At 69.7% G+C, this 52849-nt stretch carries 57 protein-coding genes, 1 pseudogene and 2 riboswitches; of the genes and pseudogenes, 17 read left to right on the forward strand and 41 right to left on the reverse strand.

Annotated features, from left to right (window positions below; translation table 11 throughout):
• The 5 genes and pseudogenes from L632_RS24495 to L632_RS0119395 all read right to left on the reverse strand — a co-directional run.
• Positions 1-128 (reverse strand): annotated as a pseudogene (locus L632_RS24495) (electron transfer flavoprotein subunit alpha/FixB family protein); the annotation flags it as partial.
• The gene (locus tag L632_RS0119380) at positions 128-886 is read right to left on the reverse strand and encodes an electron transfer flavoprotein subunit beta/FixA family protein (RefSeq protein WP_028717400.1); all 759 of its coding nucleotides are present in this window, start codon (positions 884-886) and stop codon (positions 128-130) included. The pseudogene L632_RS24495 and the gene L632_RS0119380, both read right to left, overlap by 1 nt.
• Before the next feature lie 120 nt (positions 887-1006).
• Positions 1007-1579, reverse strand: a complete 573-nt coding sequence (locus L632_RS0119385) for a cob(I)yrinic acid a,c-diamide adenosyltransferase (RefSeq protein ID WP_028714670.1) — start codon at positions 1577-1579, stop codon at positions 1007-1009.
• 3 nt (positions 1580-1582) lie between these two features.
• Entirely contained in the window at positions 1583-1780 is a 198-nt protein-coding gene (locus L632_RS0119390) for a twin transmembrane helix small protein (RefSeq protein ID WP_024843070.1), read from the reverse strand.
• A gap of 24 nt (positions 1781-1804) precedes the next feature.
• The gene (locus tag L632_RS0119395; RefSeq protein WP_028717401.1) at positions 1805-2623 is read right to left on the reverse strand and encodes an SDR family NAD(P)-dependent oxidoreductase; all 819 of its coding nucleotides are present in this window, start codon (positions 2621-2623) and stop codon (positions 1805-1807) included.
• A gap of 101 nt (positions 2624-2724) precedes the next feature.
• On the opposite strand from L632_RS0119395, the gene parC reads away from it, so the two are divergent.
• Positions 2725-4968 (forward strand): DNA topoisomerase IV subunit A, encoded by a 2244-nt coding sequence (gene parC / locus L632_RS0119400; protein WP_028714672.1) that lies wholly within the window; start codon positions 2725-2727, stop codon positions 4966-4968.
• A gap of 23 nt (positions 4969-4991) precedes the next feature.
• On the opposite strand, the gene L632_RS24500 is transcribed toward parC, so the two are convergent.
• The 9 genes from L632_RS24500 to cbiE form a co-directional block, all read right to left on the reverse strand.
• Positions 4992-5147 carry a hypothetical protein gene (locus L632_RS24500; RefSeq protein ID WP_156929556.1) on the reverse strand — a complete coding sequence of 52 codons (156 nt, stop codon included), beginning with the start codon at positions 5145-5147 and terminating at the stop codon, positions 4992-4994.
• Between the two features lie 101 nt (positions 5148-5248).
• Positions 5249-5836, reverse strand: coding sequence for a cytochrome b/b6 domain-containing protein (locus tag L632_RS0119410; RefSeq protein ID WP_028714673.1), 588 nt, complete (start codon positions 5834-5836; stop codon positions 5249-5251).
• Positions 5836-6291 (reverse strand): cytochrome c, encoded by a 456-nt coding sequence (locus L632_RS0119415; RefSeq protein WP_028714674.1) that lies wholly within the window; start codon positions 6289-6291, stop codon positions 5836-5838. The genes L632_RS0119410 and L632_RS0119415 overlap by 1 nt, the downstream gene beginning before the upstream one ends.
• Before the next feature lie 392 nt (positions 6292-6683).
• Positions 6684-6992, reverse strand: a complete 309-nt coding sequence (locus L632_RS0119420; RefSeq protein ID WP_028714675.1) for a DUF1636 family protein — start codon at positions 6990-6992, stop codon at positions 6684-6686.
• Complete coding sequence (cobF, locus tag L632_RS0119425) at positions 6977-7726, reverse strand: precorrin-6A synthase (deacetylating) (RefSeq protein ID WP_028717402.1); 750 nt, start codon at positions 7724-7726, stop codon at positions 6977-6979. The genes L632_RS0119420 and cobF overlap by 16 nt, the downstream gene beginning before the upstream one ends.
• Positions 7723-9012 carry a cobyrinate a,c-diamide synthase gene (locus L632_RS0119430; RefSeq protein WP_028714677.1) on the reverse strand — a complete coding sequence of 430 codons (1290 nt, stop codon included), beginning with the start codon at positions 9010-9012 and terminating at the stop codon, positions 7723-7725. Before L632_RS0119430 ends, cobF begins: the two co-directional genes overlap by 4 nt.
• The gene (gene cobM, locus L632_RS0119435) at positions 9009-9782 is read right to left on the reverse strand and encodes a precorrin-4 C(11)-methyltransferase (RefSeq protein WP_028714678.1); all 774 of its coding nucleotides are present in this window, start codon (positions 9780-9782) and stop codon (positions 9009-9011) included. The genes L632_RS0119430 and cobM overlap by 4 nt, the downstream gene beginning before the upstream one ends.
• Entirely contained in the window at positions 9779-10129 is a 351-nt protein-coding gene (locus L632_RS0119440; protein WP_028717403.1) for a cobalamin biosynthesis protein, read from the reverse strand. The genes cobM and L632_RS0119440 overlap by 4 nt, the downstream gene beginning before the upstream one ends.
• Entirely contained in the window at positions 10126-11298 is a 1173-nt protein-coding gene (gene cbiE / locus L632_RS0119445) for a precorrin-6y C5,15-methyltransferase (decarboxylating) subunit CbiE (RefSeq protein ID WP_028713207.1), read from the reverse strand. Before cbiE ends, L632_RS0119440 begins: the two co-directional genes overlap by 4 nt.
• On the opposite strand from cbiE, the gene L632_RS0119450 reads away from it, so the two are divergent.
• Positions 11297-12034, forward strand: coding sequence for a cobalt-precorrin-6A reductase (locus L632_RS0119450; RefSeq protein WP_028717404.1), 738 nt, complete (start codon positions 11297-11299; stop codon positions 12032-12034). The genes cbiE and L632_RS0119450 overlap by 2 nt on opposite strands.
• Here L632_RS0119450 and cobJ read toward each other — a convergent pair.
• From cobJ to L632_RS0119485, 7 genes are read right to left on the reverse strand one after another with little or no spacing between them, the layout of a single operon-like run.
• Positions 12010-12738 (reverse strand): precorrin-3B C(17)-methyltransferase, encoded by a 729-nt coding sequence (gene cobJ / locus L632_RS0119455; protein WP_028717405.1) that lies wholly within the window; start codon positions 12736-12738, stop codon positions 12010-12012. The genes L632_RS0119450 and cobJ overlap by 25 nt on opposite strands.
• On the reverse strand, positions 12735-13484 hold the full coding sequence (gene cobI / locus L632_RS0119460) for a precorrin-2 C(20)-methyltransferase (protein WP_028713204.1): 750 nt from the start codon (positions 13482-13484) through the stop codon (positions 12735-12737). The genes cobJ and cobI overlap by 4 nt, the downstream gene beginning before the upstream one ends.
• A 2-nt stretch (positions 13485-13486) precedes the next feature.
• Positions 13487-14116 (reverse strand): precorrin-8X methylmutase, encoded by a 630-nt coding sequence (locus tag L632_RS0119465; RefSeq protein ID WP_028717406.1) that lies wholly within the window; start codon positions 14114-14116, stop codon positions 13487-13489.
• An 18-nt stretch (positions 14117-14134) separates the two neighbouring features.
• Entirely contained in the window at positions 14135-15307 is a 1173-nt protein-coding gene (locus tag L632_RS0119470) for a precorrin-3B synthase (RefSeq protein ID WP_028717407.1), read from the reverse strand.
• On the reverse strand, positions 15304-18453 hold the full coding sequence (gene cobN / locus L632_RS0119475; RefSeq protein WP_028717408.1) for a cobaltochelatase subunit CobN: 3150 nt from the start codon (positions 18451-18453) through the stop codon (positions 15304-15306). Before cobN ends, L632_RS0119470 begins: the two co-directional genes overlap by 4 nt.
• Positions 18454-18455: 2 nt before the next feature.
• On the reverse strand, positions 18456-19490 hold the full coding sequence (cobW, locus tag L632_RS0119480; protein ID WP_028713201.1) for a cobalamin biosynthesis protein CobW: 1035 nt from the start codon (positions 19488-19490) through the stop codon (positions 18456-18458).
• Positions 19491-19493: 3 nt separating this feature from the next.
• Positions 19494-19847 (reverse strand): DUF1636 domain-containing protein, encoded by a 354-nt coding sequence (locus tag L632_RS0119485; protein WP_028713200.1) that lies wholly within the window; start codon positions 19845-19847, stop codon positions 19494-19496.
• Between the two features lie 76 nt (positions 19848-19923).
• A riboswitch (cobalamin riboswitch) is annotated at positions 19924-20125 on the reverse strand.
• Positions 20126-20162: 37 nt separating this feature from the next.
• On the opposite strand from L632_RS0119485, the gene cobO reads away from it, so the two are divergent.
• Positions 20163-20774: a cob(I)yrinic acid a,c-diamide adenosyltransferase gene (cobO, locus tag L632_RS0119490; protein ID WP_028713199.1), complete on the forward strand. Its 612-nt coding sequence runs from the start codon at positions 20163-20165 to the stop codon at positions 20772-20774.
• 4 nt (positions 20775-20778) lie between these two features.
• Positions 20779-21195, forward strand: coding sequence for a DUF1801 domain-containing protein (locus L632_RS0119495; protein WP_028713198.1), 417 nt, complete (start codon positions 20779-20781; stop codon positions 21193-21195).
• Positions 21196-21198: 3 nt separating this feature from the next.
• On the opposite strand, the gene bluB is transcribed toward L632_RS0119495, so the two are convergent.
• From bluB to leuD, 6 genes are all read right to left on the reverse strand, one after another.
• The gene (gene bluB, locus L632_RS0119500; protein WP_028713197.1) at positions 21199-21822 is read right to left on the reverse strand and encodes a 5,6-dimethylbenzimidazole synthase; all 624 of its coding nucleotides are present in this window, start codon (positions 21820-21822) and stop codon (positions 21199-21201) included.
• The gene (locus L632_RS0119505; protein WP_028713196.1) at positions 21822-22355 is read right to left on the reverse strand and encodes a hypothetical protein; all 534 of its coding nucleotides are present in this window, start codon (positions 22353-22355) and stop codon (positions 21822-21824) included. Before L632_RS0119505 ends, bluB begins: the two co-directional genes overlap by 1 nt.
• Before the next feature lie 70 nt (positions 22356-22425).
• A complete protein-coding gene (locus tag L632_RS0119510; protein WP_028713195.1) occupies positions 22426-23124 on the reverse strand; it encodes a CbtA family protein in 699 nt (232 codons plus the stop codon).
• A 1-nt stretch (position 23125) separates the two neighbouring features.
• Positions 23126-23302, reverse strand: coding sequence for a CbtB domain-containing protein (locus L632_RS0119515; RefSeq protein WP_024843046.1), 177 nt, complete (start codon positions 23300-23302; stop codon positions 23126-23128).
• A 36-nt stretch (positions 23303-23338) separates the two neighbouring features.
• Positions 23339-23543, reverse strand: a riboswitch (cobalamin riboswitch).
• 139 nt (positions 23544-23682) lie between these two features.
• Positions 23683-24735 carry an endonuclease/exonuclease/phosphatase family protein gene (locus L632_RS0119520; RefSeq protein ID WP_028717409.1) on the reverse strand — a complete coding sequence of 351 codons (1053 nt, stop codon included), beginning with the start codon at positions 24733-24735 and terminating at the stop codon, positions 23683-23685.
• Complete coding sequence (gene leuD, locus L632_RS0119525; RefSeq protein ID WP_028713193.1) at positions 24726-25331, reverse strand: 3-isopropylmalate dehydratase small subunit; 606 nt, start codon at positions 25329-25331, stop codon at positions 24726-24728. Before leuD ends, L632_RS0119520 begins: the two co-directional genes overlap by 10 nt.
• A gap of 92 nt (positions 25332-25423) precedes the next feature.
• Between leuD and L632_RS0119530 the strand changes: the two genes are divergently transcribed.
• A complete protein-coding gene (locus L632_RS0119530) occupies positions 25424-26005 on the forward strand; it encodes a hypothetical protein (RefSeq protein ID WP_028717410.1) in 582 nt (193 codons plus the stop codon).
• Positions 26006-26022: 17 nt separating this feature from the next.
• On the opposite strand, the gene leuC is transcribed toward L632_RS0119530, so the two are convergent.
• On the reverse strand, positions 26023-27459 hold the full coding sequence (gene leuC, locus L632_RS0119535; protein ID WP_028713191.1) for a 3-isopropylmalate dehydratase large subunit: 1437 nt from the start codon (positions 27457-27459) through the stop codon (positions 26023-26025).
• 292 nt (positions 27460-27751) lie between these two features.
• On the opposite strand from leuC, the gene L632_RS0119545 reads away from it, so the two are divergent.
• The 4 genes from L632_RS0119545 (at position 27752) to L632_RS0119560 (ending at position 29638) form a co-directional block, all read left to right on the forward strand.
• Positions 27752-27985: a hypothetical protein gene (locus L632_RS0119545; protein WP_028713190.1), complete on the forward strand. Its 234-nt coding sequence runs from the start codon at positions 27752-27754 to the stop codon at positions 27983-27985.
• Positions 27986-28061: 76 nt separating this feature from the next.
• Positions 28062-28517, forward strand: a complete 456-nt coding sequence (gene rsfS, locus L632_RS23210; RefSeq protein WP_084637832.1) for a ribosome silencing factor — start codon at positions 28062-28064, stop codon at positions 28515-28517.
• A 3-nt stretch (positions 28518-28520) separates the two neighbouring features.
• A complete protein-coding gene (gene rlmH / locus L632_RS0119555) occupies positions 28521-28988 on the forward strand; it encodes a 23S rRNA (pseudouridine(1915)-N(3))-methyltransferase RlmH (protein ID WP_028713188.1) in 468 nt (155 codons plus the stop codon).
• A 116-nt stretch (positions 28989-29104) separates the two neighbouring features.
• Positions 29105-29638: a hypothetical protein gene (locus tag L632_RS0119560; protein ID WP_028713187.1), complete on the forward strand. Its 534-nt coding sequence runs from the start codon at positions 29105-29107 to the stop codon at positions 29636-29638.
• A 651-nt stretch (positions 29639-30289) separates the two neighbouring features.
• On the opposite strand, the gene L632_RS0119565 is transcribed toward L632_RS0119560, so the two are convergent.
• Positions 30290-31117 (reverse strand): LOG family protein, encoded by an 828-nt coding sequence (locus tag L632_RS0119565; RefSeq protein ID WP_028713186.1) that lies wholly within the window; start codon positions 31115-31117, stop codon positions 30290-30292.
• Between the two features lie 94 nt (positions 31118-31211).
• Between L632_RS0119565 and dapD the strand changes: the two genes are divergently transcribed.
• Together dapD and L632_RS0119575 are read left to right on the forward strand one after the other, a co-directional pair.
• The gene (dapD, locus tag L632_RS0119570) at positions 31212-32036 is read left to right on the forward strand and encodes a 2,3,4,5-tetrahydropyridine-2,6-dicarboxylate N-succinyltransferase (protein WP_028713185.1); all 825 of its coding nucleotides are present in this window, start codon (positions 31212-31214) and stop codon (positions 32034-32036) included.
• Positions 32037-32142: 106 nt separating this feature from the next.
• A complete protein-coding gene (locus L632_RS0119575; RefSeq protein WP_028713184.1) occupies positions 32143-32394 on the forward strand; it encodes a GlsB/YeaQ/YmgE family stress response membrane protein in 252 nt (83 codons plus the stop codon).
• Positions 32395-32429: 35 nt separating this feature from the next.
• On the opposite strand, the gene L632_RS0119580 is transcribed toward L632_RS0119575, so the two are convergent.
• Positions 32430-32900 carry a YbaK/EbsC family protein gene (locus L632_RS0119580; protein ID WP_028713183.1) on the reverse strand — a complete coding sequence of 157 codons (471 nt, stop codon included), beginning with the start codon at positions 32898-32900 and terminating at the stop codon, positions 32430-32432.
• A gap of 56 nt (positions 32901-32956) precedes the next feature.
• On the opposite strand from L632_RS0119580, the gene L632_RS0119585 reads away from it, so the two are divergent.
• Positions 32957-33277 carry a hypothetical protein gene (locus L632_RS0119585; protein ID WP_028713182.1) on the forward strand — a complete coding sequence of 107 codons (321 nt, stop codon included), beginning with the start codon at positions 32957-32959 and terminating at the stop codon, positions 33275-33277.
• 91 nt (positions 33278-33368) lie between these two features.
• Complete coding sequence (locus tag L632_RS0119590) at positions 33369-34619, forward strand: lytic murein transglycosylase (RefSeq protein ID WP_028713181.1); 1251 nt, start codon at positions 33369-33371, stop codon at positions 34617-34619.
• A gap of 81 nt (positions 34620-34700) precedes the next feature.
• Here the strand turns inward: L632_RS0119590 and L632_RS0119595 are convergent, their stop codons facing one another.
• Genes L632_RS0119595 through gpmI form a run of 4 tightly spaced genes read right to left on the reverse strand, consistent with a single transcriptional unit; the run spans position 34701 to position 39356 of the window.
• On the reverse strand, positions 34701-35192 hold the full coding sequence (locus tag L632_RS0119595) for an RNA pyrophosphohydrolase (protein WP_028713180.1): 492 nt from the start codon (positions 35190-35192) through the stop codon (positions 34701-34703).
• Entirely contained in the window at positions 35189-36604 is a 1416-nt protein-coding gene (locus tag L632_RS0119600; RefSeq protein ID WP_028713179.1) for a S41 family peptidase, read from the reverse strand. The genes L632_RS0119595 and L632_RS0119600 overlap by 4 nt, the downstream gene beginning before the upstream one ends.
• Positions 36601-37836, reverse strand: a complete 1236-nt coding sequence (locus tag L632_RS0119605; protein WP_028713178.1) for a murein hydrolase activator EnvC — start codon at positions 37834-37836, stop codon at positions 36601-36603. The genes L632_RS0119600 and L632_RS0119605 overlap by 4 nt, the downstream gene beginning before the upstream one ends.
• Positions 37833-39356, reverse strand: coding sequence for a 2,3-bisphosphoglycerate-independent phosphoglycerate mutase (gene gpmI / locus L632_RS0119610; RefSeq protein ID WP_028713177.1), 1524 nt, complete (start codon positions 39354-39356; stop codon positions 37833-37835). The genes L632_RS0119605 and gpmI overlap by 4 nt, the downstream gene beginning before the upstream one ends.
• A 174-nt stretch (positions 39357-39530) precedes the next feature.
• On the opposite strand from gpmI, the gene L632_RS0119615 reads away from it, so the two are divergent.
• Positions 39531-40481 (forward strand): metallophosphoesterase, encoded by a 951-nt coding sequence (locus L632_RS0119615; protein WP_028717412.1) that lies wholly within the window; start codon positions 39531-39533, stop codon positions 40479-40481.
• A 107-nt stretch (positions 40482-40588) separates the two neighbouring features.
• On the opposite strand, the gene rlmN is transcribed toward L632_RS0119615, so the two are convergent.
• Both rlmN and L632_RS0119625 read right to left on the reverse strand, forming a co-directional pair.
• A complete protein-coding gene (gene rlmN, locus L632_RS0119620; RefSeq protein ID WP_028713175.1) occupies positions 40589-41788 on the reverse strand; it encodes a 23S rRNA (adenine(2503)-C(2))-methyltransferase RlmN in 1200 nt (399 codons plus the stop codon).
• A 109-nt stretch (positions 41789-41897) separates the two neighbouring features.
• A complete protein-coding gene (locus tag L632_RS0119625) occupies positions 41898-42425 on the reverse strand; it encodes an invasion associated locus B family protein (protein WP_028713174.1) in 528 nt (175 codons plus the stop codon).
• Between the two features lie 151 nt (positions 42426-42576).
• Here L632_RS0119625 and L632_RS0119630 point away from each other — a divergent pair, with 151 nt between their 5' ends.
• Both L632_RS0119630 and L632_RS0119635 read left to right on the forward strand, forming a co-directional pair.
• The gene (locus L632_RS0119630; RefSeq protein ID WP_028717413.1) at positions 42577-43563 is read left to right on the forward strand and encodes an asparaginase; all 987 of its coding nucleotides are present in this window, start codon (positions 42577-42579) and stop codon (positions 43561-43563) included.
• A 139-nt stretch (positions 43564-43702) separates the two neighbouring features.
• Positions 43703-44521: a calcium-binding protein gene (locus L632_RS0119635; RefSeq protein ID WP_051476504.1), complete on the forward strand. Its 819-nt coding sequence runs from the start codon at positions 43703-43705 to the stop codon at positions 44519-44521.
• 210 nt (positions 44522-44731) lie between these two features.
• On the opposite strand, the gene L632_RS0119640 is transcribed toward L632_RS0119635, so the two are convergent.
• From L632_RS0119640 to fsa, 4 genes are all read right to left on the reverse strand, one after another.
• The gene (locus tag L632_RS0119640; RefSeq protein WP_028717415.1) at positions 44732-45490 is read right to left on the reverse strand and encodes a TSUP family transporter; all 759 of its coding nucleotides are present in this window, start codon (positions 45488-45490) and stop codon (positions 44732-44734) included.
• Between the two features lie 139 nt (positions 45491-45629).
• Positions 45630-46568: a tyrosine recombinase XerC gene (locus L632_RS0119645; RefSeq protein ID WP_028713170.1), complete on the reverse strand. Its 939-nt coding sequence runs from the start codon at positions 46566-46568 to the stop codon at positions 45630-45632.
• The gene (locus L632_RS0119650) at positions 46565-47275 is read right to left on the reverse strand and encodes a DUF484 family protein (RefSeq protein WP_028713169.1); all 711 of its coding nucleotides are present in this window, start codon (positions 47273-47275) and stop codon (positions 46565-46567) included. Before L632_RS0119650 ends, L632_RS0119645 begins: the two co-directional genes overlap by 4 nt.
• Positions 47275-47928 (reverse strand): fructose-6-phosphate aldolase, encoded by a 654-nt coding sequence (fsa, locus tag L632_RS0119655; protein WP_024843021.1) that lies wholly within the window; start codon positions 47926-47928, stop codon positions 47275-47277. Before fsa ends, L632_RS0119650 begins: the two co-directional genes overlap by 1 nt.
• A gap of 289 nt (positions 47929-48217) precedes the next feature.
• Here fsa and L632_RS0119665 point away from each other — a divergent pair, with 289 nt between their 5' ends.
• On the forward strand, positions 48218-50419 hold the full coding sequence (locus L632_RS0119665; RefSeq protein ID WP_028717416.1) for a primosomal protein N': 2202 nt from the start codon (positions 48218-48220) through the stop codon (positions 50417-50419).
• Between the two features lie 192 nt (positions 50420-50611).
• Here L632_RS0119665 and katG read toward each other — a convergent pair whose 3' ends face one another.
• Positions 50612-52789: a catalase/peroxidase HPI gene (gene katG / locus L632_RS0119670; protein WP_028717417.1), complete on the reverse strand. Its 2178-nt coding sequence runs from the start codon at positions 52787-52789 to the stop codon at positions 50612-50614.
• Positions 52790-52849: the final 60 nt, after the last annotated feature.

Genomic DNA, 52849 nt, shown 5'->3' on the forward strand with positions numbered 1-52849 from the left:
GCTTTCGCCGAGGCGCCGGCGCAGAGCACCGTCACATCGCCAAGCGCCTTGACCGCCTGCACCGCCTTCGCCGTCGCGTCGCGGTTCAGCTCGCCATTCGTGACTTCGCCAAGCAGCAGAACAGCCATCAGATCACCCCCGCTTCTTTCAGCTTGCCCACCAGTTCGTCCACCGAGCCCACCTTGATGCCGGCCTTGCGGCCCTCGGGCTCGCGCACCGAGACCACCTCCAGACGCGGCGCGACGTCGACGCCGTAATCACTGGCGGTCTTTTCCTCCAGCGGCTTCTTCTTCGCCTTCATGATGTTCGGCAGCGAGGCATAGCGCGGCTCGTTCAGCCGCAGGTCGGCGGTGACCACCGCCGGCAGCGCCACCGCGATGGTCTGGAGGCCGCCATCGACCTCGCGCGTCACCTTGGCCTTGCCGCCCTCGATCTCGACTTTCGAGGCGAAGGTCGCCTGCGCCCAGCCCAGGATCGCCGCCAGCATCTGGCCGGTGGCGTTCATGTCGTTGTCGATGGCCTGCTTGCCGGCGATGATGAGTTCGGTGCCTTCGGCCTTGGCGACCGCGGCGAGGATCTTCGCCACCGCCAGCGGCTCGATGTCCTGGTGCACGTCGTCCGCAGCCACGACCAGGATCGCCCGGTCCGCGCCCATCGCCAGCGCCGTGCGCAGCGTCTCGGCCGCCTGCTTCACGCCGATGCTGACCGCGATCACCTCCTCGGCCTGACCCTTCTCCTTCAGACGGATCGCCTCCTCGACCGCGATCTCGTCGAACGGGTTCATCGACATCTTCACATTCGCCAAATCGACACCGGAGCCGTCGCTCTTAACGCGCGCCTTCACGTTGTAGTCGATCACGCGCTTCACTGGCACGAGAACCTTCATCGGCCTCTCCCCTTTGGTTGCGTCACCTGTTCGGAGGGTTTGTTAGCGGGCCGTCGGCGGCAATGACAGGGAAAAAACGACCGTAACGCGTCGTAACATTTCCATTCCGTCATGTTGTCGCTAACGGCTGGCTCCTGGCACCCACAGGATATCCTGCGCGCCGTTTTCATTGGCGACGCGCCCCGCCACGAACAGCCAGTCCGACAGGCGGTTGAGATATTTCACCGCGGCAGGATTCGCATCCTCGGTCGCCGCCAGCGCCACGGCGGCGCGCTCGGCCCGCCGCGCCACGGTGCGCGACAGGTGCAGATGCGCCGATAGCGCCGAGCCGCCCGGCAGGATGAAGCTGCGCAGCGCAGAAAGCCCGGCATTCATCGCGTCGATTTCCGATTCCAGCCGCTCGACCTGGGCGTCGATGATGCGCAGCACCGGATAGGGCGCTTCGGCATCCTCGTCCATGCGCGGGCGCGACAGGTCGGCGCCGAGGTCGAAAAGGTCGTTCTGGATCACCGCGATGCGCGCCGCGATCTCGCCCGTGGCATGCAGGCGGGCAAGGCCCAGCGTGGCGTTGAGCTCGTCCACCGTGCCGTAAGCCTCGACCCGCAGGGAATGCTTGGGCACGCGCTCGCCGTTCGACAGCGCGGTTTCGCCCTTGTCGCCCGTGCGGGTGTAGATCTTGTTGAGGACGACCATAGGCTAGCTCCTGACCCAGAGATAAAGCAGGAAGACCGCGATGGCGATCGCCTGGGCGATGATGCGCCAGCGCATCATGCGGTTGCCGTGCTTGCGGTTGAATTCGCCGCCGCGCGCGAAGCCGCCGATGCCGGTGGCCAGGATCACCACCACCGCAAGGCAGCAGATCGCGAGCAGGTAGAACAGCGGTTTGTCATGCATGGGCGGGCCCTTTCGGCGCGAAGCCTAGCTGCGGCGCGCGAACCAGTCCAGAGCGCGCGTGGAAAGAAGCCGCCGCCCGATGCCCGAGACATGGGTCGGCGTGGTGACGTAATAGCGCGGGCGGGGCCTCGGGCTTTCCAGCGCCTGGGCGATGCGGGCGCTGACCGCCGCGGGCGGCAGTTCGAAGCGGTCCTTCTTCGCGGCCGGTTCGTAGAGGCGCTTCAACAGCGTGCGGCGGTATTGCTCGGCGCGCGGGCTCGACTGCCAGTCGATCCAGCGTTCGAAATGCGGGATCGAGTTCAGCCGGATCTTCGTGCCGATGGGGCCGGGCTCGATCAGGATGACCTTGACCCCGGTATCGGCCATCTCGACGCGCAGCACGTCGGTCAGCCCCTCCAGCGCGAATTTCGTCGCCACATAGGCGCCGCGCCAGGGGATGCCGACCAGGCCCAGGACCGAGCTGATGTTGACCACCCGCCCGCCATGCGCGCGGAAATGCGGTAGCAGCCGGCGGGTCAGGTCATGGGTGCCGAACAGGTTCGCCTCGAAGATAGCCCGCAATGCGCCGCGCGGCAGGTCCTCGGCGGCGCCGGGGATGGCGAAGGCGGCGTTGTTCACCAGCGCGTCGATGCGCCCCAGCGCCAGCGCGGCTTCGGCGCAGCGGGCCACGCTGTCCTCGCAGCCCAGTTCCAGCGGCAGGGTGTTGAAGCCCTCGGCGCGGCGGGCCGCGATATCCTCGGGCTTGCGGCAGGTGGCGATGACGCGCCAGCCGCGCCCGCGCATGTGCCGCGCCGCGTCCAGCCCGATGCCCGAGGAACAGCCGGTGATCAGAACGGTCTTCATGCGCGCCTCCTTGCCGGGCGGTTCTGCGCCAAGGCCGGGCCTTGTGCAAGCCGAGCATTTCCGGCTGGACCGAAGGCCTTGTCGGGCCTATTCAATCGGCCATGTCCGACGATCCGAACCTTCCAGATCCGACCCCGCCCGATCCCAGCGCGGATCAGACCAGCTCCGAGCCGCTGTCGCGCGCCATCGGCGAACGCTACCTGACCTATGCGCTGTCGACGATCATGAACCGGGCGCTGCCCGATGCCCGCGACGGGCTGAAGCCGGTGCATCGCCGCATCCTGTTCGCCATGCGCGAATTGCGGCTGTCGCCCAGCGGGGCCTTCCGCAAATCGGCCAAGATCAGCGGCGACGTGATGGGCAATTATCACCCGCATGGCGACGCGGCGATCTATGACGCCATGGCGCGGCTCGCCCAGCCCTTCGCCATGCGCTACCCGCTGGTGGACGGGCAGGGCAATTTCGGCAATATCGACGGCGACAACCCCGCCGCCAGCCGCTATACCGAGGCCCGCCTGACCGCCGCCGCCGAGGCGCTGATGGAGGGTCTGGCCGAGAACGCGGTCGATTTCCGCCCCAACTACGACGGCACGCTGGAAGAGCCCATCGTGCTGCCCGCCGCCTTTCCGAACCTGCTGTGCAACGGCGCCTCGGGCATCGCGGTGGGCATGGCGACCAACGTGCCGCCGCACAACCTGCACGAGGTGATCGACGCCTGCCTGCATCTGATCAAGGCGCCGGATGCCCGCGACGACACGCTGGTCAGCATCATCCCCGGCCCGGATTTCCCGACCGGCGGCGTGCTGGTCGAATCGCGCGAGACCATCGCCGAGGCCTACCGGACCGGCCGCGGCAGCCTGCGGCTGCGGGCGCGCTGGTCGGTCGAGGATCTGGGCCGCGGCCAGTGGCAGGTGGTCGTGACCGAGATCCCCTATCAGGTGCAGAAATCCAAGCTGATCGAGCGGCTGGCCGAGGTGATCCAGCTGAAGAAGGTGCCGATCCTGGCCGATGTCCGCGACGAATCGGCCGAGGACATCCGCATCGTGCTGGAGCCGCGCACCCGCGCCGTGGACCCCGAGCAGCTGATGGCGGCGCTGTTCCGCGTCAGCGACCTGGAAGTGCGCTTCGGACTGAACATGAACGTGCTGATCGACGGCCGCGTGCCCAAGGTCTGCTCGCTCAAGGAGGTGCTGCGCGCTTTCCTCGACCATCGGCGCGAGGTGCTGGTGCGGCGCTCGAACCACCGGCTGGACAAGATCGCGGCGCGGCTGGAGGTGCTGGAGGGCTACATGATCGCCTTCCTGAACCTCGACCGGGTGATCGAGATCATCCGTCACGAGGAAGACCCGAAGGCGGTGATGATGGCCGAGTTCCGGCTGTCCGAGGTGCAGGTCGAGGCGATCCTGAACATGCGCCTGCGTGCGCTGCGCAAGCTCGAAGAAATCGAGCTGCGGGCCGAGCACGAGAAGCTGACCGCCGAGCGCGCCGAACTGACGGCCATGCTGGGCGACGAGGGTGCGCAATGGGCCAGGATCGCCGGCGAATTGCGCGAGACCCGGGCGAAATTCGGCAAGTCCGCCCCCGGCGGCCAGCGCCGCACCGAGATCGGCGAGGCCGGCGTGGTGGCCGAGATCGACATGGATGCGATGATCGAGCGCGAGCCGATCACCGTGATCCTGTCGAAGATGGGCTGGATCCGCGCCATGAAGGGCCACCAGCCGCTGGATGCCGAGGTCAAGTTCAAGGATGGCGACGGCCCCTTCATGGCGCTCCATGCCGAGACCACCGACAAGCTGATGGTCTTTGCCGCCAATGGCCGTTTCTACACCCTGCCGGCGAACAGCCTGCCCGGCGGGCGCGGCATGGGCGAGCCCTTGCGGCTGATGATCGACCTGCCCAACGACGCCGCGGTGATCGACATCTTCCCCTGGCGCGAGGGCGAGCGTTATCTGGTCGCCTCGAAGGCCGGGGACGGGTTCATCGTCGCCGGGGCCGACATCCTGGCGCAGACCCGCGCCGGCAAGCAGGTGCTGAACGGCGACGCCGCGCTGTGCCGGCGCGTGACCGGCGATCACCTCGCCGTGGTGGGCCAGAACCGCAAGCTGCTGGTCTTCCCGCTGTCCGAACTGCCGGAAATGGCGCGCGGCAAGGGCGTGCGGCTGCAGAAATACAAGGATGGCGGGCTGTCGGATGCGATCTGCATCACGCTGGCCGAAGGGCTGCGCTGGCAGGAATCCGGCGGCAGGACCCGCAGCGAGCCGGACCTGACCGAATGGCTCGGCAAGCGGGCGGGCACAGGCTACATGGCGCCGCGCGGCTTCCCGCGCGACAACAGGTTCAACTGAGAAGGGCGGCTCCGCCCTTTTCGCTAGCTGTTCGTGCTCGGCGGCGTGGCCGGGCGTTCGACCGGCGTGGTGGCCGCTGTCTGGTCGCTGGACATCTTCTTGTGGCCCGGGCAGTCCGCAAGCGCGGGAACTGCGGCCATCGAAAGCGCCAGCGCGAGGGCGACGGTCTTGCGGATCATCATCGGCTCCTTCCTGCGGTTCAGGCATGCCGGACAGGCCAGGGCGCAGGCCCGGCATGTCCCAGCCTGACACGCGGCGGCGATTCGATCAATTCCGCGGCCTAATCCTCACGAACCTGTTTGCGGCCGGTGATCATCGGCCGCACCAGATCCTCGCGCTTCCAGAAGCGATAGAACAGGATCATCGCGACATGCAGCAGCACCAGGACCAGGATCAGGTTGGCGCCCAGATTGTGCCAGCCCACCGCCTTGGACCGCGTGGCGCTGCTGACGTAAGAGGCCAGCGGGCCGACATTGATATAGTCGTCGGGGTCCGAGATCAGCCCGGTGGTGACCTGCGCCGCCAGCACTGCCAGCAGCGCGATGACCGACAGCGCCCCCAGCGGGTTATGGCCGGGCCAGTAGCTGGGCTCGCGCAGGAACATGCCGCGCATATAGCCGGCGACGGCGCCCGGCCCGCGGATGAAATGCGAGAACCGGGCCGGGGCCGGGCCGACAAAGCCCCAGACCAGCCGAAAGACCAGCAGCCCGGCCACCACATAGCCGCACCAGAAATGCAGCGTCATCCTGGCCGGACCGAACTGGCCCAGGCACCATCCGGCGATCACGAAGAAGGCCAGCAGCCAGTGGAACGCGCGCAGCAGCGGGTCCCAAAGCCGGACCTCGCGCAGCGGACCGCGCCCGGCCATCAGCTTTTCTCGCGGAAGACGTCGTGGCAGGCCTTGCAGGCCTCGCCCAGCTTGCCGACGACCGGCCCGACATTGCCTTCGCCGCCCTTGACCGCCTCGGATACGCCGGCGGCGGCCTGTTGCAGCCCGGCGAATTTAGTCCTGAATTCGTCCGGGTTGTTCCAGATGTCGGGCTTGGCCGCGCTGTCCTGGGCATCGGCCGAGCTGCTGCCCTCGATGAACAGGCCGGGCAGGTCGTATTGCGTCAGCGCCTCGATATTGGCCGCGGCGCGGCCGGCGGCGGCCTCGTCATAGGCCATCTCGCCCTTGGCCATGCCCGACAGCGTGCCCATGTTGATCGCCAGCATCTGATAGAAGCCGTGGCGGGCCTCGATGGCCTGGCCGACCGGATCGTCCTGGGCCAGGCTGGCAAGCGGAACCGCGGCAAGGGTGGCGGCGGCAAGAATCAGGCGCATGTCGTCGTTCCTTTCATGTGGCGTATGGCTTCAATCGGGTTCGCGCGGGATCAGAGTTGCACAGCCCGCCGCGCCTGCCAACGCATCGGGCGATGCCATTTTCGTGAAACCCCCCGGCTTCGCGCGATTTTTTCCGGCGGCCGGGCTTTGCCGGACTTTGCCGGGCCGCGCATTTTTCACCGCCCGCCTGCCCGGATGGCCAAGATTTGGGCAAAACCCTTCTCGCAGGGGTTGAGGGGCCACGCGGCGCTTGCGCCCCGCCGCGCGGCGGGCGCAAGCTGAGGGGGACGGGGCCGCATCCTCCGTCAGCCCCGCGCCGCACGGGGCCTGCATGGCAGTGACCGCCGTTCATGCCGCGTCTCCTCCCTCCACGCGGCATGGACGGCGGCGTTTCAGCCCGCCGGGATGCGCAGCTTCAGGCAGAAGCGCAGCCGGCCGCAGGGCCGGGCGTCGCGGATCCAGCCGTCCGGCGCCGCCAGATAGGCGCGGATCGTCGCTGCCACGTCGGCGGCATCCCCCGGGCGCAGATCGTGGAACAGATAGGCGCCGCGCCCCGGCGCCTGCAGCGCCATCAGCAAGGGCCGGGCGTCCCGCGCCCGCAAGCTGGCGCGGCGCAGGGCGATGTCGGGGCCATGCGGGCGCAGCGCCTCGGCCAAGGCATCGGCCTCGGCGCCCGGCGGCAGGGTCAGCGTGACCGGCATCGATCCAGCAGGTAGATGTCCATGATCCAGCCGTGCTCCGCCCGCGCGCGGGCGCGGGTCGCAAGGATGCGCCCGGCGACCTCGGGCAGCGGTCCCGCAATCAGGATCTGCTGGGGCATCCCCAGGAACGCCCCCCACCAGATATGCAGCCCCTGCGCGTCGAGGCTTTGAAACGAGCATTCGCCGTCTAGCATCACGACCAGCCGGTCCACCCCGTCCGGCCAGCCATGGTCGCGGATCCGGCGGCCGGTGGTGATCAGCACCGGCGCCGCTACCGCGTTCAGCGGCATGGCATGGGCGGCGCAAAGCGCCTGGATGGCGGTGATGCCGGGGATCACCCGCCGGTTCAGCGGCAGGCGGCGCGCCACCCGTTCCGCGATGCGCAGCGTGCTGTCGTAAAGCGAAGGATCGCCCCAGACCAGCAGCGCCGGGCGGATGGCGCCATGGGCGCGGATCACCTGTTCCCAGCGGGCGGCGATGGCATCGTGCCAGGCCTCGACGCCCTGGCGATAGCCCTCGCTCACGTCGCGCGCGGGCATGTCGAAGACGGCGAGCGGCGGCGGGCTGGCCAGCACCTGCCGGCAAAGCGCCCAGCGCAGCTCGGCCAGGTCGGCCTTGTCCCCGCCCTTCGAGGGGATCAGGATCAGGTCGGCATCGGCCATGGCGGCGATGGCCTCGCGCGTCAGATGGCCGGGGCTGCCGGTGCCGATGCCGATCAGCGCAAGCTCGATCATGGCGCCGCTCCGATCAGGTGGAAGAAGCTGCCGGTGGCCTGGCCGCGCCGCGAGCCGGTCTCGGGCACCGCATCGCCATTGGCGTCCGCGACGCGGGCCAGCGGTTCGTCGGGCTGGGCAAGGATCGTCGCATAGTGGAACTCGTGCCCGGCCAGCGGCTGCGCATAAAGCCCGGCCAGCGGTTCGGCGCGGCGATAGCCCAGATGCATGCGGCGCTGCGCGTAGCTGGTCTCCAGCCCCAGCAGCCCGGCCATCTGGTGCCGTGTGCCCTGGGCATCGACCAGCCCGGCGCCCATCGCCATGTAGCCGCCGCATTCGCCATGCACCGGCCGCGTTTCCGCAAAGCGCCGCAGCCCGTCGCGAAAGCGGCCGGCCGCGGCCAGCCGGCCCGCGTGCAGTTCGGGATAGCCGCCGGGCAGCCAGCAGGCCCCGGCGCTGTCGTCCGGCGCCTGATCGGCCAGCGGCGAGAAGGGCATGATCGTCGCCCCCGCGGCCCGCCAGCCGGCGATGAGATGCGGATAGACAAAGGAAAAAGCGTCGTCCTGCGCCAGCGCGATGCGCTCGGCCGGCGGCGGCAGCGGGCGAAACGGCTCGGTCGCGATCCCACCAGAAGCCGCCGCGATGATGGCGTCAAGGTCCAGATGCCGCGCCGCCGCCTCGCCCGCCGCCGTCAGCAGCGCCTCCAGCGCGGCATGTTCCTGGGCCTGCACCAGGCCCAGGTGGCGCTCGGGCAGCTCGATCCCCGCCTCGCGCGGCAGCACGCCCAGCACCGGGATCGAGAGCTGGTCGAAAGCCTGCCGCATCAGCGCCTCGTGCCGGGGCGAGGCGACGCGGTTCAGCACCACCCCGGCCAGAGGCACGTCGCGGCGCATTTCGCGGAATCCCAGCGCCACGGCGGCGGCGGATTGCGCCTGCCCCTTGCAGTCCATGACCAGCAGCACCGGCCAGCCGGTCAGCGCGGCGATGTCGGCGCTGGCGCCGTTGCCGCAGCCGCCCGCCCGCGCCACGCCGTCGAACAGCCCCATCGAGCCCTCGGCCAGCGCGATATCCGCGCCGTCCGCCGCGCCGATCAGATGCGCGATCTGCGCCCGGCCCATGGCCCAGCTGTCGAGGTTGAAGGATTCCCGCCCGGCCGCCGCGCGGTGAAAGGCCGGGTCGATATAATCCGGCCCGCTTTTGAAGGGCTGCACCACCAGACCGCGCGCCCGCAGGGCGGCGATCAGCCCCAGCGTGACCGTGGTCTTGCCGCTGCCCGAGGCGGGGGCGCTGATGACCAGCCCCTTCATTCGGGAAACCGCGGCGCGGTGCCCACGGGGCGGAAGCGGCGGTCGTAATCGCCGGCATAGAGGCGGCTTTCCTCGAAGCCCTCGGCCGCCAGCGCCGGGCCGACCAGGATCAGCGCCGTGCGCTCGCCCTCGCCGATGGCGGGGTCCAGCGTGGCCAGCGTGGCGCGGTGGATGCGCTGGTCGGGCCAGCTGGCGCGGAACACCACCGCGACCGGACAGTCGGCGCCGTAATGCGGCAGCAGTTCCGCCTGCACCCGGTCCAGCACATGCACCGACAGGTGGATGGCCAGCATCGCGCCGGTGGCGGCGAAATTGGCCAAGGTCTCGCCCTCGGGCATCGAGGAGGCGCGGCCCGAGGTGCGGGTCAGCACCACCGATTGCGCGATGCCCGGCAGGGTCAGTTCCGCCCCCAGCGCCGCGGCGGCGGCGGCGAATGACGGCACGCCGGGGGTCACGTCATAGGGGATGCCGAGGTCGCGCAGCCGCCGCAACTGCTCGCCCATGGCCGACCAGACCGACAGGTCGCCCGAATGCAGCCGCGCCACGTCTTGGCCGGCCTGATGCGCGGCGGCGATCTCGGCGATGATCTGGTCGAGGTCCATGGGCGCGGTGTTCACGATCCGCGCGCCGGGCGGGCAATGGCTCAGCAGCGCCTGGGGCACCAGCGAACCGGCATAGAGGCAGACCGGCGAGGCGGCGATCAGGTCGCGGCCGCGCAGGGTGATCAGGTCGGCCGCGCCGGGGCCGGCGCCGATGAAATGGACGGTCATGCGGGGTCTCCTTCTGCGATGGCGGCGGTGGCCATGCCGTCTTGCGAGATGACGCGCGGCGCGACGATGCGCGCGCCGGGGCCGAGGGCGGCCAAGGCGGCAGCCTCGGCCAGCGAGCCGGTGCCGAGCCGTGCCAGGATGCGCGGCGATCGGGTGGGGGTGGCGATGCCGGCGACCTCGACGGCGATCAGCGGCAGGCCGGTCCGGGCGGCCAGCGCCCGGATCACCGGCGCATCCGCCTTGGCCGGGCTGGTCGCCAGCGCATCCGCCGAACCGGCGCGGGCCAGCGCGTCGGCCAGCGAGGCGAGGCTTGCCGCCCGGCGAAAGCCGATGCCCGCGACCCTCATGGCCAGCTCCATTGCGTGACGCTGCGCGCCGGGGTCCAGCCGCGCATCCGGCCGAGCGGCGCGGCCTCCTCCAGTGCGATGCGGGTCAGGCTGCCGCCGCGCGCGGCGTGCAGGGCGATCAGCAGCGCCTCGGTCTCCAGCGTCACCGCGTTCGCGACCAGCCGGGCGGCGGGCAGGGCGTCGATCACCTCCATGCTGGCGCCGCCGCCGATGAAGATCGCGTCGGGTGGCGGCAGATCGCGCAGGAAGTCGGGCGCATCGCCGTGAACCGCGCGCATCCGGCCGGCCAGCCCGAACGCCTCGATATTGGCGGCAATATTGGCGATGCGGTCGGCGCGGGGCTCCAGCGTCACTGCCCGGCCGCCGTTCAGGCACCATTCGACGCTGACCGAGCCCGAGCCGCCGCCGATGTCCCAGAGCATCTCGCCCGCGCGCGGGCCAAGCGCCGCCAGCGTCATCGCCCGGATGGCGCGGCGAGTGATCTGGCCGTCATGGGCAAAGCTGTCGTCGGGCAGGCCGAAGCCGCGCGGCAGGCCCGCGCCCGGCGGCAGGTCCGCCCCATCCAGCGCCACCGCCACCGGGGCTGCGCAGTCCAGCGCGAAGCCGTCGGCCCGCGCCTGCCGGATGCGCTCGCGCGGGCCGCCAAGCGCCTCCAGCACCACCATGCGGGTCGCGCCCAGCCCCTGCGCCACCAGCCATTCGGCAAGCTGGGCCGGCGCGGCGCCGTCGCGCAGCAGGCAGATCGCCCGCGCACCGCGTGCCATCACCGGGCGCAGCCGGGCGAAGGGCGCGGCATGCAGGCCAAGGCAGGCGACCTCCTCCAGCCGCCAGCCCAGCCTTGCGGCGGCCAGCGAAAACGTGCCGGGCGCGGGAAAGGCCCGCCATTCGCCCGCTTGCAGTACGGCGGCGATGCTGCCGCCGGCGCCGTGCCAGAACGGATCGCCCGAGACCAGCGCCGCCACCCGCTTCCCGCGCAAGGCCAGCAGCGGCGCCAGGTCGAAGGGCACCGGCCATTCCCGGCCCCGCGGCCCCGCGATCCCCGCTAGTCCCAGATGCCGGGGGGCGCCGAAGACGATTTCCGCCCGATCCAGCGCATCGCGGCTTGCAGGCGGCAGGCCGGCGGGGCCATCCTCGCCCAGACCGATGATGGAAAGCCAGGGATCAGGCATGACGCGCATCCTTCTGCTGGGCGGCACCACCGAGGCGGGGGCCATGGCCCGCGCGCTGGCCGAGGCCGGGCTGGACGCGGTCTATTCCTATGCCGGCCGCACCAGGAAGCCGGTGGCGCAGCCGCTGCCCATGCGCATCGGCGGCTTCGGCGGGCCCGATGGGCTGGTGGACTATCTGCGGGCCGAGCGCATCACCCATGTCATCGACGCCACCCACCCCTTTGCCGCGGGCATGAGCCGCAATGCCGTTGCCGCCTGCACGGCCACCGGCACGCCGCTGATCGTGCTGGAGCGCCCGCCCTGGGCCGCGCAGCCCGGAGACCGCTGGCTGCACGTTCCCGATTACGCCGCCGCCGCCAAGGCGCTGCCCGGCGACGGTTCGGCGGTGTTCCTGGCCATCGGGCGGCAGAACCTGCAACCTTTCGTCGGGCTGAATCACGTCTGGATGCTGCGCTTTGCCGAGGTGGCGGCGCATCCGCTGCGCGATGCGACGCTGATCGTCTCGCGCGGGCCCTTCACCGTCGCGGGCGACATGGCGCTGATGCGCCGCCACGCCATCGCCCATGTCGTCGCCAAGAATGCCGGGGGTCAGGCCGCCCAGGCCAAGCTGGCCGCCGCCTGCGCCCTTGGCCTGCCGGTGGTGATGATCGACCGGCCCGCGCTGCCGCTGCGCCGCGTCGTCGCCACGCCGGCCGAGGTCATGGCCTGGCTTCATGGCGCGGATCGCGGCGTATAGACCCAGGGGCCGACCCGGCGGGTGGCGCTGCTGCCTAGGATGACCAGGCTGCGCATGTCGGCCATCTCGGGCCGCGCCTCGGCCAGGGTGACGGTGCGGATCGCCTCGTCCGGGGTCGAGACGGCGCGGGCGAAGGAGATCAGCCGGTTCGGCCCGCAGCATTCGCGCAGGATCTGCAGCGCGCGGGCGAAACCTTCGGGCCGGGATTTCGAGCGCGGGTTGTAGAAGGCCATGGCGAAATCCGCCTCGGCCGCCAGCCGCAGGCGCTTTTCGATCAGCGCCCAGGGTTTCAGATTGTCCGACAGGTTGATGGCGCAGAAATCATGGCCCAGCGGCGCGCCGATCCGGGCGGCGGCGGCCAGCATGGCGGTGATGCCGGGCAGGATGCGGATCTCGGGGGCCTCCCCACGCCCCTCCAGCGCCTCGAAGAGGGCGGAGGCCATGGCGAAAACCCCCGGATCGCCCGAGGAGACCACCACGACCCGCTTGCCGTCCGCCGCCAGATCCAGCGCGAGGCGCGCGCGGTCCAGCTCGACCCGGTTGTCCGAAGGGTGCAGCGCCAGCCCCTCGCGCGGGGCGACGCGGGCGACATAGGGGATGTAGCCCACGACATCGGTCGCCTCGGCCAGCGCCGCCCGCACCTCGGGGGTGACCAGCGCCTCCGCGCCCGGCCCGAGGCCCGCCACCGCGACCCAGCCCGTCATTCGGCGGCATCCGCGGCAGAATCGGCCAGCGGCCGGCGGCCGTTGCCATGCACCAGCACGGTGGCGAAATAAGGGCAGGCCTCCAGTTCGGCCTGCGCCAGGGGGGTCACGCGCTGGCTGGGCATGGTGCCGCGCTCGACCAGCCAGGCATCGGCCATGCGCCCGGCCGAGGCCAGCGCGCGGGCGATCTTGGGCAGGTTGCGGCCGGTCTTCATCACCACCACCGCGTCGGCGGCGCGCATGTGGCGGGCCAGCTCGGCCTCGGGCAGGGTGCCCATCAGCACGGTCATGGCGTCGTCGCCCCAGGTCATCGGCTGGCCGATGGCGTTCCAGCAGCCGGTCATGCCGGGAATGCCGGGGATGATCTCGACCGGGACGATGCCTTGCAGCCGCGCGTGCAGATGCATGAACGAGCCGTAGAACAGCGGGTCGCCCTCGCACAGCACCACCACGTCGCTGTCGGCGGCCAGGGCGGCCAGCCGCATTGTCCAGTCGTCGTAGAAACCCGCAAGCAGCCGGTTGTATTCCGGGCTGTCGAAGGGGATCTCGGTCGTGACCGGATATTCCATCGCGTGTTCGGCCACGTCCGGGGCCAGCATCTCGGCCACGATGCGGCGGGCCTGGCCGGCGCGGCCCTTCTTGCGGAAATAGGCGATCTGCCGCGCGCCGCGGATGGCCCGGTCGGCGCGGACCGAGATCAGGTCGGGATCGCCGGGGCCAAGCCCCGCGCAGATGATTTTGCCCATGGTCATTCCTTCCGGCTGGCCAGCGCGTTGACGGCGGCGACGGTGATGGCCGAGCCGCCCAGCCGCCCGCGCACCACCAGCGCCGGCGCGGGCAGGTCGTCCATCAGCGCCGCCTTGGATTCCGCCGCGCCGACGAAGCCCACCGGGCAGCCGATGATCGCCGCCGGACACGGGCAGGCCGGATCGCGGAGCATGTTGAGCAAGTGGAACAGCGCCGTCGGCGCATTGCCGATGGCGACCACGCTGCCGGCAAGGTCGTCGCGCCACAGCTCCAGCGCCGCGGCGCTGCGGGTATTGCCCATCTGCGCCGCGAGGTCCGGCACGCGCGGGTCGTTCAGCGTGCAGATGACCCGGTTCGCGGCGGGCAGGCGGGCGCGGGTGATGCCCTCGCTGACCATGCGCGCATCGCAGAGGATCGGCGCGCCGCCTTCCAGCGCCTGACGCGCCGCCGCGGCCATGCCGGCCGAGAAGACCACGTCGCGTTCCAGCCCCACCAGCCCGGCGGCATGAATCATGCGCACCACCACCGGCTCTTCCTCGGCGGAGAAGCGGGCGAGGTCGGCCTCGGCGCGGATGGTGGCGAATGACTGCGCGTAGATCCGGGCGCCGTCGGTTTCGTATCGGTGCAGCATCGGGGTTTCCTGGGGCGGCTATCGGAGAAGGGGCGGGATGCGGTCCGGCGCGAGCCCGGCCAGCGCGGCGGCATCGCGGGGCCGGCCGTTCCGGATCAGGTCGAAACGGTCGGGGCCGGTGGCGACCAGCGTCACCGAGGCGGCGCCCTGACAGGCGCAGCCCTTGGCGCAGCCGCTGACATGCAGGCTCTGGCCGGGGGCAAGGCGCGGCGCCAGGCTGCGGGCCAGGGCGCGGACATTGGCCAGCGCCTGCGGGCAGCCGGGCGCGCCGGTGCAGGCATGGATGCGCAGCAGCGGGTCGCCGGGGTCGAGGATGGCGCCGCCGATATGCGGGCGGCTGGCGCCCTCGATCAGCAGCGCCCGCCACGGCGTCAGGCGCAGCGGGCCGAGGGCGGCGGCCTCGGCCAGTTGCCGGGCGGTGATCTGGCCGAAGGCGAAGCCCAGCAGCCAGCCGTTCGGCGCCGGGCCGGGACCGGCCGGATCGGCGCCGGCGGTTCCGGTGGCGCTGTCGCATGGGTATTTGCACAACAGAGAAGGCGGGAGCGGCGTCGCGCCGGGGGCCGGGTCGGGGGCGTGGCGCAGGTGGTCGCGCATCCGGCCGCGGCCGTCCCGGACGCCGCCCTGCGTGAACCAGCGCGCCAGTTCGACGGCGCGGGCGGCGGCCTGGGCGGCGTTCCGGGCCGGCAGCGCCCAGTCGCCGCCATCGGGCAGGACCAGCCAGCCCGGACCCTGCGGGCGCAGGCGGATATCCGCGGGCGTCCCAGCCAGCACCGGCGGGTCGGCATCGACGGCGAAGCCGAACTTGCCGGGCACCGGCGGCGCGTCGGGCGCGGTCATCGCCCGGGCGATGGTCTCGGCCGCCTGCCAGGCTGCGCCGCCCAGGGGGGCGAAGGGCGACAGGATCACGTTGCGCCGCGCCTCGGCCTCGGGGCTGTCGTCGAGCAGGCCGAGGCGGGCGAGCGCGGCGGTCGCCTTGCCATGTCCCCGGGCGTCGAGGCCGCGCAATTGCAGGTTGGCGCGGCTGGTCAGGTCCATCATGCCGTTGCCGTGGCTCCAGGACAGGTCGGCGATGGCCTGCGCCTGCCAGGGTTCCAGCCGTCCGTTTCGGGCGCGGATGCGCAGGACCAGCCCGTCGCCGGACGCCATCGGCCGCAATGCGCCGGGGCACCAGCCCTTGACCTTGAAGCTCATGGCGCCGCCCCTGCCAGAACCGAATTGCGCCGCGTGGTCCAGAGGCCCGAATCGAGCAGCCGCGCGAAGAGCGCGCGCATGGCGGCCAGCGCGGCCGGGTTTTCCCGCTGCATGAAGGCCAGGACATCGGGCCGGCCCAGCGTCGCGTCGTGATAGAGGTCGAAGAGGTGCCCGGGCACCACCCCGGCCAGATTGGCGAAGGCGGCCATGTGGTCGAGCGTCGCCGCGATCTCGGCCGCGCCGCGGAAGCCGTGCCGCATCATGCCGTCGGCCCAGGCCGGATTGGCGGCGCGGGCGCGGGTGACGCGGGCGATTTCCTCGGTCAGGCTGCGGGCGCGGGGCTGGCCGGGGCGGGTGGCGTCGAGGTGGTAGAGTGCGGGCGCCGGTGCGCCGATCCGGGCCATGGCGGCGGCGAAGCCCGCCTCGTGCGCGGCATAGTCGCCGGCCAGAAGCAGGTCGGATTCCGGCAGGTCCTGCGCGTGGACGAAGGCGTCGGCCCGGGCCAAGCGGTCGCGGATCGCCTGCGGCTGGTGGGTGATCCGGCCATCGGCGGCGATGGCATGGGAGGAGGCGGCCAGCCACGCCTCGCCCGCCGCCTGCCGGGCCTCATCGGTGAAGCTTTCGGCCAGGTCGGCGAGGCCGAGGCCGTAGAGCCCCGGTTTCGGGCCGAAGACGCGGGACGCGCGGGTCCGGTAGGGATTGTCCGCCGGGGTTTCGTCGCGGGTGGAGAGCGCCTCGGCCCCGGTCTCGAAAAGCTGCGCGAGGCCGGGGAAGATGTCGCGGAACAGGCCCGAGACCCGCAGCGTCACGTCGATCCGCGGCCGGCCGAGCTCGGCCAGGGGCAGGATCTCGACGCCCGAGACGCGGCCCGAGACGGCGTCCCAGCGCGGGCTGAGCCCGGCCAGATGCAGGGCCATGGCGAATTCCTCGCCCGCCGTGCGCATGGTGGCGCTGCCCCACAGGTCCACGACCAGCCCCTTGGGCCAGTCGCCGTGATCCTGCAGGTGCCGGCGCAGCAGCTCCTCGGCCAGCTTCACCCCTTGGGCATGGGCATTGCGCGAGGGGACGGCGCGCGGATCGACGGCATAAAGGTTGCGCCCGGTCGGCAGCACGTCCAGCCGCCCCCGCGCCGGCGAGCCGGAGGGGCCGGGCGCCACGCGATGGCCCGAGAGCGCCCGGGCCAGCCCCTCGGTTTCGCCGGCAGCGGTGCCATAGACATGCAGCCCGTCGCCGAAACGGCTGTCCTTGAGATCGCAGAGGAAGCGGTCGATCAGCGGGATCGCCTCGGCCGGGGCGGCATCGGGGGGCAGGCCCAGGTCGGCTTCCACCCCCGCCGCGCGGGCCTCGTCGCGGATGGCCGCGATCAGCCGGTCGCGGCGGCGCGGGTCCAGCCCGTCGGCTGTGGAATATTCGTCCAGCAGCCGCTCCAGATGCGTCAGGTTCTCGGGGATGGCGGAGTCGACCAGCGGCGGCGGCAGGTGGCCCAGCGTCACGGCCGAAAGCCGGCGCTTGGCCTGCGCGGCCTCGCCGGGGTCGTTGACGATGAAGGGGTAGATCACCGGCAGGTCGCCCAGCAGCGCCTCGGGCCAGCAGGTGTCCGACAGCGCCACGGATTTCCCCGGCAGCCATTCCAGCGTGCCATGCGCGCCCATGTGGATCAGGGCGTCCGCCTGCGTCCGCAGCCAGAGGTAGAAGGCGACGTAGTCGTGGCGCGGCGTGCGCGTCAGGTCGTGGTAATCGTCGGCGCGGGTCTTCACCTCGCCGCGCTCGGGCTGCAGGGCGATCAGGTCGGCGCCGTGGCGGAGGGCGGCGAAACGGAAGCCCTCGGCCGGCGGTTCGCCCCATGCCGCCTGCAGGTCGTCCTGCAGGCGTCGCGGCAGGCGGGCCAGCGCCTGCCGGTAATCCGAAAGCGGCCAGTGGATGCGTTCGGTGGTAAGCCGGTGGCCGAGGGCGTCATGCGCAAGCCCGAGGATCGCGCCGCAGGATGCCAGCGCGTCCAGTCCCACCGCATGGGCGAGCTGATGCGCCTTGCCGGGATAGGTGGACAGCACCACCGCCCGCCGCGGCGCCGGCAGGCCGAGCCAGGCCTTGATGCGCGCCACCGCAGCCTCGATGCGGCCCGTGTCCGGGGCGTGGATCACGCGGGCGAATTGCAGGTCGGGGTCGCGCTCTTGCGGTTCCTTGAAGCTGATCGCGCCCAGGAAGATGCGGCCATCGACCTCGGGCAGCACGACATGCATGGCCAGATCGGCGGCGGAAAGGCCGCGCTCCTCGGCCGCCCAGAGCGCGCGGGGGGCGGTGGACAGCGCCACCTGAAAGACCGGGCAATCCGCGCCGTCGAAGGGCGTCGCGCCCGCATCGTCGCGGGCGGAAAAGGCGGTCAGGTTCACCACCGCCGCAAGCCCGGGCAGATGCGGCGCCAGCCAGCCGGCGAAGCCCGGCGCCTTGAGCGAGGGCGCGAAGACCCCGGTCGCGGCAAGGCCGGCCCCGCGCAGGGCGCGGATCATCGCATCCACCGGCGCCATGTCGGCTGCTGTCAGGTAGCTGCGATAGAAGCTGACCAGCAGGCCGGGCCCGGGGCGGTCGATCACGCCGCGGTCGGGGTCGTAGAAGCCGAAATCCGGGATCGCGGCCTCGCCACGGACCGGGGCGGCGGGCAGTCCTGCCGCCTGCGCCAGCTCCGCCAGCGCCATCTGCGCCGCGACCGCGCCGCCCTGGTCGCACAGCGCCGAAAGCCGGCGCAGCAGCGGTGCCGGCAGGGTGGAAAACCGGTCCAGCGTCGGATCGGGCCGGCCGTCCGCCGGCAGGAAGGCCAGCGCGATGCCGTGCCTGCGCGCCAGATCCTGCAGGCTGGCCACGCCATAGGGCCAATAGGGCTCGCCGCCGATCAGCCGGACCAGCACGGCGCGGGCGCCGGACAGCGTCGCCTCGACATATTGATCGACCGAGACCGGGTGCCGCAGCGCCGAGAGGTTGCAGAGCCGCAGCGTGGGCAGGCCGCCGGCTGCCCGGTGCCAGCCCGCCGCGAAAGCGCCGAGGTCGCTGTCGGAATAGGACAGCACCACCAGCTCTGCGGGGCTTTGGCCGGGGTCGGTCGGGACCTCGGTTTCCTCAAGCCCACGGCTTTCGCGGAAGACGACGTGCATCGTCAGGCCGCCAGGATCGCCCGGATCGCGGCCTCGTCGATATCGTCATGCTCGGCGATGACGACAAGGCGCGAGGCGCGGGGGCCGTCGCCCCAGGGCCGGTCGTATTGGTGGCGCACCCGCTCGCCCACCGCCTGGACCAGCAGGCGCATGGGCTTGCCGGCGACGGCGACATGGCCCTTGACGCGCAGGATGTTCTGGTCGCGGGCCAGCCGCTCGATGCGGGCGGCAAGCTCGGCGGGGTCGGCGATCTCGGCCAGCTCGATCACCATCGAGTCGAAATCGTCATGTTCATGGTCCTCGGCGCCGTCGTGATGGCTGGGGCGGGCGGCAAGGTCGTCCTCGGCCGCCGCACCCAGCCCAAGGATCACCCGCGGGTCGATCACCCCATCGGTCAGCGGCAGGATCGGCAGCTTGCGCGGCGCCTCGGCCTCGATCACCGCGCGGGCGGCGGCCAGCCCGTCCTCGCCGGCCAGGTCGGCCTTGGAGAGCAGGACGATGTCGGCGCAGGCGATCTGGTCCTCGAACACCTCGGACAGGGGCGTTTCGTGGTCGAGGCTGTCGTCGGCGGCGCGCTGCGCCTCGACGGCGGCCTCGTCCGGGGCGAAGCGGCCGGCGGCCACGGCCTCGGCATCGGCCAGCGCGATCACCCCGTCCACGGTGATGCGCGAGCGGATCGCCGGCCAGTCGAAGGCTTTCAGCAAGGGCTTGGGCAGGGCAAGGCCCGAGGTCTCGATCAGGATGTGGTCGGGCTTGACGGGCATCGCCATCAGCCGCTCCAGCGTCGGGATGAAATCGTCGGCCACGGTGCAGCAGATGCAGCCGTTCGACAGTTCCATGATGTTCTCGGCCGGGCAGTTCTCGTCCGCGCAGGATTTCAGGATCTCGCCGTCGACGCCCATGGTGCCGAATTCATTGACCAGCACCGCCAGCCGCTTGCCCTGCGGGTTCAGCATCAGGTGGCGGATCAGCGTGGTCTTGCCGGCGCCGAGAAAGCCGGTGATGACGGTCACGGGGGTCTTGGTCAGGTCGGTCATGGGCTACCCAATCGGAGGAATGCGCGCGAGGCTGCGCTTGCGGAAAATCGTGACGCGCTCGCGCCAGGGCACGATGCCGTCGGGGGCGCCGGCATAGGCGGCGGCGCCGGCCAGGATCTCGGGCGCGTCCTCGGCCGACATGCGGCCATAGACATAGGTCCAGCGGCCGGGCGCCGACAGCGCGATGGCCGCGCCGCTGGCGCAGGCCGACAGGCATTCGACCGGGACGATGCGCACGCCGTCGGGGGCCCCTTCGGCGGTCAGCGCGTCATGCAGCCGCGCGCCGGGCACCGGCTCGCCCTCAAGCACCGGCTGGCCGGCGCGGCAGGTGATGCAGACATGCAGCGTGACTGTCATGCGCCCTTCATCCGTTGTGGCGGCAGGGCGCAGGGGCGCGAATGCCCCAAGCCCCAGCGGGAACACCCCGTCCGCCGGTCAATCCTTCTGCGCTGGCAGGTCTCCCGGCTTGCGGATTCGGGCCTTGGCCCACGGCCGCCCCACCTTCCCGGCTTTCGCCAGTGGCTTCGGGGCGACCTCTCCGGTCACGGTCGCGGGGGCGGCTGCTTCCAGGCGGTTGCCTGTCGCATTCCCTCTTCGCCTGTCATAGGACAGGAACCAGCGCCCCCTGTCTGTGCGCGCCCGGTCCCGACTTGTCAAGCGAAGGAGTGCCCGATGCAGACCGACGACAACGCCCGCCATACCGAGAAGATGGCGAAGATCAAGGCCGCCCGCGACAGGATGATGGCCGGGAAGCAGGGCGAGAAGGGGCTGGTCATCGTCCATACCGGCAAGGGCAAGGGCAAGTCCTCCTCGGGCTTCGGGATGATCCTGCGCTGCATCGCCCATGGCATGCCCTGCGCGGTGGTGCAGTTCATCAAGGGCGCCTGGGACACCGGCGAGCGGCGGCTGCTGACCGCGCATTTCGCCGATCTGTGCCAGTTCCACGCCATGGGCGAGGGCTTCACCTGGGAAACGCAGGATCGCGAGCGCGACATCGCCGCCGCCCGCGCCGGCTGGGAAAAGGCCAAGCAGCTGATCCGCGAACCCTCGATCCGCATGGTGCTGCTGGACGAGATCAACATCGCCCTGCGCTATGACTATCTGGATCTGGACGAGGTGCTGGCCTTCCTGCGCGACGAAAAGCCGCCGATGACCCATGTCGTGCTGACCGGGCGCAATGCCAGGCCGGAACTTATCGCGCTGGCCGATCTTGTGACCGAGATGGAGCAGGTCAAGCACCCGTTCCGCGACGGGATCAAGGCCCAGCCGGGCGTGGAGTTCTAGGAGCATGGAGAAATCGCAGGACAAGCCGAAGCTGCTTTCGGGCGGCAACCCGCAAATCCCCAAGGGCTATGGCGAGGCGCCGCTCCGCGCCTATATCGCCGCCATGCCGGGCTGGAAGCAGGAGATCGGCCAGAAGCTGGACGAGATCATCACCCGCACCGTGCCGGGGGTGAAGAAGGCGGTGAAATGGAACTCGCCCCTTTACGGGGTCGAGGAGGGGCACTGGTTCCTCAGTTTCCATTGCATGACGAAATACATCAAGATCGGCTTCTTTCGCGGCACGCAGCTTGAGCCGATGCCGCCGGTCGCCTCGAAACATCCGGAGGTGCGCTACCTGCACATCCCCGAGGGGCCTTTCGACGAGGACCAGTTTGCCGACTGGGTGCGGCAGGCCAGCCGCCTGCCCGGCGAGAAGATGTAGGGCTCAGCGCCGCTGCCAGTCCCGCGCGGTGTTTTCCTGCCAGCCCGCGCGGTGCAGCAGCGGCGTGTCGTCGGTGAATTCGGGCCAGCCGAGGCAGAGGAGTGCCGAGAACTCCCAGTGGTCGGGGGCTTGCAGCAGTGCCGTGATCCGCGCCGGATCGAGGATCGAGACCATGCCGAGGCCCAGGTTGCGCACCCGCGCCGCCAGCCACAGCGCATGGATCGCCATGGCCGTCGATTGCCGCAGGGTTTGCGGCATGGTGGCGCGGCCGAGGCCATGGCCCTCGGCCGGGTCGATCCGGGTGAAGACGGCCAGCCAGACGGGCGCGCGGTCCAGGCCGGCCAGCTTCAGCGCATCGTATTCCTGCCGCTGCCGGCCCTGATAGCGGTTGGCGGCCTCGGCATTGCAGCGCAGGAAATCGGCGCGGATCTCGGCGCGCAGCGCCGGGCTTTCGACCCGGATCACCCGCCAGGGCCGGGCATTGCCGACCGAGGGCGCCAGTTCCATCGCCGCGCGCAACTCGTCCAGCAGTGGCTCGGGGATGGGGTCGTCGCGGAAATGCCGCACGTCGCGGCGCCAGCGCAGGATGCGCTCCAGTGCGGCGCTGTCCTCGGGGCCGAACTCCATCAGGACGCCGCGCAGATGGCGCTGTCGGGCAGGCCCGCGGCCCCGGCGCGGATGGCGATCGGCCGGTCGGGCACCGTCAGCTCGACGGCGAGCGGCTGGCCGGCAACCGTCAGCGGCCGGTGGTCGTTCGCGTTCAGCTCGACCCGCAGCCGGTCGCCGGGCGCGAGCGCGTCGAGGTGATGGGCCGGGCCGTAGAGCCGGGCGATCTTGCGGCCGTTCAGGTAAAGATGCGCGTGCCCCTCGCCGGGCCGGTCGGCCAGCCCGGCATGTTCGGGGGCGAAGCAGAAGCCGGGACTTTGCAGGAACAGGTTCCAGCCCGCGACGCTGTCGGGCTCCAGCCGGGCCGAGGCGGTGGCGCTGCCAGCAGGCAGGTCGATGGGCGCGCCGTGGTCATGCGCCGCGGCCTGCGCGCCATGGCCATGCGCGCCGTGGTCGTGACCGTCCAGCGTGATGCCGTTGGCGGCGGCGATGACGAAGCCCATGCCGCCGCCGAAGATCAGGCCGATCAGCAGCATCGGGATCGAGCGATCCATGTCTGTCCCCCCGGTTCATGGAAAGGGCCGGGCACGGCTGCGCGCCCGGCCGGAAGGGCTGCGGCCCGGATCAGGCGGCTTGCGGAAGGGGCGCGCGCTGCCCCTCGCGCTGCCAGAACCAGCCGGCCAGCAGGCCGAGCACCGCCCAGGCCAGGGCGCCGGCCCCCAGCGCGCGGCCGGCGAATTCGGCCGAAAGCTCGGGCGGGACCGGGCCGGCATAGCTGTCGGGCTGCGGCGCGCCGATCAGATGCGGCGCCAGGATCAGCACGATTGCCACGCCCCAGGCCGGCCAGCCCCTGCCGAAGGCGATCAGCCACAGAGCAAGCCCGGTGGCCAGTGCCGTGCCCAGCCACCAGATGGCGCGGATCTGCACATCGGCGGCGGCGACGCCCGGCACCTCGGGGGCAAGGCCGAAGGCGGGGGCGAGCTGCATGGTCAGGTAGCCGGCAAGACCCCAAAGCAGCCCCCGCCGCGCCGTGACCGCATTGCCCTGCGATTCGGCAACCGCCATCAGCGCCACCAGCATCAGCCCGTAGCCGGCATAGACCAGCATGGTGAACAGCACCGAAAGCATGTTGCGGGTCCATTCGAAGGGGCCGAGATCCTGATGCGCGCTGACGGATTCGGCGCCGAAATGCGCCAGCTGCCCGGATTCGTAAAGCTCGGCATGCAGCAGCACCGGCTGCACGAACCAAAGCTGCAACAGGGCGGCAATCAGCCCCGTTGCAGCGCCAGCGATCAATCCGCTGGTCAGAATGCGCGAGAACATGTCAGTGGCAGGGGAAGCCGGTGGCGTGACGCACGTCATGTGCGGCGTCATGCAGGGTTTCGGCCTGCACCAGCCCGGACATGAAGATCAGCCCGAAGCCGATGGCGAAGGCGGCGATGGCGGGAAACAGCACCGAGGCGCGGCTGGCCCCCGCGGCGGTCATGGGTTTTGCGGTCATCTGCGACCCTTTCCTTATGTCGTCCAACCCGACGACGTTGCGGTTTTGCGCATCGGCAGGTCTCCTGGCTTGCGGGTCACGGCAGACGCCCGCCTTCCCGGCCGGTTGGCCAGTGGCATGATGGGCGTCCGCTCTCCGCTTACAGTCGCGGGGGCGGCTGCGGATTTGGCCCCGGATGCCCCGGGCCGCACCGCATTCCCTTTTGGCCCCGGAAAGGGGCACCGATACACGCATATGTTACCTGCGCCGCCGCCGCGGCGGCAAGCGGAATCGAGGACCGGGCGGCGGGCCGGCGGGCGGCGCTGTCGCATGGGTATTTGGAGAACGAAGAAGATGCCCGAGGGATCGCGCGGGGATCGAGGCAGGCGGGCTTGTCCGGATCACGGGGCCGGCGGCCAGTCCAGATCGACCCAGACCAGCCGGTGCGCGGAAGCGGCCAGGGCGGCCTCGGCCAGCGGGCCCTCGGCCGGCCAGAACACGCCCGCGTCCAGCACCGTGAGGCCCTTGGCCGGCAGGACGTAATCGACGCGCAGGTTGCCGGGCGGCTTGTCGTCGGGCCAGTCGCCGGTATCCAGCGCCGGATCGCCCTTGTGGCGGTCGTTCACGCCGCCCTTTGCTGCCGCCCCGCCGGCGCTACGGGGCCGGGGGTCGGTGACATGCGCCATGATCCGGGCCAGCGCCTCGGGCCGGCCCTCGCTGTCCATGGGGTCGAGATTGAGGTTGCCGGCCAGCACGAAAGGGCCGCCCGGCAGGTGGTGCAGCCAGAAGGCCAGCTCGTCATGGTTGCGCCGGCCGTTCAGGTCCTCGGGCCCATCGAAGACCGGCGGCGTCGCGGACATGGCGAGCAGGTGGAGCGGGTTGCCCCTCACCGTCACGACCGCGTCCCAATGCGCGGTCGAGGACAGCCGGCGGATCGCCGCCACCTTCTCGGGCAGCGGCGGCATCAGGTGGCCGGGCAGGTCGCGCCACAGGGCGCCGGTGTAATCCGTGACCGGCCCGATGGGATGGCGCGACAGGATCGCCATGCCGCCCTGGCCCGAGAATCTGCCATAGCCCTCCGCGTCGTCCGCCGTGCCCAGCCGCCCGTCGGCGTTCAGGTCCAGCCCGGTCGCCATGCCGGAATTCGGTCGCGCCGCGAAACGGTGCGGATAGTCCAGCCCGGCCCGGGCCAGCCTTGCGGCAAAGGCGTCCAGCGCCCGGCCGTCCAGATCCCAGTCGAAATCGGTCAGCAGCAGGATGTCGGGCCGGGTCTCGGCCAGCACGGCGACGACCGCGGCGACCTGCGCATCCTCGCGACCGAGGTCGCGCAACAAAAGCCCCGGCCCGTCGCGCGACAGGTCGGGGCTGTAGGTGGCGATCCGCAAGGGCTCGGCATGGGCGGCAAGGCCAAGGACGGCCAGCAGGACCGCCCCGGCAAGCGCCCTTACACCCAAGGCCGGCTCTGGGCCATCTGCGCCTCGAACGTGTCGATGGCGCTGGCCTTTTCCATGGTCAGGCCGATATCGTCCAGCCCGTTCAGCAGGCAATGGCGGCGGAACGGGTCCAGCTCGAAGGGAAAGCTCTGCCCGTCCGAGGTGGTCACGGTCAGGTTTTCCAGGTCCACGGTCATGCGGGCGTTGGCGCCCTTCTTCGCGTCCTCCATCAGCACCTCCACCACCTCGGGCGGCATGACGATGGGCAGGATGCCGTTCTTGAAGCAGTTGTTGTAGAAGATGTCGGCGAAGCTGGTGGAGATCACGCAGCGGATGCCGAAATCCAGCAGCGCCCAGGGCGCATGTTCGCGCGACGAGCCGCAGCCGAAATTGTCGCCGGCGACGATGATCTGCGCCTCGCGGTAAGCCGGCTGGTTCAGCACGAAATCCGGGATCTCGTTGCCTTCGGCGTCGTAGCGCATCTCGTCGAACAGGTTCTTGCCCAGACCCGAGCGGTGGATCGTCTTCAGGAACTGTTTGGGGATGATCATGTCGGTGTCGATATTGACCAGCGGCATGGGCGCCGCGATGCCGGTCAGGGTGGTGAACTTGTCCATGTCTTGATCCTCGCAGAATTGACTTGGGGCGCGCGCGCCCGTTAACCGAGACCCGAGCGGCGCCTGGCGCCATGGCTATACGGGTCTTGCTGATGTTTTTCGGGTTTTCGAGTTTCGCCGCCCTGCGCGCCTGCATCGCGCGCGACTGGACGCCGCAGATCGGCGATCCCGAGATCACCGGCTGGCTGACGGTGCTCTCGTATCTTGTCTGCCTGTTCCTGGCGGTGAAGGTGCTGCGCCGCCGGCCGGCCGGCGCGGCGCGCGGGCTGTGGCTGGCGATCGCCGGGCTGATGGCGTTCCTGGCGCTGAACAAGCAGCTTGACCTGCAGACGGCGCTGACCGCCACCGGACGCTGCATGGCCCGGGCGCAGGGCTGGTACGACAACCGCTACCTGGTGCAGCTGGCCTTCATCGCCGGGCTGGTGCTGGGCGTGGTGCTTGCGCTGATCTGGGCGACGAAGGCCGTGCGCGGGCACATGCGCCGCAACGGCCTTGCCCTGCTGGGGCTGGCCGTGCTGTGCGGTTTCGTGCTGGTGCGCGCGGTGGGTTTCCATCATGTCGATATGCTCATCAGCATGGATTTCGCGAACCTCAAGTTCAACTTCTGGTTCGAGAATGCCGGGCTGGTGCTGATCGCGATCAACGCCCTGCTGCTTCTGCGGCGGGGCCGCTAGGGGCCCCGCCCGAAGCATCAGACGGTTTCCACCAGAAGCTCGCGCACGTCGGTCAGGTGGCCCTTGATGCCCGCCGCCGCCGCCATGACCGGCGACATCAGATGCGTGCGGCCGCCGCGGCCCATGCGTCCCTCGAAATTGCGGTTCGAGGTCGCGGCGCAGCGTTCGCCCGGCGCCAGCTGGTCGGGGTTCATGCCCAGGCACATCGAGCAGCCGGCCAGACGCCATTCGAAGCCGGCGTCGATGAAGATCTTGTCCAGACCCTCTTCCTCGGCCTGCATGCGCACCAGGCCCGAGCCCGGCACGACCATGCCACGCACGCCCGGCGCCAGCCTGTGGCCCTTGAGGATGCCGGCGGCGGCGCGCAGATCCTCGATCCGGCCATTGGTGCAGGAACCGATGAAGACCGCGTCGATCTTGATCTGGTTCAGCGGGGTGCCCGGCTTCAGGCCCATGTAGTCGAGGCTGCGGCGCGCGGCCTCGACCTTGCCGCCCTCGAAATCCTCGGGGGCGGGGACCGTGCCGGTGATCGGCAGCACGTCCTCGGGCGAGGTGCCCCAGGTCACCACCGGGGCGATGTCCTCGCCGCGGATGGTGACGACCTTGTCCCAATGCGCGCCCTCGTCGCTGAAGAGGGTCTTCCACCAGCTGACCGCGGCCTCCCAGGCGGCGCCTTTCGGGGCATGGGGGCGGCCCTTGCAATAGTCGAAGGTCTTTTCGTCCGGGGCGATCAGGCCGGCGCGGGCGCCGCCCTCGATGGCCATGTTGCAGACGGTCATGCGGCCTTCCATCGACAGGTCGCGGATCGCCTCGCCGCAATATTCGATGACATAGCCGGTGCCGCCGGCGGTGCCGGTCCTGCCGATCACCGCCAGCGTGATGTCCTTGGCGGTGACGCCGGGACGCAGCTTGCCGGTGATTTCCACCTTCATGTTCTTGGATTTCTTCTGGATCAGCGTCTGGGTGGCCAGGACGTGTTCCACTTCCGAGGTGCCGATGCCATGCGCCAGCGCGCCGAAGGCGCCATGCGTCGCGGTATGGCTGTCGCCGCAGACCACCGTCATGCCGGGCAGGGTCCAGCCCTGTTCCGGCCCGACGATATGGACGATGCCCTGGCGGATGTCGTTCATCGGGTAATAGTTCAGCCCGAATTCGCGGGCGTTCTTGTCCAGTTCCGCGACCTGGATGCGGCCCTCGGGGTTCTCGATGCCGTCCACGCGGTCGGCGGTGGTGGGCACGTTGTGGTCCGGCACGGCGATGGTCTGGTCGGGGCGGCGCACCTTGCGCCCGGCCATGCGCAGGCCCTCGAAGGCCTGGGGCGAGGTCACCTCATGCACCAGGTGGCGGTCGATATAGAGGATGCAGGTGCCGTCGTCGGAACGCTCGACCACATGGGCGTCGAAGATCTTGTCGTAGAGGGTGCGGGGCGCGCCCGCGTTCGTGTTGCCGGTCATGGCTGTCTCTTTTCTGGAAGACTAGCTGGGAAAGGGCGGAGGGGCCGCAACCTGCGGCAGGGCGCGCAAAGGCGCCCGCCGTCGTCAAAGTCGGGCGGTGACGGACAGGCTTTCGCCGTAGAACCGGCCCGGCAGGCGGGCGCGGTCGTGAATGTCGAAATAGACGAATCCTCGCATGACAGCAGTAATAGGTCGATTTCACGTCATATTCAATATCGCCACACGGTCCTGTTAATTCCAAGTTGGGAAATGGTCCCTATTTTCTATGCAAGGAACAAGAAAGGGACCGATCATGCTGATTCGCATCATCCTGCGGACGATTCCCCTGCTCTGCGTGGCCGCCTTTGCGCTGGCGGTGGGCCTGGAACAGGACCGGCCGGGCCCGGCGCAGGGGGTGGCGGGGGCCGAAACCCGGCAGCTGGCCTGGGGTGCCGGGCAGGTGCGATGCGTCGATCCCTGGGGGAATCTGCCGCTTTCCGCCTGTTCCTCGGCCGAGCCAGCCAGAAATCCGCCGCCGCCACATTGAGCAGGCGCGATTCCGTGCTACATTACTAGGGCCCCGGCGCCGGGGGAGATCGGCGTGATGACCGGAGGATGAACCCCTGTCCAATACCGTCTCGCCGGCTTCTGCGCCGGCTGCGACCACCGCGGAGTCCGGGCTGACGAGCGATCAGCTACTGGGCCGCATTCTTGCCTCTCTTGACGACGACAAGGCCGAAGATGTCGTGACCATCGACCTGCGCGGCCGCTCGGCCATGGCCGATCACATGGTGATCGCCTCGGGCCGCAACGCGCGGCAGGTGGCCTCGATCGCCGAGAAGCTGGTCGAGCGCCTGAAAGAGCAGACCGGCCGCTCGGCCCGGATCGAGGGCAAGGAAACCGGCGATTGGGTGCTGATCGACACCGACGACGTGATCGTCCATGTCTTCCGTCCCGAAGTCCGCGAATTCTACCAACTGGAAAAGATGTGGATGCCGGCCGACGCGCTGCGCTCGGCCACGCTTGACCGGATGCGTGCCGAACACGCGGCCGAAGAGGCCCGCAAGACCCAGAACTGACCCATGCGCATGGTCATTGCCGCGGTCGGGCGGCTGCGGCAGGGCCCCGAGGCGAAGCTGATCGCCGATTACCTGGACCGTCAGGCCAAGGCGGGCCGCAGCCTGGGCCTGCCCCCCGTGACGCTGGCCGAGGTCGAGGACCGGCGCGGCGGCGGCATGGCGGCCGAGGCGGCGCTGCTGGCCAGGGCCGTCCCCGACGGCGCGGCCCTGGTGGTGCTGGACGAGCGCGGCCAGATGCTCAGCTCTCCGGAATTCGCGGCGCGAATCGCCGGCTGGCGCGACCAGGCCCGGGATGTGGCCTTCGTGATAGGCGGCGCGGATGGCATCGACCCCGGCCTGCGCGACCGGGCCGACCTGGCGATCAGCTTCGGCCGCATGGTCTGGCCGCATATGCTGGTCCGCGTCATGCTGGCCGAGCAGATCTATCGCGCCACCACCATCCTCGCCGGCAGCCCCTATCATCGCGAATGAGTGCAACGCCTTTGAACGATTAAGTTTTTAGGCAGAATGCCGGGAGGGCCCAGGTGAATTTCCCGGGCCTTTCTGCTAGGATGGGCCATCAAGGTCATCAGTTTCCGGGGTATGTCATGATCCCAATCGTCAATCAGATCCACAGCCGGGCCGGCCCCGCCACCCCCCAGGCGGCGCGGGAGGTCGAGGTCGTCGGTCCAACCATCGCCCGCGCCCAGCCCGAAGTGCCGGTGGTCGAGGAATCCGGTGCCGCCGCCGGCGACGTGCCGCTTGGGCGCGGAGGCATCGACCGCTCGCAGCAGACCGAAGCGGCCCCGCCCCGGCGGCAGGCCGTCAAGCCGGCCAGGGCGGCCGAGGATATGGACGGCCCCCAGGATCGCGCCGTGTTCCGTGCCAAGGTGATCAGGTTCCTGACCGCGATCTATGGCGATGACGAATCCTTTCGGCGGGCGCTGAAACTCGGCACCATCGTGATCCGCGCCGCCGAGGATCCGCCCGACCCCGAATTGCGGCCCGAGCTTTCCCTTGCGATCTATCGTCATGGCGCAGAGCAGGCGGATCCGCCTGCCGAGCCTCTGCCCGAGCGCAGCTCAGGCGGCCAGCCGCAAGCTGTCGGCGCGACCGATTTCATCGCCTGGTGGCCGAAATAGCGACGATTGCAATCGTCGCGTCCGGAATTGCGTTGCCCGGCACCGTCGCAGCCCGAATGGCAGCGGCGAGCGGGTGGCGGCTGTCATGGCTCGCCGACTGAAATCAGGCGGTGCACAGGGGGCACTGGGCTGGACCGGGTGACGGTCGATTGCCGGCGCAATTTCGAGATCACGGCTCGCCCGGGCGTCACAGGCGGTCGACAGGTTCGCCAGAGCAGGTTTGCGGCGAACGGGTTTGCGGCGTATCCCGCTCTGGGGCCCGGCCGGAGCAGAAGCCTTAACTGTCTGCTGAAAAAGTCCACGCGTCGGGACAGCCTGCGCCAGGAACCAGAAAACCCGCCACAGACTCGACCGGAAATTCCCGATGCTGAGGCGGATCTTCACCAGATCCGGAACGATTTCCGGCACCATAGCCTTTTCAGAGTTTTCCAGCGGCCTTTTAACGGTTTTACTGCGCCGGTGCGACGCGATGGTCGCAGGCTCGCCCGTTGCCGGCCTTGCGGTTCGCCGCAAGAGCGGGCCGGGCGGCGAGGCGCGGCGGCCGGGCTTCGGCTCGGCGCATCGCCGTCGGCGGGACATGGCCGGAGCGAGTCGTCCATCGGGCCCGAAAGCGAAGGCCCGCGAGGGGCTGCCGGCGCAAGGGGTGCCCCGTCAGGGGCAGGGCACCACCCAGTTGTCGATGATCTCGACCGCCTCGTCCGCGCTTTCGACGAAGCTGATCAGCTCCAGGTCCTCGGGGCTGATGGTGCCGGCCTCGGCCAGCGCCTGCCAGTTGATCACCTTGTGCCAGAACTCCGGCCCGAACAGGATGAAGGGCACCCGCTTCATGCGGCCGGTCTGGATCAGGGTCAGCGCCTCGAACATCTCGTCCATGGTGCCGAAGCCGCCGGGGAAGATCGTCACCGCCTTGGCCCGCATCAGGAAATGCATCTTGCGGATGGCGAAATAATGGAAGTTGAAACACAGGTCGGGCGTGACATAGGCGTTCGGCGTCTGCTCGTGCGGCAGCACGATGGACAGGCCGATCGAGGCGCCGCCCGCCTCATGCGCGCCCAGGTTGCCGGCCTCCATCACCCCCGGCCCGCCGCCGGTGCAGATCACGTTCTCGGCGCCATAGCTTTCCAGGCTGCGTTCCGTCATCAGCCGGGCAAAGCGCCGCGCCTCGTCATAGTAATGCGACAGGGCGGCCAGCTCCGGGGTGCGCGCGCCTTCCCGCCGCTCGGGCGCGGGGATGCGGGCGCCGCCGAACATCACCACGGTCGAGCGGATGCCGCGCGCGTCCATGATCATCTGCGGCTTCAGCAGTTCAAGCTGCAGCCGCACCGGGCGCAGTTCCTCGCGCAGCAGGAATTCGGTATCGGTAAAGGCCAGCCGATAGGCCGGCGCGCGGGTCTGGGCCGTGTCGGGGGTGATCTCGGCCACCGCCACGTCCTGATGGCTGTCGCGGAACGGGTGGCTGCGCTCTTCTAGTTCTGTCATCCAAACCTCTGGCGGGGACCGCCGCACATTGCGCGGCTGCACCCCTCGGCTTATAGCCCTTGGACAGGAGTTTCCACCGTTGAGAGGCCAGACCATGTCGAATGACGCACTTGAAGCCGCCATCGAATCCGCCTGGGAGATCCGCGACCAGATCACCCCCGCGACCAAGGGCGAGGTTCGCGACGCCGTCGAGGCCACGCTGGAGGCGCTGGACAAGGGCGCTCTGCGCGTCGCCGAAAAGCGCGGCAGCGACTGGCATGTGAACCAATGGGCGAAAAAGGCCGTGCTGCTGGGCTTTCGCCTGAAGGACATGGAAGTGCATATGGGCGGCCCGCAGGGCGGCACCTGGTGGGACAAGGTGGACAGCAAGTTTGCCCATTGGGGCCAGGCGCAATGGCAGGCCGCCGGCTTCCGCGCCGTGCCGAACTGCGTGGTGCGCCGCTCGGCCTATATCGCCAAGGGCGTGGTGCTGATGCCCAGCTTCGTGAACCTGGGCGCCTATGTCGACGAGGGCACCATGGTCGACACCTGGGCCACCGTCGGCTCCTGCGCGCAGATCGGCAAGAACGTGCATCTTTCGGGCGGCGTCGGCATCGGCGGCGTGCTGGAACCGATGCAGGCCGGTCCGACCATCATCGAGGACAATTGCTTCATCGGAGCGCGTTCGGAAGTGGTCGAGGGCTGCATCGTGCGCGAGGGCTCGGTCCTGGGCATGGGGGTCTTCATCGGCAAGTCCACCAAGATCGTCGACCGCGAGACCGGCGAGGTCATGTATGGCGAGGTGCCGGCCGGTTCGGTGGTGGTCGCCGGCTCGATGCCCTCGAAGAACGGCGTGAACCTTTACTGCGCGGTGATCGTGAAGCGCGTCGATGCGCAGACCCGCTCCAAGACCTCGATCAACGAGCTGCTGCGCGACTGACCTGTTGCAGCCCTGCACCGGACTCACCCCTGCGTGAGACCGGCGTGAAACCCAAGCGCCGCCGCTGCGTTCAACCCGCACAGGTATCCTGAAAGCGGAGTTTCACATGCAGGGTTTGGGTTGGCTGGCCGCGATCATCGTCGGCGGTCTTGCGGGCTGGATCGCCAGCAGCATCATGAAGGCGGATACGGGGATCATCCTCAACGTCATCCTGGGCATCGTCGGCGCCATCGTCGGCAATGCGCTTCTGGGTCTGGTCGGGCTGAACGCCCAGGCCGGCAGCTGGCTCGCGCAGGGGGTCGCCGGGCTCATCGGCGCGGTGGTGCTGATCTGGCTTTACCGGGCAGTGGCCGGATAGCGAAAACGGGGCGGGGTTTCCCGCCCCTTTTCCTGTCAGGCGGTGAAATCCGCCCGTTTCGCCCCGGTGATGCGGACCAGATCCTCCGGCGCGATGGCGAAGACGTGGCGCGGCGTCCCGGCCGCCGCCCAGACCGTCTCGAAATCCAGCAGTCGCGGGTCCAGCCAGGCCTGGACCTGCCGCAGATGCCCGACCGGCGCGACGCCGCCGATGGCGAAGCCGGTCTCGGCCCGGATCAGGTCCGCATCGGCCTTGCCGAGGCTTTGCCCCGCCAGCGCCGTCGCCTTGGCCGGATCGACGCGATTGCCGCCGGCGGTCAGGAACAGCACGACATGGCCGGTCGTCTCGCCGCGGAAGATGATCGACTTGGCGATCTGGTCGACCGCGCAGCCGACCGCGGCCGCCGCGCCCTCGGCGGTGCGGGCGCTGTCGTCGGTCTCGCGGATCTCGACGGCAAGCCCGGCCGCCTGCAGCGCCGATTGCACCCGCTTCAAGCTCTTGCTCATTGTCTCTCCCTCCGGTTTCGGGCGATATGACGCGAAAATGCAGCAAAGGAAAAGCCATGGCCCAGCAGGTCTACACGCTTCTGGTCGAGGTCGGCCGCGCCGCGGATGACGGACTGCCCGAAGGCGCCAGCGGCGCGGCTTTGGTCTGCTACGCCTCGGGCGTGACCGAGGAGGAGGCGGTGCGCGAGACCGTCGCCATCCTCAAGCAGGCCGGGCTGGCGCCCATCGAGGTCACCGGCCATGGCAGCATCGACGAGCGGCTGGCCGAGGGCCACGAGATCCCCGAGGAGGAGCGCGCCCTGATGGACCGCGCGCTGAACGAGAACGCGGTGATCGTCGCCCAGATGGAGCCGCTCTTTGCCGAGGAGGACGGCTGATCGGGGCCCCTATCCAGCCGCGCCGGGCTGGGCTAGACTGGCCGCAACCAGAAGAAAAGCCCATGAACGAGCAACGGAACGGACAGGCAGAATGACCAGACGCATTTCCCGCATCGCGACCTCGGCCGTGCTGACCATCGCCCTGGCAGGCTGCGGCGTGTCGATGAACCAGGGCCCGGGCGGTGTCGGCGGCAATTTCGGCGGGCTGCCCACGGCGGGCGGGCAGGGCTCCGAGGCCGGCTTCCAGAACTGGGTGCAAAGCTTCCGCCCGCGCGCCCTGGCGGCCGGCGTCTCGCCCGGCACCTTCGACAGCGCCATGGCGGGGGCGCATTACCAGCCCAGCATCGTGGCGCTGGACCGCAAGCAAAGCGAATTCACCAAGCCGATCTGGGACTATCTCGACGGGGCCATCGGCACCCGCGGCGCGACCGGCCGGGCGAAGGCCGCGCAATATGCCGGCACGCTTTCGGCCATCGAGGCGCGCTACGGCGTCCCGCGCGAGATCGTGCTGGCGGTCTGGGGCATGGAGTCGAATTTCGGGGCCAATCGCGGCAATACCCGGATCGTGCCGGCCTTGGCGACGCTGGCCTATGATGGCCGGCGCGGCGAATTCTTCGCCGGCGAGCTGGTGGCGGCGCTGCGCATCATCCAGTCCGGCGACGTGGACAGCGCCCATATGGTCGGAAGCTGGGCCGGGGCCATGGGGCATACGCAGTTCATGCCCTCGTCCTTCCTCTCCCACGCCGTCGATTTCAACGGCGACGGCCGCCGCGACATCTGGTCGGACGACCCGACCGACGCGCTGGCCTCGACGGCCAGCTACCTGCGCCAGAACGGCTGGCGCCCCGGCCAGAGCTGGGGGACCGAGGTCATCCTGCCGCAGGGCTTCGACTTCAACCAGGCCGGCAAGTCGGTGCAGCATTCCGGCAGCCAATGGGCGGCGATGGGCGTGCGCACGGTCAGCGGCGCGCCGGTGCCCTCGGGCTCGATCCTCGCACCGGCGGGATCGCGCGGCCCGGCCTTCCTGATCACGGAAAACTTCCGCGCCATCCTGAAATACAACGCCTCGGACAGCTACGCCCTCGGCGTGGCCTATCTGGGCGAGGCCATCGCCGGCCGCCGCGGCATCCAGGGCAGCTGGCCGCGCGGCGACCGCACGCTGTCGAACAGCGAAAAGGCCGAGATCCAGCGCCTGCTGATGGCCCGCGGCTTCGACACCGGCGGCGTGGACGGCAAGCTCGGCAGCCAGTCGACCGAGGCGATCAAGGCCTTCCAGCGTTCCCGCGGCGTGACGCCCGACGGCTATGCCGATACCCGCCTGCTGGCCATGCTGCGCAGCTAAGGAAAAGGGGCGGCCCCGAAAGCCGCCCTTCTTGCTTTCTCTGTTTCACAAATACCCAAACCGGCCGCGCAACCGGCGCGGTCAGGCCAGGATTCCGCGAAACTCGCCCAGCACCCGCGCATAGACCTCGCGCTTGAAGGGCACGATGCTGTCGACCAGATCCACCGCCCGCATCCATTGCCAGCGGTCGAATTCGGGATGCGCGGTCGCGATGCGGATGGCGTCGTCGGGGCCGAGGAAGCGCATGGCGAACCATTTCTGCTTCTGCCCGCCGTATTTGCCCTTCCAGACCTTGCCCAGCAGCTCGGGCGGCAGGTCGTAGGTCACCCAATCGGGCGTTTCCGCCACCACATCGACCAGATCGGTGGTCACTCCGGTTTCCTCGACCAGCTCGCGCAGGGCCGCCTCGCGCGGGGTCTCGCCGCGGTCGATGCCGCCTTGCGGCATCTGCCAGGCCGGGCCGGGATTGTCGATGCGCTGCCCGGCAAAGACCAGCCCCGCCGGGTTGATCAGCACCACCCCGGCGCAGGGCCGGTAGGGCAGGCCCGAGGGGCCCAGCAGATCGCCGCTCATTCCGCTTGCGCCCCCTGGGCCGCGTCCTCGCCGGTGACGGCGGGTTTCGCGGCCTCGGGCACGGCCTGGGCATGGTAATCCACCGCCGCCAGGCCCTTGAGGATATCGACGGCATAGGCCAGCTGGTAGTCCTCCTCGCGCAGCTTGGCGGTGGCCTCGACCTGCTTGGCCTCTTCCTCGATCTGCTTGCGCTCCTCGTCGCTGATCGAATCGTTGTTCAGCGCGCCGCGCAGGTCGGCTTCCGAGTTCAGGAATTTCGACTCGGTCCGCGGCTTGCCGTCCTCGTCCTCCTCCTGCGGCTTCGGCGCCGGCTGCTCGACGATGATGTCGGGCTGGATGCCCAGCGACTGGATCGAGCGGCCCGAGGGCGTGTAGTAGCGCGCCGTGGTCAGGCGGATGGCGCTTTCGGCGGTCACCGGCATCACCGTCTGCACCGAGCCCTTGCCGAAGCTCTTGGTGCCGACGACGATGGCGCGGCGGTGGTCCTGCAGCGCCCCGGTGACGATTTCCGAGGCCGAGGCCGAGCCGCCATTGATCAGCACCACCATGGGCTTGCCCTCGGCCAGGTCGCCCGCCTTGGCGTTCCAGCGTTCGCTGTCCTCGGACTTGCGGCCGCGGGTCGAGACGATCTCGCCCTTGTCGAGGAAGGCGTCCGAGACCTCGATGGCCTGGTTCAGCAGGCCGCCGGGATTGTTGCGCAGGTCCAGCACGAAGCCCGTGACCTTGTCGATGCCGCCGGCATCCTTGATCGCCTTGGCCATCTCGGTGCGCAGCGTCTCCATGGTCTCGTCGTTGAAGGTGGTGACGCGCAGCACCACGGCATGGCCCTCGATCCGGGTCTTGACCACCGTCAGCTTGATGATGTCGCGGGTGATGGTCAGGTCGAAGGGCTCCTTCTCGCCCTCGCGCAGGATGGTGATCTTGATCTCGGACCCGACCGGGCCGCGCATCTTCTCGACCGCCTCGTCGAGGTTCAGCCCCATCAGCGATTCGCCGTTCACATGGGTGATGTAGTCGCCGGCCTTCACCCCGGCCTCGGCGGCGGGCGTGTCGTCGATGGGCGAGATGACCTTGACCAGCCCGTCCTCCTGCCCGACCTCGATGCCCAGGCCCCCGAAGCTGCCCCGGGTCTGGGTCTGCATGTCGTTGTAGTCCTTGGCCGACAGGAACGAGCTGTGCGGGTCGAGCGAGGTCAGCATGCCGTTGATCGCGGCCTCGATCAGCTTCTTGTCGTCCACCTGCTCGACGTAATCGGCGCGCACGCGCTCGAAGACGTTGCCGAACAGGTCCAGCTGTTCATAGACCGAGGCGTTCTTGCCCGATTCCTGCGCGACCAGCGGGCCGGCGAATTGGGTGGCGACGGTGATGCCCGCAAGCGTGCCGATCGCCCCTGCCAGAAGATAATGTTTCATTCAGTTCCGTCCTGCCCGGTTGCGTTGCGGCCTGTCCCGTCCGTGGCCTCTCCGACAATGGGATTCATCACGAACCATTCTGCCGGGTCCAGAGTTTCCTTGCCCTTGCGGAGTTCAACATACAGTGTCTCGGTCTGTCCAGCACCGCCTCCGGCGGCGGCATTGGCGACGAATTCGGCGCCGAACTCCTGCGCGGGCGGTTCCTGCCCGCCCATCAGCCCGACCGGCTCGCCCGCCGCCAGCACGTCGCCCGTCTCGCCGAAGACCTGCGCCAGCCCGGCAAATATCATCAGATACCCCCGCGCGGGCTCAACGATCATCACATTGCCGTAATCGAGCAGCGGCCCGCGATAGCGGATCGTCGCCGGCCAGGGCACCGTCACCAGCGCGGCGGGCGAGGTGGCGATGACCATGCCCGGGCGCCGCACCCCCGAGGCGTCGGCCTCGCCATAGCGGCGCAGCACCGTGCCCAGCACCGGCAGCGCCAGGCTGCCCTGCGCCCCCTCGAAATCGGCCATGGGCGGGCCGACATCCTGCTCCATGCCGGCGATGCCCGAGGCGAAGGCGTCCAGCGTGTCGGCCGATTGCACCAGCGCCGTCAGCTCCTTGGGGTCCTCGCCGAAACGCACCGGCAGACTGGAGCGGTCGGTGACGGCCGAGGCCAGCAGACGCCGCGCCTCCTGCACCTGCCCCAGCCCCTGCGCCAGCGTGTTGGCGGCGTTCAGCTGGATGGTCCGCACGGCGCGGATTTCCTCCAGCTTCTGCTGCATCTCGCGCGCCTCGCCCTCGAGCCCGGGGGCGACCGAGGACAGGATCATCCCCGCCCGGGCCGAGGATTCCGGCCCCGAGGGATGCAGCAGCAGCATGGTCTCGGGCGATTGCTGCATCGAGGTCATCACCCCCAGCACCCGGCCCAGCCGCTCGCGCCGGGCGTCGAATTCGGTGCGGATCTCCTGCTCGCGGATGCCGGCGCGGCGCAGCCCGTCGCGCAGGGCCGCCATGCCCTGCTCGTAGGCGCGGATCATCCGGGTCAGGGCGACGACCTGGTCGTCCTCGGTCAGCGCCTCGTCGAGCTGGCCCGCCGCCTCGCGCAGCATGGTTGCGGCCTGCGCCGCCTCCTGCGCGGCCTGGCTCAGCTGCGAATCGCCCTGCGCGGGCGTCGCCGGCTGGGCCAGGGCCATCGAGCCGATGGCGACGCCCATCAGCAGCGGCAGGAGCAGCCCGTGTTTCATGCGTGCTCGATCAGCGAGGAGCCGGTCATCTCGGGCGGCAGGCCCAGGCCCATCAGGTCCAGCACGGTCGGCGCCACGTCGGCCAGCCGGCCGTTGCGCAGCCGCGCGCCTTCGGGGCCGCCGAAGACGATCACCGGCACCGGGTTGGTGGTGTGGGCGGTATGCGGCCCGCCGGTCTCGGGGTCGATGGTGGTCTCGCAATTGCCGTGGTCGGCGATGATCACGGCGGCGCCGCCGGATTTTTCCAGCGCCTCCAGCATCATGCCCAGCCCCTTGTCCACCGCCTCGCAGGCGCGGATCGCGGCGGGCAGGCTGCCGGTATGGCCGACCATGTCCGGGTTGGCATAGTTCACCACGATCAGGTCGTAGCCGGCCTCGATCGCCTCGACCAGCTTGGCACTGACCTCGGGCGCCGCCATTTCCGGCGCCAGGTCGTAGGTCGCGACCTTGGGGCTGGCCGGCATGAAGCGGTCCTCACCCGGCTCGGGGGTTTCCTTGCCGCCGTTCAGGAAGAAGGTGACATGCGGGTATTTCTCGGTCTCGGCCAGGCGGAACTGGCGCAGGCCCTTGGCGGCGACCCAGGCGCCCAGCGTGTTCACCACCTGCCGCTTGGGATAGGCGGCGTCCATGTATTCGTCATGGCTGGCGGAATAATCGACCATGCCCAGCAGCGCCGCCCATTGCGGCCGCCTGCCGGTATCGAAGGCGGCGAAATCCGGCTGGCCGATGGCGGCGAGGATCTCGCGCGCCCGGTCGGCGCGGAAGTTGAGGCAGAAGAACCCGTCGCCGTCCCCGGCGCCGGCATAGCCGTCGATCACCGTGGGCTGGATGAACTCGTCGGTCTCGTCGCGCTCATAGGCATCGGCCACGGCCTGGGCGGCATCGGGGGCGGGCAGCCCCTCGCCCCGCACCATGGCGGCATAGGCGCGGGCGACGCGGTCCCAGCGGTTGTCGCGGTCCATGGCGTAATAGCGGCCGATGACGGTGCCGATCCGGGCGGCTTCGGGCAGGCCGCGCAGCAACTCGGTGACGAAGCCCGAGGCGGATTTCGGCGGCACGTCGCGGCCGTCGGTGATGGCATGGACCACGACCGGCACGCCCTTGTCGGCGATGGCGCGGGCGGCGGCGACGACATGCCGGACATGGCCGTGCACCCCGCCATCCGAGACGACGCCCATCAGATGCGCCGTGCCGCGGCTGGCCTTGAGCTTGCGGATGAACTCGCCCAGGGCAGGGTTCTCGTAGAAGCTGCCGTCCTCGATCGCCAGGTCGATCTGGCCCAGGTCCATGGCGACGACGCGGCCGGCGCCGATATTGGTGTGGCCGACCTCGGAATTGCCCATCTGCCCCTTGGGCAGGCCGACATCCGGGCCGAAGGTCACCAGCGTCCCATGCGGGCAGTCGCGCATCAGCCGGTCGAAATTCGGCGTCCTGGCCTGGTCGGGCGCGCTCTGCTCGGGGCGCGGGGAAATGCCCCAGCCATCGAGGATGCAAAGGACGACGGGTTTCGGACGGGTCATGCGGCACCTCTTTCGCGGGTCGTGACGCTTCTACGACCGCAGGCGGCGGGGGGCAAGTTCGGGCGCGATTGTGCCGGAATCGTGAAGCCGGCCGGCGGGCGGCGATGTCACCCTGCCGTCAAGGAAGCCCGCTAAGCGGGACGCATTCCATCATCCGTCTCAGGAGGACCGACCATGTTCACCCGTCGCGATCTGCTGGCAGCGGCACCGGCCGCCGCCGCCCTCGTCTCGACCGCCGCCGCCGGCACGGCCGCGCTGGCGCAGGAGGGCGAAACCGCATCGGCCGGCTTCACCCCCTTCCGCTTCGGGGTGATCAGCGATCCGCAATTCGCCCCGGTCGTCCCGAACGCCACCGCCACCCGCTTCTATGGCAATTCGCTGTGGAAGCTGGACGCGGCCATCGCCGAGCTGAACCAGCACGACGACCTGGAATTCGTGGTGACGCTGGGCGACATCATCGACCGGCACTGGGAAAGCTACGGCCATATCCTGCCGGTCTATGACCGGCTCAGGCATCGCAAGCATTTCCTGCTTGGCAATCACGATTACGACTATCCGCCGGAATGGATTCCCTCGGTGGTCCGCACCGTGGGCATGCCGGCGCCCTATTACGATTTCGCGGTCAAGGGCATCCGCTTCATCGTGGTGGACGGCAACGACGTCTCGACCTTCGCGCCGCCCCAGGACGATCCACGCCGCACCCTGGCCGAGGAGCGGCTGGCGAAGCTGAAGGAAAGCGGCGCCGAGAACGCGCAAAGCTGGAACGGCTCGCTGTCGGACCAGCAATTCGCCTGGCTCGAGGAGCGGCTGAAGGCGGCGGCGGGGGCGGGCGAGCGCGCCATCCTGCTGTGCCACTACCCGGTCTATCCGGCGAACGAGCACAATCTCTGGGACAGCGAGCGCATCGTCGAGCTGGTCAAGGCGCATCCGCATTGCCTGGCCTGGTTCAACGGCCACAACCATGCCGGCAATTACGCCGCCATCGGCAAGCAGCATTTCGTGAACTTCCGCGGCATGGTGGATACGCCCGACCAGTCCTGCTTCGCCATCGTCACGATCCAGCAGGACCGGATCGAGATCCAGGGCTTCGGCCGCGAGGAAAGCCGGGTGCTGGACCTGGCCTGAGGCCGCTTCTTCGTTGCCCAAATACCCCGCAGGGGAGTCCGCCGCGCCTGCGGCGGACGGGGGACGCGAAGTCCCTCCGGTGCGCCGTCGATGCAGGCGGTCCCGGATCAGGCCGCTCCGCCCGCCTCGGCCGCGATCTCGGCCCGCGACTTGCGGCCGCGCTCGGTCGCGGATTTCAGCTGGCCGCAGGCCGCCATGATGTCCTCGCCCCTCGGCGTGCGGATCGGAGAGGCATAGCCGGCCTTGTGGACGATGTCGGCAAAAGCCTCGATCCGCTCCCAGCTCGACCGGCGATAGGGCGAGCCGGGCCATTCGTTGAACGGGATCAGGTTCACCTTGGCCGGGATGCCGCGGATCAGCTTGACCAGCCGGCGGGCGTCCTCGTCGCTGTCGTTCACCCCGTCCAGCATCACGTATTCGAAGGTGATGCGCTCGCTGTTCGACAGGCGCGGATAGTCGCGCAGCGCATTCAGCAGCGTCTCGATGTTCCACTTCTTGTTCACCGGCACCAGCCGGTCGCGGGTCTCGTCGGTGGTGGCGTGGAAGCTGACCGCCAGAAGGCAGCCGATCTCCTCGGCGGTCTTGGCGATCTCGGGGACGATGCCGCTGGTCGACAGCGTGATGCGGCGGCGCGACAGGCTGATGCCCTCGCCATCCATCACCACCTTCATCGCGTCGCGGACATTGTCGAAATTATACAGCGGCTCGCCCATGCCCATCAGCACGACGTTGGAAACCAGCCGCGTCTCGTCCTTGGGCGCGCCGGGCTTCGGCCATTCGCCCAGGTCGTCGCGGGCGACCATGACCTGGCCGACGATCTCGGCCGCGGTCAGGTTGCGCACCAGCTTCTGCGTGCCGGTGTGGCAGAAGGAACAGGTCAGCGTGCAGCCGACCTGCGAGCTGATGCACAGCGTGCCGCGGTTCTCCTCGGGGATGTAGACGGTCTCGACCTCGTGCCCGCCGCTGATGCGCAGCAGGTATTTGCGGGTGCCGTCGGCCGAGATCTGGCGGGTGACGATCTCGGGCAGGGCGATCTCGAACTTCTCGGCCAGCAGGGCGCGGTAGTCCTTGGCCAGGTTGGTCATCTGCGCGAAATCGCGCACGCCCCAGTGATAGAGCCATTGCCAGACCTGGCCGACGCGCATCCTCGCCTGCCGTTCCGGGGTGCCGGCCTCGATCAGCGCCTCGTGCAGCTGCGCGCGGGTCAGGCCGATCAGGTTCCGCCGCGCCGTCTCGGGCAGCTTGCGCGGGATGGTCAGCAGGTCCTGGGTGATCGGGGCGGGCGTGACGGGCGACGGGGCGTTCATGGCTGGGCTGTCCGGGCGGGGAGGGGGCAATGGGCCTATATAGGGCAGGACGGCCCAAAAGAAAACAGGGGCCGAAGCCCCTGCCTGTGCCGAATCGGTCGGGTGCGGCTTATTTGCAGGCCGCCTGCGCCTTGTTTGTCGCGGCGGTGATGCCGGACAGGCTGAACGTGTCCTTGGTCACCGTGCCGCGCGCCGAGCGCCCGGTGATGACCGCCGACGAGCCGGCCCGCAGCGCCGAGACCAGCTTGGCATCCTCGGCCGGCGAGCCGGTCCAGGCGCTTTCGCCCTCGGTGAACAGCTTGAAGACATTGCCGCCGATATTCACCTCGACCGCCGAATCCGGCGCGAAGGGGTAGCCGCCCGAGAACGAGACCTCGCCGTTCTGGCCGGGGCGATAGGCGACGTAAAGCCGGATGTCGCCGCGCGTCACTTCCTTGGGCTTGCCGCTGGTGTCCAGGTTCTGGGTGGATTTCGGGGCCGAGACGGCCCAGCATTCCTTGGGACTGTTCGCCGAGAAGACGGTCCAGTCGCCCTCGGTCCCGATTACGTTCGTCGAGTCCTGGGCCAGGACTGGCGAAGACGCGGCGATCGCGAGTGCGGCGGCTGCCGCTGCGGCGCGCGGCGCGAATTTCAACATGCTCTGGCCTCCTGCCATGGTCCGGTTCGATCCGGCTTGTTGCCGATGATGGTGGTGTTTTCAACCATCTGGCGGCAAGATAATGCGAAAAGGAAGCCGTGAAAAACCCCCGTTTGCGGAAAATCGCGCGATTGTCAGAGGAAACAGAGCCATGACCGCTGCCAGACTCATCGAATTGTGGCGTGGCGGGCTGCGCGAAAGCAGTCATCTGGGTCATGTGGTGATTTCGGATGCGAACGGCATCGTCGAAGCCTGGGGCAATCCCGGCGCGGTGATCTATCCGCGCTCCTCCTGCAAGATGATCCAGGCCCTGCCGCTGGTCGAAAGCGGCGCCGCCGATCAGGCGGGGCTGGGAAGCGAGCATCTGGCCCTGGCCTGCGCCAGCCATAACGGCGGACGCATCCATACCGAACGGGTCGCGGCCTGGCTTTCCGCCCTGGGCTTCGAGGAGGAGGACCTGCGCTGCGGCCCCCACATGCCGCGCGACCCCGAGGAGCATCGCCGGCTGCTCTGCTCGGACAGCCGGCCCTGCCAGATCCACAACAACTGCTCGGGCAAGCATGCCGGTTTCCTGACGCTCAAGCGGCACATGAAGGCCGGGCCGGAATATGTCGAGATCGACCATCCCGTGCAGCGCGCCGTGCGCCGCGCCTTCGAGGAGACGACGGGAGAGACTGCCGCCGGCTGGGGCGTCGACGGCTGCTCGGCGCCGAACTTCGCCTGCACGGTCGAGGGGCTGGCCCATGCCATGGCCGGTTTCGCCCGTCCCGGCGCCGGCGCGCGGGGCCAGGCCCAGCGGCGCCTGGTCGAGGCCATGCTGGCCCATCCCGAACTGGTCGCCGGCGAGGGGCGGGCCTGCACGGAACTCATGCGCGCCATGAAGGGCCGGGCCGTGGTCAAGACCGGTGCCGAAGCGGTCTTCGTCGGCATCGTTCCCGAACGTGGGCTGGGCATCGCGCTGAAGGTCTCGGACGGCGGCACCCGCGGCGCCGAGGCCGCGATCGCGGCCTTGCTGGTCCATCTGGGCCTGCTCGGGGAAGGCGATCCGGTGGTGCGGAAATACCTGACCGGCCCGCTGCGCAACTGGCGCGGCCTGGAAACGGGCGAATTGCGCCGCGCCGAGGGCTTCCCGGTCTGACATCCCGCCTCTCGGAAGACAGGCGATCCGCTGCCGATGCGCGACGGGGCGCATCGCGTTTCGCCGGCGGATATGGCATAGCCGACAGGTCCAGACAAATTGGGCAAAATTCTTGGTAATTTTTTGACGAGGTATCAGCATGGCGACCCTCTCCTATGATTTTTACTGGTCGGTCTATTCCGCCACCCTTGCCGATGTCGCGGCCGAGCTTGCCGCGCAGATGGCGCGGCTGCCGACGATCAACCGCATCGCCGGGACCGCGGGCAACGACCGGCTGGACGGCACCGATTGCGACGACGCGTTGCTGGGCGGCGCCGGCAACGACGTGATGCGCGGCTTTGGCGGCAACGATTTCCTGCATGGCGGTCTGGGCAACGACCGCATGTGGGGCGGCGACGGCGGCGATTCCATGCATGGCTGCAACGGCAACGACCAGATGTGGGGCCAGGCCGGCAACGACTTCATGCATGGCGGTCTGGGTCACGACCAGATCTGGGGCGGCCTGGGCAATGACCGCCTGCACGGCTGTTTCGGCGACGACACCCTGCGGGGCGAGGCGGGGCATGATTTCCTGCATGGCGGCTTCGGCGACGACCAGCTGTTCGGCGGCGCCGGCAACGACACGCTCAACGGCTGTTTCGGCGACGACTTGATCGACGGCGGTGCCGGCAACGACCTGCTTTCCGGCGGTTACGGGCGCGACACCTTTGTCTTCAACGGCGGCCGGGACCGGATCATCGACTTCGAGACTGGCAGCGCCGCCTGCGGCTGCGGCACCGGTCACGAGGCCGAGCTGATCCGCATCGACATCGCCGGGTTGGACAGCCATGCCGATCTGATGGCAGCTGCCGAACAGGTCGGCGGCGATACCGTCTTCGACTTCGGCGGCGGCAATGCGCTGGTGCTGCAGGGCGTGGCGCTGGCCGACCTGGACGAGACGATGTTCGTCTTCGCCTGACCGGGGACGGGCGGGGCCTTGCGCCTTGCCCGCTTCGACCCAAAAGGGGGCTTTGCCCCCGCGCGTTCCGCGCTCCCCCAGGATATTTGGACAAGAAAGAAACCGGGCGGTTGGGGGTGCCCTTCGCCATGCTTCTTTCTTGGAGAAATATCCTGCGGGGGAAGCCCGTCGGGCCTGCCCGGCGGGCGTGGGGGCGCAAAGCCCCCATTTCTAAAGAAGCTGCCAGATCAGCCGCAGCGCCAGAACGGTCGAGGTGGCGACCAGCAGCGGCTTGATCACCCGCGCGCCGATCCGCATCGCCAGCCGCGCGCCCAGCATCGCGCCGGCGATCTGCGCCACGGCCATGGCGCCGCCGAGCAGCCAGAGCGGCTTGCCCACCGCGGCGAAGGCGACCAGTCCGCCAAGGTTCGAGGCGAAGTTCAGCAGTTTCGTATGCGCCGTCGCCTTGAGGATGCCGTAGCCCGCCAGCATGACGAAGCCCAGCATGAAGAACGAGCCGGTTCCCGGGCCGACCAGACCGTCGTAAAAGGCCACGACGGGCACCACGCAGGCGGTGAAGGCGGCCGGGGCGATGCGGCGCATGCGGTCGGTATCGTCCAGCCCCGGCTTCAGCGCGAAGAATACGGCGATGCCGATCAGCACCAGCGGCAGCCCGTAGCGCAGCGCCTGCGTGGGGATCCAGGTGACCAGAGCCGCGCCGCAGAGCCCGGCGGCGAAGGCCACCGCCGCCGCGCCGATCTGTCCGCGCAGGTCCACCAGCCCACGTCGCGCATAGGCGATCGCCGCCGTCGCCGCGCCGAACACGCCCTGGACCTTGTTGGTTGCCAGCGCCTGGGCGGGCGGCACTCCGGCCAGCATCAGCGCGGGCACGGTGATGAGCCCGCCTCCGCCGGCGATGGCATCGACGAAACCGGCCGCGAAGGCGGCGCCGGCCAGCAGCAGCACGAGGTCGAGAGAGAGTTCGAACATGCCGCCCCTTTGGGGCGCCGTTCGGGAAATGTAAAGCCGGGCCGATAGCGCGGGCGGGCGAGTATTCGGGAGCGGGGATGGCCTTCGCGCCCTGCGCCGGGTGCGGATTGCAGAAGTATTCGGGAAACGGCGAACCCGTTCAGGCGCGGGGATGGGCGGCGCGATAGACGGCCAGCAGGTGGGCGTCGTCCACGCCGGTATAGACCTGGGTGGTGGACAGGCTGGCATGGCCCAGCAGTTCCTGGATGGTGCGCAGGTCTCCGCCTGCCGCCAGCAGATGCGTGGCGAAGGAATGGCGCAGGGCATGCGGCGTCGCGCTTGGCGGCAGGCCCATCACCTGCCGGGCGTGGCGCATGGCCCCCGAGATCAGCGCCGGGTTCAGCCGGCCGCCGCGCGCGCCGCGAAACAGCGCCGCCGCCGGTTCGAGCGGATAGGGGCAAAGGCGCAGGTATTCGGCGATCGCTTCGCGGGCGGCGGGCAGCACCGGCACCTGGCGTTCCTTGCCGCCCTTGCCGCGGATGGTCAGCGCCTCGCGCAGCGGCCAGTCGGCGCCGTCCAGCCCCAGCGCCTCGGAGATGCGCAACCCGCAGCCCCAGAGCAGCGTCAGCACCGCCACGTCGCGGGCGGCGATCCAGGCTTCGGGATGGGTGTCGCCGGTGATTTCCAGCAGCGCCTCGGCCTGGTCCGGGGCCAGCGGGCGCGGCAGCGAGCGGGTGAATTTCGGCCCGCGCGAGGCCAGCGCCCTGGAGGCGTCGAAGCCGTGGCGGTCCGACATCCAGCGGATGAAGCTGCGCGTCGCCGAAAGCCTGCGCGCCAGCGAGCGGGCCGAAAGCCCGCGCCCGCGCTCGGCGGCGGCAAAGGCGCGCATGTCGGATTGCGTCAGCTGGCCCAGCGTCGCCGGCAAGGCGGGCGTGCCGTGATAGCCGCCGAGAAAGGCCAGAAAGGCCAGCAGGTCGGCCTGATAGGCGCGGATCGTGTGGTCGGAACGGTCGCGCGTCGCGCGTTCGCTGTCGAGCCAGCGCGCGAGATCGTCGGCCATGGCCGGGGCCAGCGCCAAAGGCTCGGCCCCGCCGGTCATTTCCTGAGCCAGGAGATCAGCACCAGCCGGAAGGCCTGGCCGAAGAAGCGCAGAAGATCCGTGCCCTGCGCCGGGTTGAAGCGCCCCAGATCGGCCGAGCCCATCAGCAGCAGCGCCGGGAAGCGGCCGGGCCCGAGGTCGATGGGCAGCAGCGCCTCGGAGCGGATCGGGGCGCGGGCCTCGCCATGGAAGGGCAGGGTCTCGCGCGCCAGGCGGCGCAGCACGATGTCGTCGCCGCGCGGCATCCGCCGCCCGCCCGAGATCAGCCGGGCCACCGTGCCGGAGGGCGCGATCACCAGCGGGCCGCTGGCTTCCGGCGCCGGGATCTCGCCGCCCGATTCCATCACCAGCCGCAGGGTTTCCACCCGCAGGATCGGCGCCACGGCGACGTCGAGGTTTTCCAGGAACTCCTCGAAATCCGTCGGTTCCAGCAGCGACAGCACGGCGCGGTGGATGGTGTTCATCCCCGACTGGTTGTCATAGGCGGCCGAGATCACCGATTCATGCGCCGCCTCGAGCCGGTCGAGCCGCGATTCCAGCGCCTGCATGGCGCGGCCGCGGATGTCGATGACGTTCTCGCCCACCTCGGCCTCGCGCGCGCCGATCAGCGCGCGCATCAGGTCGCGATCCGCGAGGATCAGCTCGGGCTGCGCCAGCAGCCGGGCGCGGATGTCCTCGGGCAGTTCGGCCGCGGTCTGCTCGGTCATCAGACGATCTTCTGCCCGGTCTTGGCCCAGTCGGCGGTGAACTGCTCCAGCCCCTTGTCGGTCAGCACGTGATTCGCCATCGCCTTGATGACCGCGGGCGGGGCAGTGATGACGTCGGCGCCGATGCGGGCGGCGTCGGTGATGTGGTTCACCGAGCGGATCGAGGCGGCCAGGATCTGGGTCTGGAAGTCGTAATTGTCATAGATCTCGCGGATCTGGGCGATCAGCTCCATGCCGTCGAAGTTGATGTCGTCGAGCCGGCCGATGAAGGGGCTGATGAAGGTGGCGCCGGCCTTGGCGGCAAGGATCGCCTGCGCGGCGCTGAAGCACAGCGTCACGTTGACCTTGTGGCCCTGCGACGACAGCGCCTTGCAGGCTTTCAGCCCGTCCCAGGTCAGCGGCACCTTGACGGTGATGTTCGGGGCGATCTTCACCAGGTGCTCGCCCTCGCGGATCATGTCCTCGGCCTTCAGGGCGACGACCTCGGCGCTGACCGGACCCTCGACGATGTCGCAGATCTCCTTGGTGACTTCCAGGATGTCGCGGCCCGATTTCAGGATCAGCGACGGGTTGGTGGTGACGCCGTCCACCATGCCAAGGTCGTTCAGTTCGCGGATCGCGGCGACGTCGGCGGTATCGACAAAGAATTTCATGGGAGGGAGCCCTTCTTGCGGTTTTGCCGTGGGTTTAGCGCATAACAGCCGGCGCGTGAAGTCCGGCCTGCGCGGCTTGCGGGCCCGGCTTGCGGGGCAGGGCGCCGACATGCCACTAGTGGCGGACCTTTTGGATCACGCTTATCCGCCGTTGCCGCAGGAGGAATGCACTTGGAAGCCCTTCAGCCCGATCTTATCGACCTGTTGCCGGCCCTGGCCGCCGGTCCGTTCCTGGTGGGAAACTGGCCGCTGCTGCTGCTGATCGGCTGGGCGGCGCTGCCGGCCTGAGATGTCCCCGCCGCTGTTCTATCCCCATGGCGCGCGCATCGCGGTGCTGACGCAGGAGGTGGTCGGCATCCTCGACTATCTCGCGCCCGAGGGCGGCGTGCGGCTGGGCCAGCTGGTGGTGGTGCCGCTGGGCCCGCGCCGGGTGATGGGCGCGGTCTGGGGGCCGGGGATCGGCGATTTCGATGCGGCGAAGCTGCGGCCGGTGGCGCGGCTGATCGATGCGCCGCCGCTGGCGCCGGGGATGATCGAGTTCCTGGCCCGGATGGGCGAATACACGCTGACGCCGCTGCCGTCGCTTTTGCGCATGGCGACGCGGGCGCCGGATCTGGACCAGCCGCCCTCGGCGCGCCGCATCATCCATCGCGCCGGGCCCGAGCCCGCGCGCATGACCGATGCCCGCGCCGCCGTGCTGCGGGTGATCGAGGATCACGGCGGCGCCGGCTTCGCCCCGGGCGAGCTGGCGCAGCTGGCCGGGGTCAGCGCGTCGGTGGTGCAGGGGCTGGTCAAGGCCGGCACGCTGGCCGAGGTGCTGGCGCCGCGCGACGTGCCCTATCCGCGGCTGGACGCCGGCCTGCCGGGCAAGCCGCTGGCCCCCGATCAGCTTGAGGCGGCCGAGACCCTGCGCGCGGCGCTGAAGACCCGCGGCTATGGCACCACGCTGCTGCGCGGCGTCACCGGCTCGGGCAAGACCGAGGTTTACCTTGAGGCGGTCGCGGAATGCCTGCGGCAGGGCCGGCAGGCGCTGGTGCTGCTGCCCGAGATCGCGCTTTCGGCCGAGTTCCTCGACCGGGTCGAGGCGCGCTTCGGCGCCCGGCCCGGGGAATGGCATTCCGGCATCACCCGCAGCGAACGCCGGCGGCTCTGGACCATGGCGGCGCAAAACCATGTCGGGCTGGTGGTGGGCGCGCGTTCGGCGCTGTTCCTGCCCTTTGCCGATCTGGGCCTGATCGTCGTCGATGAGGAACACGATTCCAGCTACAAGCAGGAGGATGCGGTCTATTACAGCGCCCGCGACATGGCGGTGCTGCGCGCCAGCATCGAAGCCGCGCAGGTGGTGCTGGCCTCGGCCACGCCCTCGGTCGAAAGCTGGGTGAATGCGGCCTCGGGGAAATACCGCCGTCTGGACCTGCGGGCGCGCTATGGCACGGCGGACCTGCCCGAGATGGGCACCATCGACCTGCGCCAGCAGGAGATGGAGAAGGGCCGCTGGATCAGCCCCCGGCTTGCCGCCGAAATCCGCGCCCGCAAGGAACGCGGCGAGCAGTCGCTGCTGTTCTTGAACCGGCGCGGCTATGCGCCGATCACCGCCTGCCGCGCCTGCGGCCAGCAGATCGGCTGCGACCATTGCGACGCCCGCATGGTCGAGCACCGCTTCCAGAACCGCCTGGTCTGCCACCAATGCGGCGCGACCAAGCCGATCCCGACCGCCTGTCCCGCCTGCGGCGTCGAGGGCAAGCTGACCGCCATCGGGCCGGGGGTGGAACGGCTGGCCGAGGAAGTGGCCGAGCGTTTCCCCGAGGCGAAGGCGACGGTGCTGTCCTCGGACCTGTTCCACTCGGCGCGGGCGCTGAAGGAGGCGATCGCCGAGATCGGCGCGGGCGGGACCGATATCATCATCGGCACGCAGATCGTCGCCAAGGGCCACAACTTCCCGCGCCTGACGCTGGTGGGCGTGATCGATGCCGACCTGGGCCTGCAGGGCGCCGACCTGCGCGCGGCCGAGCGCAGCTTCCAGCTGATGCGGCAGGTGGCGGGACGGGCCGGGCGCGAGGGCGGCGATGCGCGGGGGCTGGCGCTTCTGCAGACCTATCAGCCCGAGCATCCGGTGATCCGCGCCATCCTCTCGGGCGAGGACGAGGCGTTCTGGGATGCCGAGGCGGCGGCGCGGCAGGCGGCGGGGATGCCGCCCTTCGGCCGGCTGGCGGGGATCATCCTGTCGCATCCCGACCAGCCGGTGGTCGAGGACTATGCCCGCGACCTGGCCCGCCGCGCCGAGCCGCTGCGCAGCATCGGCGCCGAACTGTTCGGCCCGGCGCCCGCGCCCATCGCCCGCATCCGCGCCCGCTTCCGGGTGCGGATGCTGATCCGCGCGCCGCGCCAGGCGCCGGTGCAGGGCGCCATCGCGCAATGGCTGGCCCGGGCGCCGAAGCCGCCGGCCAACCTGCGGCTTGCCGTCGATATCGACCCGCAAAGCTTCCTGTGACGAATGGTCCGGGCGGGGCCGCCGGCCGCTCATGCCGGCGGCGCCGGGGCGGCCGCGCAGGGCCATGCCGGCCGGTGCCTTCGCACCCTGCCGCTGATGAAAACGCCCGGGAACCGTCGCCGGGCCCCGGGCTGCAATCGTTACGCAAACAGGCCCCCCGGGACGTTCCCGTCCCGGAAGTGCCGGACCCGATCAGGCTTGCAGATCGAAGCGATCCGCGTTCATCACCTTCGTCCAGGCGGCGACGAAATCGTTGACGAACTTGCCGGCATTGTCGTCCTGGGCGTAAACCTCGGCATAGGAGCGCAGGATCGAGTTCGAGCCGAACACCAGGTCCACCCGCGTAGCCGTCCATTTCACCGCGTCGGTCTTGCGGTCGCGGATCTCGTAGAGGCCGTTTTCCAGCGGCTTCCAGCTGTTGCCCATGTCGGTCAGGTTCACGAAGAAATCCGTGGTCAGCTGGCCGACGCGGTCGGTGAAGACGCCGTGGCGGCTGCCGCCATGGTTGGTGCCCAGGACCCGCATGCCGCCGACCAGCGCCACCATCTCGGGCGCGGTCAGGCCCATCAGCTGGGTGCGGTCCAGCATCAGCTCCTCGGGGCTGACCAGATAGTCCTGCTTCAGCCAGTTGCGATAGCCGTCGTGGATCGGCTCCAGCACCGCGAAGCTTTCGGCATCGGTCATCTCGGCGGTGGCATCGCCGCGGCCCGGCGCGAAGGGTACCTCGATGTCGAAGCCCGCCGCCTTGGCCGCCAGTTCGACCCCGACATTGCCGGCCAGCACGATGGTGTCGGCCAGGCTGGCGCCGAATTCGGCCGCCAGCGGTTCAAGCACCGCAAGCACGCGGGCCAGGCGCTCGGGCTCGTTGCCCTCCCAGTCCTTCTGCGGCGCCAGGCGGATGCGCGCGCCATTGGCCCCGCCCCGCATGTCCGAGCCGCGGAAGGTCCGCGCGCTGTCCCAGGCGGTGGCGATCATCTCGGCGATGGTCAGGCCGCTGTCGGCGATGCGCGCCTTGAGCCCGGCGATGTTGTAGGTCTTGCTGCCCTCGGGGATCGGGTCCTGCCAGATCAGGTCCTCGGCCGGAACGTCCGGGCCCAGATAGCGCGATTTCGGCCCCATGTCGCGATGGGTCAGCTTGAACCAGGCGCGGGCGAAGGCATCGCTGAACGCCTCGAAGTCGTTCATGAAGCGCAGCGAGATCTCGCGATAGATCGGATCGACCTTCAGCGCCATGTCGGCATCGGTCATCATCGGCATGACGCGGATCGAGGGATCCTCGACATCGACCGGCATGTCCTCTTCGGCGATCGAGATCGGCTGCCATTGCGAGGCGCCCGCCGGGCTGTGGGTCAGCGTCCATTCATGCTTGAACAGCATCTGGAAGAAGCCGTTGTCCCATTGGGTCGGGTTGGTGGTCCAGGCGCCTTCCAGCCCCGAGACCACGGTGTTGCGCCCGATGCCGCGGCCCTTGGTGTTCATCCAGCCCAGGCCCTGGAACTCGGGACCGGCGGTTTCGGGATCGGGGCTCAGGTCGGCGGCGCTGCCGTTGCCGTGGCACTTGCCGACGGTGTGGCCGCCGGCGGTCAGCGCCACGGTCTCTTCGTCGTTCATGCCCATGCGGGCGAAGGTCTCGCGCATCTGGTAGGCGGTGGCCTGCGGGTCGGACTTGCCGTTCACCCCCTCGGGGTTGACGTAGATCAGGCCCATCTGCACGGCGGCCAGCGGGTTGGCCAGCGTGCCGGGATTCTGGACGTCGCCATAGCGGGAATCGCTGGGCGCCAGCCATTCCTTCTCATCGCCCCAATAGGTGTCCTTCTCGGGGTGCCAGATGTCCTGGCGGCCGAAGGCGAAGCCATAGGTCTTGAGCCCGGCCTGCTCATAGGCGATGGTGCCGGCCAGCACGATCAGGTCGGCCCAGCTGATCTTGTTGCCGTATTTCTTCTTGATCGGCCAAAGCAGGCGGCGGCCCTTGTCGGTATTGACGTTGTCGGGCCAGCTGTTCAGCGGCGCGAAACGCTGGTTGCCGGTATTGGCGCCGCCCCGGCCGTCCGAGGTGCGGTAGGAGCCGGCGGCATGCCAGGCGGTGCGGGCGAACATGCCGACATAGCTGCCGTAATCGGCCGGCCACCAGTCCTGGCTGTCGGTCATCAGCGCCCGCAGGTCTGCCTTCAGCGCCTCGACGTCCAGCTTCTGCAGCTCTGCGCGATAGTTGAAATCCTTGCCCAGCGGGTTGGTCTTGCTGTCGTGCTGATGCAGGATGTCGAGGTTCAGCGCGTTCGGCCACCACGCCATGACTGAGCTGCCCATCGCGGTCATCCCGCCATGCATCACCGGGCACTTGCCGGTGGTCTTGATGTCGTTTCCGTCCATGATCGCTCTCCTTTGCTGGGTCGTGCCGCCGGGGCGGCGCAGATACCGGGTGCGGACCGC

The organism is Paracoccus sp. J39, from assembly GCF_000518925.1.
In the GTDB taxonomy this organism is placed as follows: Bacteria; Pseudomonadota; Alphaproteobacteria; order Rhodobacterales; family Rhodobacteraceae; genus Paracoccus.

What these genes read in the sequence shown, in the direction of transcription:
- L632_RS0119380 (WP_028717400.1), bottom strand. Translation starts at nt 886, where the DNA reads ATGAAGGTTCTCGTGCCAGTGAAGCGCGTGATCGACTACAACGTGAAG.
- L632_RS0119385 (WP_028714670.1), bottom strand. Translation starts at nt 1,579, where the DNA reads ATGGTCGTCCTCAACAAGATCTACACCCGCACGGGCGACAAGGGCGAA.
- L632_RS0119390 (WP_024843070.1), bottom strand. Translation starts at nt 1,780, where the DNA reads ATGCATGACAAACCGCTGTTCTACCTGCTCGCGATCTGCTGCCTTGCG.
- L632_RS0119395 (WP_028717401.1), bottom strand. Translation starts at nt 2,623, where the DNA reads ATGAAGACCGTTCTGATCACCGGCTGTTCCTCGGGCATCGGGCTGGAC.
- parC (WP_028714672.1), top strand. Translation starts at nt 2,725, where the DNA reads ATGTCCGACGATCCGAACCTTCCAGATCCGACCCCGCCCGATCCCAGC.
- L632_RS24500 (WP_156929556.1), bottom strand. Translation starts at nt 5,147, where the DNA reads ATGATCCGCAAGACCGTCGCCCTCGCGCTGGCGCTTTCGATGGCCGCA.
- L632_RS0119410 (WP_028714673.1), bottom strand. Translation starts at nt 5,836, where the DNA reads ATGGCCGGGCGCGGTCCGCTGCGCGAGGTCCGGCTTTGGGACCCGCTG.
- L632_RS0119415 (WP_028714674.1), bottom strand. Translation starts at nt 6,291, where the DNA reads ATGCGCCTGATTCTTGCCGCCGCCACCCTTGCCGCGGTTCCGCTTGCC.
- L632_RS0119420 (WP_028714675.1), bottom strand. Translation starts at nt 6,992, where the DNA reads ATGCCGGTCACGCTGACCCTGCCGCCGGGCGCCGAGGCCGATGCCTTG.
- cobF (WP_028717402.1), bottom strand. Translation starts at nt 7,726, where the DNA reads ATGATCGAGCTTGCGCTGATCGGCATCGGCACCGGCAGCCCCGGCCAT.
- L632_RS0119430 (WP_028714677.1), bottom strand. Translation starts at nt 9,012, where the DNA reads ATGAAGGGGCTGGTCATCAGCGCCCCCGCCTCGGGCAGCGGCAAGACC.
- cobM (WP_028714678.1), bottom strand. Translation starts at nt 9,782, where the DNA reads ATGACCGTCCATTTCATCGGCGCCGGCCCCGGCGCGGCCGACCTGATC.
- L632_RS0119440 (WP_028717403.1), bottom strand. Translation starts at nt 10,129, where the DNA reads ATGAGGGTCGCGGGCATCGGCTTTCGCCGGGCGGCAAGCCTCGCCTCG.
- L632_RS0119450 (WP_028717404.1), top strand. Translation starts at nt 11,297, where the DNA reads ATGACGCGCATCCTTCTGCTGGGCGGCACCACCGAGGCGGGGGCCATG.
- cbiE (WP_028713207.1), bottom strand. Translation starts at nt 11,298, where the DNA reads ATGCCTGATCCCTGGCTTTCCATCATCGGTCTGGGCGAGGATGGCCCC.
- cobJ (WP_028717405.1), bottom strand. Translation starts at nt 12,738, where the DNA reads ATGACGGGCTGGGTCGCGGTGGCGGGCCTCGGGCCGGGCGCGGAGGCG.
- cobI (WP_028713204.1), bottom strand. Translation starts at nt 13,484, where the DNA reads ATGGGCAAAATCATCTGCGCGGGGCTTGGCCCCGGCGATCCCGACCTG.
- L632_RS0119465 (WP_028717406.1), bottom strand. Translation starts at nt 14,116, where the DNA reads ATGCTGCACCGATACGAAACCGACGGCGCCCGGATCTACGCGCAGTCA.
- L632_RS0119470 (WP_028717407.1), bottom strand. Translation starts at nt 15,307, where the DNA reads ATGAGCTTCAAGGTCAAGGGCTGGTGCCCCGGCGCATTGCGGCCGATG.
- cobN (WP_028717408.1), bottom strand. Translation starts at nt 18,453, where the DNA reads ATGCACGTCGTCTTCCGCGAAAGCCGTGGGCTTGAGGAAACCGAGGTC.
- cobW (WP_028713201.1), bottom strand. Translation starts at nt 19,490, where the DNA reads ATGACCGACCTGACCAAGACCCCCGTGACCGTCATCACCGGCTTTCTC.
- L632_RS0119485 (WP_028713200.1), bottom strand. Translation starts at nt 19,847, where the DNA reads ATGACAGTCACGCTGCATGTCTGCATCACCTGCCGCGCCGGCCAGCCG.
- cobO (WP_028713199.1), top strand. Translation starts at nt 20,163, where the DNA reads ATGCAGACCGACGACAACGCCCGCCATACCGAGAAGATGGCGAAGATC.
- L632_RS0119495 (WP_028713198.1), top strand. Translation starts at nt 20,779, where the DNA reads ATGGAGAAATCGCAGGACAAGCCGAAGCTGCTTTCGGGCGGCAACCCG.
- bluB (WP_028713197.1), bottom strand. Translation starts at nt 21,822, where the DNA reads ATGGAGTTCGGCCCCGAGGACAGCGCCGCACTGGAGCGCATCCTGCGC.
- L632_RS0119505 (WP_028713196.1), bottom strand. Translation starts at nt 22,355, where the DNA reads ATGGATCGCTCGATCCCGATGCTGCTGATCGGCCTGATCTTCGGCGGC.
- L632_RS0119510 (WP_028713195.1), bottom strand. Translation starts at nt 23,124, where the DNA reads ATGTTCTCGCGCATTCTGACCAGCGGATTGATCGCTGGCGCTGCAACG.
- L632_RS0119515 (WP_024843046.1), bottom strand. Translation starts at nt 23,302, where the DNA reads ATGACCGCAAAACCCATGACCGCCGCGGGGGCCAGCCGCGCCTCGGTG.
- leuD (WP_028713193.1), bottom strand. Translation starts at nt 25,331, where the DNA reads ATGGACAAGTTCACCACCCTGACCGGCATCGCGGCGCCCATGCCGCTG.
- L632_RS0119530 (WP_028717410.1), top strand. Translation starts at nt 25,424, where the DNA reads ATGTTTTTCGGGTTTTCGAGTTTCGCCGCCCTGCGCGCCTGCATCGCG.
- leuC (WP_028713191.1), bottom strand. Translation starts at nt 27,459, where the DNA reads ATGACCGGCAACACGAACGCGGGCGCGCCCCGCACCCTCTACGACAAG.
- L632_RS0119545 (WP_028713190.1), top strand. Translation starts at nt 27,752, where the DNA reads ATGCTGATTCGCATCATCCTGCGGACGATTCCCCTGCTCTGCGTGGCC.
- rlmH (WP_028713188.1), top strand. Translation starts at nt 28,521, where the DNA reads ATGCGCATGGTCATTGCCGCGGTCGGGCGGCTGCGGCAGGGCCCCGAG.
- L632_RS0119560 (WP_028713187.1), top strand. Translation starts at nt 29,105, where the DNA reads ATGATCCCAATCGTCAATCAGATCCACAGCCGGGCCGGCCCCGCCACC.
- L632_RS0119565 (WP_028713186.1), bottom strand. Translation starts at nt 31,117, where the DNA reads ATGACAGAACTAGAAGAGCGCAGCCACCCGTTCCGCGACAGCCATCAG.
- dapD (WP_028713185.1), top strand. Translation starts at nt 31,212, where the DNA reads ATGTCGAATGACGCACTTGAAGCCGCCATCGAATCCGCCTGGGAGATC.
- L632_RS0119575 (WP_028713184.1), top strand. Translation starts at nt 32,143, where the DNA reads ATGCAGGGTTTGGGTTGGCTGGCCGCGATCATCGTCGGCGGTCTTGCG.
- L632_RS0119580 (WP_028713183.1), bottom strand. Translation starts at nt 32,900, where the DNA reads ATGAGCAAGAGCTTGAAGCGGGTGCAATCGGCGCTGCAGGCGGCCGGG.
- L632_RS0119585 (WP_028713182.1), top strand. Translation starts at nt 32,957, where the DNA reads ATGGCCCAGCAGGTCTACACGCTTCTGGTCGAGGTCGGCCGCGCCGCG.
- L632_RS0119590 (WP_028713181.1), top strand. Translation starts at nt 33,369, where the DNA reads ATGACCAGACGCATTTCCCGCATCGCGACCTCGGCCGTGCTGACCATC.
- L632_RS0119595 (WP_028713180.1), bottom strand. Translation starts at nt 35,192, where the DNA reads ATGAGCGGCGATCTGCTGGGCCCCTCGGGCCTGCCCTACCGGCCCTGC.
- L632_RS0119600 (WP_028713179.1), bottom strand. Translation starts at nt 36,604, where the DNA reads ATGAAACATTATCTTCTGGCAGGGGCGATCGGCACGCTTGCGGGCATC.
- L632_RS0119605 (WP_028713178.1), bottom strand. Translation starts at nt 37,836, where the DNA reads ATGAAACACGGGCTGCTCCTGCCGCTGCTGATGGGCGTCGCCATCGGC.
- gpmI (WP_028713177.1), bottom strand. Translation starts at nt 39,356, where the DNA reads ATGACCCGTCCGAAACCCGTCGTCCTTTGCATCCTCGATGGCTGGGGC.
- L632_RS0119615 (WP_028717412.1), top strand. Translation starts at nt 39,531, where the DNA reads ATGTTCACCCGTCGCGATCTGCTGGCAGCGGCACCGGCCGCCGCCGCC.
- rlmN (WP_028713175.1), bottom strand. Translation starts at nt 41,788, where the DNA reads ATGAACGCCCCGTCGCCCGTCACGCCCGCCCCGATCACCCAGGACCTG.
- L632_RS0119625 (WP_028713174.1), bottom strand. Translation starts at nt 42,425, where the DNA reads ATGTTGAAATTCGCGCCGCGCGCCGCAGCGGCAGCCGCCGCACTCGCG.
- L632_RS0119630 (WP_028717413.1), top strand. Translation starts at nt 42,577, where the DNA reads ATGACCGCTGCCAGACTCATCGAATTGTGGCGTGGCGGGCTGCGCGAA.
- L632_RS0119635 (WP_051476504.1), top strand. Translation starts at nt 43,703, where the DNA reads ATGGCGACCCTCTCCTATGATTTTTACTGGTCGGTCTATTCCGCCACC.
- L632_RS0119640 (WP_028717415.1), bottom strand. Translation starts at nt 45,490, where the DNA reads ATGTTCGAACTCTCTCTCGACCTCGTGCTGCTGCTGGCCGGCGCCGCC.
- L632_RS0119645 (WP_028713170.1), bottom strand. Translation starts at nt 46,568, where the DNA reads ATGACCGGCGGGGCCGAGCCTTTGGCGCTGGCCCCGGCCATGGCCGAC.
- L632_RS0119650 (WP_028713169.1), bottom strand. Translation starts at nt 47,275, where the DNA reads ATGACCGAGCAGACCGCGGCCGAACTGCCCGAGGACATCCGCGCCCGG.
- fsa (WP_024843021.1), bottom strand. Translation starts at nt 47,928, where the DNA reads ATGAAATTCTTTGTCGATACCGCCGACGTCGCCGCGATCCGCGAACTG.
- L632_RS0119665 (WP_028717416.1), top strand. Translation starts at nt 48,218, where the DNA reads ATGTCCCCGCCGCTGTTCTATCCCCATGGCGCGCGCATCGCGGTGCTG.
- katG (WP_028717417.1), bottom strand. Translation starts at nt 52,789, where the DNA reads ATGGACGGAAACGACATCAAGACCACCGGCAAGTGCCCGGTGATGCAT.